This is a genomic window from Mesorhizobium sp. M1227 (genome assembly GCF_040318315.1).
Lineage (GTDB): Bacteria > Pseudomonadota > Alphaproteobacteria > Rhizobiales > Rhizobiaceae > Mesorhizobium.
The window spans coordinates 1-56,634 of sequence record NZ_JAMYLZ010000036.1 but is presented as its reverse complement, the minus strand read 5'-3'; the positions used below and the strand labels follow the sequence as shown (position 1 = coordinate 56,634).

The 56,634-nt window shown below is 63.2% G+C and carries 53 protein-coding genes (1 of these 53 only partly in view); 23 read left to right on the top strand and 30 right to left on the bottom strand.

Features of this window, described 5'->3' with window-relative positions; all coding sequences use genetic code 11:
* From NKH28_RS28370 to NKH28_RS28360, 3 genes are all read left to right on the top strand, one after another.
* On the top strand, window positions 1-1,220 hold the 3' portion of the coding sequence (locus NKH28_RS28370; RefSeq protein WP_352816167.1) for a Na/Pi cotransporter family protein. It extends 445 nt beyond the left edge of the window; 1,220 of the gene's 1,665 nt are visible here — the last part of the coding sequence; its start codon lies off the left edge, out of view; the stop codon is at window positions 1,218-1,220.
* A 132-nt stretch (window positions 1,221-1,352) separates the two neighbouring features.
* Window positions 1,353-1,562 (top strand): DUF2061 domain-containing protein, encoded by a 210-nt coding sequence (locus tag NKH28_RS28365; RefSeq protein ID WP_292658743.1) that lies wholly within the window; start codon window positions 1,353-1,355, stop codon window positions 1,560-1,562.
* A 127-nt stretch (window positions 1,563-1,689) separates the two neighbouring features.
* The gene (locus NKH28_RS28360; RefSeq protein ID WP_352450716.1) at window positions 1,690-2,871 is read left to right on the top strand and encodes an MFS transporter; all 1,182 of its coding nucleotides are present in this window, start codon (window positions 1,690-1,692) and stop codon (window positions 2,869-2,871) included.
* Between the two features lie 2 nt (window positions 2,872-2,873).
* Here NKH28_RS28360 and NKH28_RS28355 read toward each other — a convergent pair whose 3' ends face one another.
* Window positions 2,874-3,431 carry a GNAT family N-acetyltransferase gene (locus NKH28_RS28355; protein ID WP_352473942.1) on the bottom strand — a complete coding sequence of 186 codons (558 nt, stop codon included), beginning with the start codon at window positions 3,429-3,431 and terminating at the stop codon, window positions 2,874-2,876.
* Between the two features lie 56 nt (window positions 3,432-3,487).
* Window positions 3,488-3,937 carry a GatB/YqeY domain-containing protein gene (locus NKH28_RS28350; RefSeq protein ID WP_352822024.1) on the bottom strand — a complete coding sequence of 150 codons (450 nt, stop codon included), beginning with the start codon at window positions 3,935-3,937 and terminating at the stop codon, window positions 3,488-3,490.
* A 316-nt stretch (window positions 3,938-4,253) separates the two neighbouring features.
* Between NKH28_RS28350 and carA the strand changes: the two genes are divergently transcribed.
* Window positions 4,254-5,471, top strand: a complete 1,218-nt coding sequence (gene carA, locus NKH28_RS28345; RefSeq protein WP_352980936.1) for a glutamine-hydrolyzing carbamoyl-phosphate synthase small subunit — start codon at window positions 4,254-4,256, stop codon at window positions 5,469-5,471.
* 55 nt (window positions 5,472-5,526) lie between these two features.
* On the opposite strand, the gene NKH28_RS28340 is transcribed toward carA, so the two are convergent.
* The 3 genes from NKH28_RS28340 to mntR form a co-directional block, all read right to left on the bottom strand.
* Window positions 5,527-6,795: a TCR/Tet family MFS transporter gene (locus NKH28_RS28340; protein WP_352980935.1), complete on the bottom strand. Its 1,269-nt coding sequence runs from the start codon at window positions 6,793-6,795 to the stop codon at window positions 5,527-5,529.
* 150 nt (window positions 6,796-6,945) lie between these two features.
* Window positions 6,946-7,863 carry a KPN_02809 family neutral zinc metallopeptidase gene (ypfJ, locus tag NKH28_RS28335; protein WP_352473939.1) on the bottom strand — a complete coding sequence of 306 codons (918 nt, stop codon included), beginning with the start codon at window positions 7,861-7,863 and terminating at the stop codon, window positions 6,946-6,948.
* A 223-nt stretch (window positions 7,864-8,086) separates the two neighbouring features.
* Entirely contained in the window at window positions 8,087-8,542 is a 456-nt protein-coding gene (gene mntR, locus NKH28_RS28330; protein WP_023678308.1) for a manganese-binding transcriptional regulator MntR, read from the bottom strand.
* 235 nt (window positions 8,543-8,777) lie between these two features.
* Between mntR and NKH28_RS28325 the strand changes: the two genes are divergently transcribed.
* Both NKH28_RS28325 and NKH28_RS28320 read left to right on the top strand, forming a co-directional pair.
* Window positions 8,778-10,145, top strand: a complete 1,368-nt coding sequence (locus NKH28_RS28325; protein WP_352980934.1) for an Nramp family divalent metal transporter — start codon at window positions 8,778-8,780, stop codon at window positions 10,143-10,145.
* A 156-nt stretch (window positions 10,146-10,301) separates the two neighbouring features.
* A complete protein-coding gene (locus tag NKH28_RS28320; RefSeq protein ID WP_352473936.1) occupies window positions 10,302-10,955 on the top strand; it encodes a dihydrofolate reductase family protein in 654 nt (217 codons plus the stop codon).
* Window positions 10,956-11,008: 53 nt separating this feature from the next.
* Here the strand turns inward: NKH28_RS28320 and NKH28_RS28315 are convergent, their stop codons facing one another.
* The gene (locus NKH28_RS28315) at window positions 11,009-11,878 is read right to left on the bottom strand and encodes a LysR family transcriptional regulator (protein ID WP_352980933.1); all 870 of its coding nucleotides are present in this window, start codon (window positions 11,876-11,878) and stop codon (window positions 11,009-11,011) included.
* Window positions 11,879-11,970: 92 nt separating this feature from the next.
* Between NKH28_RS28315 and NKH28_RS28310 the strand changes: the two genes are divergently transcribed.
* Window positions 11,971-12,570 carry a LysE family translocator gene (locus NKH28_RS28310; protein WP_352541090.1) on the top strand — a complete coding sequence of 200 codons (600 nt, stop codon included), beginning with the start codon at window positions 11,971-11,973 and terminating at the stop codon, window positions 12,568-12,570.
* Window positions 12,571-12,588: 18 nt separating this feature from the next.
* On the opposite strand, the gene NKH28_RS28305 is transcribed toward NKH28_RS28310, so the two are convergent.
* Window positions 12,589-12,759, bottom strand: a complete 171-nt coding sequence (locus NKH28_RS28305; RefSeq protein WP_352980932.1) for a hypothetical protein — start codon at window positions 12,757-12,759, stop codon at window positions 12,589-12,591.
* A 146-nt stretch (window positions 12,760-12,905) separates the two neighbouring features.
* Window positions 12,906-14,084, bottom strand: coding sequence for an MFS transporter (locus tag NKH28_RS28300; RefSeq protein ID WP_352980931.1), 1,179 nt, complete (start codon window positions 14,082-14,084; stop codon window positions 12,906-12,908).
* A 193-nt stretch (window positions 14,085-14,277) separates the two neighbouring features.
* Here NKH28_RS28300 and NKH28_RS28295 point away from each other — a divergent pair, with 193 nt between their 5' ends.
* Window positions 14,278-14,631: an ArsR/SmtB family transcription factor gene (locus tag NKH28_RS28295; protein ID WP_352457526.1), complete on the top strand. Its 354-nt coding sequence runs from the start codon at window positions 14,278-14,280 to the stop codon at window positions 14,629-14,631.
* A 94-nt stretch (window positions 14,632-14,725) separates the two neighbouring features.
* Window positions 14,726-15,472 (top strand): metallophosphoesterase family protein, encoded by a 747-nt coding sequence (locus NKH28_RS28290; protein WP_352980930.1) that lies wholly within the window; start codon window positions 14,726-14,728, stop codon window positions 15,470-15,472.
* 106 nt (window positions 15,473-15,578) lie between these two features.
* On the opposite strand, the gene NKH28_RS28285 is transcribed toward NKH28_RS28290, so the two are convergent.
* Window positions 15,579-18,005, bottom strand: a complete 2,427-nt coding sequence (locus NKH28_RS28285) for a DNA/RNA non-specific endonuclease (RefSeq protein WP_352980929.1) — start codon at window positions 18,003-18,005, stop codon at window positions 15,579-15,581.
* A 262-nt stretch (window positions 18,006-18,267) separates the two neighbouring features.
* Here NKH28_RS28285 and NKH28_RS28280 point away from each other — a divergent pair, with 262 nt between their 5' ends.
* The 3 genes from NKH28_RS28280 to NKH28_RS28270 all read left to right on the top strand — a co-directional run bounded on the left by NKH28_RS28280 (window position 18,268) and on the right by NKH28_RS28270 (window position 21,616).
* A complete protein-coding gene (locus NKH28_RS28280) occupies window positions 18,268-19,158 on the top strand; it encodes an SH3 domain-containing protein (RefSeq protein WP_352980928.1) in 891 nt (296 codons plus the stop codon).
* A 111-nt stretch (window positions 19,159-19,269) separates the two neighbouring features.
* On the top strand, window positions 19,270-20,556 hold the full coding sequence (locus NKH28_RS28275; protein ID WP_352980927.1) for an NAD(P)/FAD-dependent oxidoreductase: 1,287 nt from the start codon (window positions 19,270-19,272) through the stop codon (window positions 20,554-20,556).
* Between the two features lie 259 nt (window positions 20,557-20,815).
* The gene (locus tag NKH28_RS28270) at window positions 20,816-21,616 is read left to right on the top strand and encodes an SH3 domain-containing protein (RefSeq protein WP_352541757.1); all 801 of its coding nucleotides are present in this window, start codon (window positions 20,816-20,818) and stop codon (window positions 21,614-21,616) included.
* A 63-nt stretch (window positions 21,617-21,679) separates the two neighbouring features.
* Here the strand turns inward: NKH28_RS28270 and NKH28_RS28265 are convergent, their stop codons facing one another.
* Window positions 21,680-22,426, bottom strand: coding sequence for an SDR family oxidoreductase (locus NKH28_RS28265; protein WP_352541756.1), 747 nt, complete (start codon window positions 22,424-22,426; stop codon window positions 21,680-21,682).
* 30 nt (window positions 22,427-22,456) lie between these two features.
* Here NKH28_RS28265 and NKH28_RS28260 point away from each other — a divergent pair, with 30 nt between their 5' ends.
* From NKH28_RS28260 to edd, 4 genes are all read left to right on the top strand, one after another.
* Complete coding sequence (locus NKH28_RS28260) at window positions 22,457-22,702, top strand: hypothetical protein (protein WP_352980926.1); 246 nt, start codon at window positions 22,457-22,459, stop codon at window positions 22,700-22,702.
* Window positions 22,699-24,168: a glucose-6-phosphate dehydrogenase gene (gene zwf / locus NKH28_RS28255; RefSeq protein WP_352472717.1), complete on the top strand. Its 1,470-nt coding sequence runs from the start codon at window positions 22,699-22,701 to the stop codon at window positions 24,166-24,168. The genes NKH28_RS28260 and zwf overlap by 4 nt, the downstream gene beginning before the upstream one ends.
* Entirely contained in the window at window positions 24,150-24,863 is a 714-nt protein-coding gene (gene pgl, locus NKH28_RS28250; RefSeq protein WP_352980925.1) for a 6-phosphogluconolactonase, read from the top strand. The genes zwf and pgl overlap by 19 nt, the downstream gene beginning before the upstream one ends.
* Before the next feature lie 73 nt (window positions 24,864-24,936).
* A complete protein-coding gene (gene edd, locus NKH28_RS28245; protein ID WP_352980924.1) occupies window positions 24,937-26,760 on the top strand; it encodes a phosphogluconate dehydratase in 1,824 nt (607 codons plus the stop codon).
* Between the two features lie 48 nt (window positions 26,761-26,808).
* On the opposite strand, the gene NKH28_RS28240 is transcribed toward edd, so the two are convergent.
* The 5 genes from NKH28_RS28240 to NKH28_RS28220 all read right to left on the bottom strand — a co-directional run bounded on the left by NKH28_RS28240 (window position 26,809) and on the right by NKH28_RS28220 (window position 31,437).
* Window positions 26,809-28,476: a vWA domain-containing protein gene (locus tag NKH28_RS28240; protein WP_352541753.1), complete on the bottom strand. Its 1,668-nt coding sequence runs from the start codon at window positions 28,474-28,476 to the stop codon at window positions 26,809-26,811.
* A 109-nt stretch (window positions 28,477-28,585) separates the two neighbouring features.
* A complete protein-coding gene (locus tag NKH28_RS28235; protein ID WP_352541752.1) occupies window positions 28,586-29,584 on the bottom strand; it encodes a GlxA family transcriptional regulator in 999 nt (332 codons plus the stop codon).
* Window positions 29,585-29,600: 16 nt separating this feature from the next.
* Window positions 29,601-30,500 (bottom strand): bifunctional methylenetetrahydrofolate dehydrogenase/methenyltetrahydrofolate cyclohydrolase FolD, encoded by a 900-nt coding sequence (folD, locus tag NKH28_RS28230; RefSeq protein ID WP_352541751.1) that lies wholly within the window; start codon window positions 30,498-30,500, stop codon window positions 29,601-29,603.
* Window positions 30,501-30,537: 37 nt separating this feature from the next.
* Window positions 30,538-30,672, bottom strand: coding sequence for a hypothetical protein (locus NKH28_RS28225; RefSeq protein WP_023677431.1), 135 nt, complete (start codon window positions 30,670-30,672; stop codon window positions 30,538-30,540).
* Window positions 30,673-30,708: 36 nt separating this feature from the next.
* The gene (locus NKH28_RS28220; protein WP_352980923.1) at window positions 30,709-31,437 is read right to left on the bottom strand and encodes a hypothetical protein; all 729 of its coding nucleotides are present in this window, start codon (window positions 31,435-31,437) and stop codon (window positions 30,709-30,711) included.
* Window positions 31,438-31,663: 226 nt separating this feature from the next.
* Between NKH28_RS28220 and proC the strand changes: the two genes are divergently transcribed.
* Entirely contained in the window at window positions 31,664-32,479 is an 816-nt protein-coding gene (gene proC / locus NKH28_RS28215) for a pyrroline-5-carboxylate reductase (protein WP_352541749.1), read from the top strand.
* A 147-nt stretch (window positions 32,480-32,626) separates the two neighbouring features.
* On the opposite strand, the gene NKH28_RS28210 is transcribed toward proC, so the two are convergent.
* From NKH28_RS28210 to NKH28_RS28200, 3 genes are all read right to left on the bottom strand, one after another.
* A complete protein-coding gene (locus NKH28_RS28210) occupies window positions 32,627-32,785 on the bottom strand; it encodes a hypothetical protein (protein ID WP_352541748.1) in 159 nt (52 codons plus the stop codon).
* Window positions 32,778-34,103, bottom strand: coding sequence for an NAD(P)H-dependent oxidoreductase (locus tag NKH28_RS28205; RefSeq protein WP_352541747.1), 1,326 nt, complete (start codon window positions 34,101-34,103; stop codon window positions 32,778-32,780). Before NKH28_RS28205 ends, NKH28_RS28210 begins: the two co-directional genes overlap by 8 nt.
* 156 nt (window positions 34,104-34,259) lie before the next feature.
* Window positions 34,260-38,156, bottom strand: coding sequence for a caspase family protein (locus tag NKH28_RS28200; RefSeq protein ID WP_352980922.1), 3,897 nt, complete (start codon window positions 38,154-38,156; stop codon window positions 34,260-34,262).
* Between the two features lie 189 nt (window positions 38,157-38,345).
* On the opposite strand from NKH28_RS28200, the gene NKH28_RS28195 reads away from it, so the two are divergent.
* On the top strand, window positions 38,346-39,227 hold the full coding sequence (locus tag NKH28_RS28195) for a YihY/virulence factor BrkB family protein (protein WP_352503594.1): 882 nt from the start codon (window positions 38,346-38,348) through the stop codon (window positions 39,225-39,227).
* 112 nt (window positions 39,228-39,339) lie between these two features.
* Here the strand turns inward: NKH28_RS28195 and NKH28_RS28190 are convergent, their stop codons facing one another.
* The 4 genes from NKH28_RS28190 to NKH28_RS28175 all read right to left on the bottom strand — a co-directional run bounded on the left by NKH28_RS28190 (window position 39,340) and on the right by NKH28_RS28175 (window position 44,776).
* Window positions 39,340-40,101, bottom strand: coding sequence for a glutamine amidotransferase (locus NKH28_RS28190; protein WP_352541745.1), 762 nt, complete (start codon window positions 40,099-40,101; stop codon window positions 39,340-39,342).
* Window positions 40,102-40,186: 85 nt separating this feature from the next.
* The gene (locus NKH28_RS28185) at window positions 40,187-41,188 is read right to left on the bottom strand and encodes a rhamnose ABC transporter substrate-binding protein (RefSeq protein ID WP_023677420.1); all 1,002 of its coding nucleotides are present in this window, start codon (window positions 41,186-41,188) and stop codon (window positions 40,187-40,189) included.
* A gap of 46 nt (window positions 41,189-41,234) precedes the next feature.
* A complete protein-coding gene (locus tag NKH28_RS28180) occupies window positions 41,235-42,224 on the bottom strand; it encodes an ABC transporter permease (protein ID WP_352457057.1) in 990 nt (329 codons plus the stop codon).
* A complete protein-coding gene (locus tag NKH28_RS28175; RefSeq protein ID WP_352541744.1) occupies window positions 42,221-44,776 on the bottom strand; it encodes an ATP-binding cassette domain-containing protein in 2,556 nt (851 codons plus the stop codon). The genes NKH28_RS28180 and NKH28_RS28175 overlap by 4 nt, the downstream gene beginning before the upstream one ends.
* A 196-nt stretch (window positions 44,777-44,972) precedes the next feature.
* Between NKH28_RS28175 and NKH28_RS28170 the strand changes: the two genes are divergently transcribed.
* From NKH28_RS28170 to NKH28_RS28150, 5 genes are all read left to right on the top strand, one after another.
* Window positions 44,973-46,256, top strand: a complete 1,284-nt coding sequence (locus NKH28_RS28170) for an ROK family transcriptional regulator (RefSeq protein WP_352541743.1) — start codon at window positions 44,973-44,975, stop codon at window positions 46,254-46,256.
* 192 nt (window positions 46,257-46,448) lie between these two features.
* On the top strand, window positions 46,449-46,649 hold the full coding sequence (locus NKH28_RS28165) for a CsbD family protein (RefSeq protein WP_023719429.1): 201 nt from the start codon (window positions 46,449-46,451) through the stop codon (window positions 46,647-46,649).
* A gap of 510 nt (window positions 46,650-47,159) precedes the next feature.
* Window positions 47,160-47,687: a hypothetical protein gene (locus NKH28_RS28160; protein WP_352541742.1), complete on the top strand. Its 528-nt coding sequence runs from the start codon at window positions 47,160-47,162 to the stop codon at window positions 47,685-47,687.
* A 298-nt stretch (window positions 47,688-47,985) separates the two neighbouring features.
* Entirely contained in the window at window positions 47,986-48,210 is a 225-nt protein-coding gene (locus NKH28_RS28155; RefSeq protein WP_352980921.1) for a hypothetical protein, read from the top strand.
* A gap of 84 nt (window positions 48,211-48,294) precedes the next feature.
* Complete coding sequence (locus NKH28_RS28150; RefSeq protein ID WP_352541740.1) at window positions 48,295-48,888, top strand: SOS response-associated peptidase; 594 nt, start codon at window positions 48,295-48,297, stop codon at window positions 48,886-48,888.
* Between the two features lie 91 nt (window positions 48,889-48,979).
* Here NKH28_RS28150 and NKH28_RS28145 read toward each other — a convergent pair whose 3' ends face one another.
* From NKH28_RS28145 to NKH28_RS28110, 8 genes are all read right to left on the bottom strand, one after another.
* Window positions 48,980-49,525 (bottom strand): group I truncated hemoglobin, encoded by a 546-nt coding sequence (locus NKH28_RS28145; protein WP_352475075.1) that lies wholly within the window; start codon window positions 49,523-49,525, stop codon window positions 48,980-48,982.
* A 188-nt stretch (window positions 49,526-49,713) separates the two neighbouring features.
* Window positions 49,714-50,019 (bottom strand): hypothetical protein, encoded by a 306-nt coding sequence (locus NKH28_RS28140; RefSeq protein WP_352920722.1) that lies wholly within the window; start codon window positions 50,017-50,019, stop codon window positions 49,714-49,716.
* A gap of 118 nt (window positions 50,020-50,137) precedes the next feature.
* Window positions 50,138-50,461, bottom strand: coding sequence for a hypothetical protein (locus tag NKH28_RS28135; RefSeq protein ID WP_352475073.1), 324 nt, complete (start codon window positions 50,459-50,461; stop codon window positions 50,138-50,140).
* A gap of 810 nt (window positions 50,462-51,271) precedes the next feature.
* Window positions 51,272-51,790 (bottom strand): flavin reductase family protein, encoded by a 519-nt coding sequence (locus tag NKH28_RS28130; RefSeq protein ID WP_352541737.1) that lies wholly within the window; start codon window positions 51,788-51,790, stop codon window positions 51,272-51,274.
* Between the two features lie 27 nt (window positions 51,791-51,817).
* On the bottom strand, window positions 51,818-53,236 hold the full coding sequence (locus tag NKH28_RS28125; protein WP_352980920.1) for an FAD/NAD(P)-binding protein: 1,419 nt from the start codon (window positions 53,234-53,236) through the stop codon (window positions 51,818-51,820).
* Entirely contained in the window at window positions 53,233-54,408 is a 1,176-nt protein-coding gene (gene ssuD / locus NKH28_RS28120; protein WP_352503581.1) for an FMNH2-dependent alkanesulfonate monooxygenase, read from the bottom strand. The genes NKH28_RS28125 and ssuD overlap by 4 nt, the downstream gene beginning before the upstream one ends.
* 33 nt (window positions 54,409-54,441) lie before the next feature.
* Window positions 54,442-55,689 (bottom strand): SfnB family sulfur acquisition oxidoreductase, encoded by a 1,248-nt coding sequence (locus NKH28_RS28115; protein ID WP_023722899.1) that lies wholly within the window; start codon window positions 55,687-55,689, stop codon window positions 54,442-54,444.
* Window positions 55,686-56,477, bottom strand: a complete 792-nt coding sequence (locus NKH28_RS28110; RefSeq protein WP_352475067.1) for an ABC transporter ATP-binding protein — start codon at window positions 56,475-56,477, stop codon at window positions 55,686-55,688. The genes NKH28_RS28115 and NKH28_RS28110 overlap by 4 nt, the downstream gene beginning before the upstream one ends.
* Between the last annotated feature and the right edge of the window lie 157 nt (window positions 56,478-56,634).

Here is a 56,634-nt window from a genome sequence, read left to right as displayed (position 1 = left end):
TGATCGGCCAAGCGTCGGAGCCGCTGCGCCAGAGCACGCTGATGCCGCTCATCGTCGATTACTTCTCCGGCGATCCGGTCACCGCCTATCTTCTGGCGGCGGTGATCACCTGGCTGTTCCATTCCTCGATCGCCGCGGTGCTGCTGATGGTGACGCTGGCCGGCCGCGGCTTCATCCCGCCCGAACTCGGTATCGTGCTGGTGCTGGGTGTCAATCTCGGCTCTTCGATCATCGCGCCGCTTCTAACCCGCAACGCAGAACCCGGCGTTCGTATCGTGCCGATCGGCAATCTCCTGATGCGCGGCATGGGTTCGCTGATCATGCTGATCCTGTTCCTGACGTTCAAGCCGCCGGTCGCCTTCTTGGGCAGCACGGTGCCCGAGCAGATCGTCAATGCCCACATTGTCTTCAACATCCTGATCCTGGTCGCCGGCCTACCGCTGGCGAGCCTGGTCTATCGCGCCTCGGAAAGGATCGTGGCGTTGGGCACCAAGCCCCAGGCCGCCAACGCGCTCGACGTCGTCGAGCTTTCGGCGCTCAACGAAAGTGCGCTCGACGTGCCGAGCCAGGCATTGGCCAACGCCACCCGTGAGGTGGTGCGGGTCTGCGAAACGGTCGAGATCATGCTGAAACGGATCATCGAGCTCTATGAGAGCGCCGATGCCGACAAGATCGGCGCGCTGGCCGCACTCGACGACCGTGTCGACAGGAAGCACGCTGCGATCAAGCTCTATCTGGCCAGGGTCACCAAGAACCCGCTGAGCGAGGACGAGGCGCTGCGTTGCCAGGAACTGATCGGCGCCTGCGTCAAGCTGGAGCAGGTCGGCGACATCATCGTGCGCAACATGCTGGTCCACGTGAAGAAGAAATTCGAGCGTGGGCTGGAGTTCACGCCGGAAGGCTGGCGTGAGCTTTGCGCCTTCCATGCCTTGGTGCTTGCCAATGCCAGGCTTGCCTTCAACGTGCTGGTGTCCCGCGATCCGGAGACCGCTCGCCAGTTGGTGCTGGAAAAGGACCGGCTGCGCGACCGCGAGAAGGAAACCAGCCAGAGCCATTTCGTGCGGCTGCGCGACGGCACCGCCAAGAGTGTCGAGACCAGTTCCATCCATCTCGACACCATTCGCGACCTCAAGCAGATCAACTCGCTGCTCGCCTCGATGGCCTATCCCGTTCTTGAAGAACGTGGCCTGCTCACCGGTTCGCGGCTGAAGGCCGGATAGATTGCATCCACAGGCCGGGAAGCTTTAGAACATCGCCTATGAAAATTGCTGTGGGCCAATGCGCAGAAATTATCTTTGCGCCACCTCCTGTCTGTCGGCTAAAGATCGCCGCAGCTACCGGAAGGAAAGTCGATGGACACCCATTCTCGCAGCTTCGCCAAAGCGCTTTCCTGGCGCATCACCGGCACCATCGACACGATGATCATTTCGCTCGTCGTGACCGGAAGCATCAAGCTCGCCGCTGCCATCGGCCTGACCGAGGTCGTCACCAAGTCGCTGCTCTACTATCTTCACGAACGTGCGTGGCTGAAAATTCCTTACGGGAGGAAGGCAGCCGCCTAGCTCTTGCCTCCGCGCGGACGCCTGACCGGCGATCAAGAAAAGCTAAAGCGGCGTCGACAATTTCTGGATTGCCCGCTGCCCTCATCCGTGGTTTGAGGCGACCTTATCCGAGGATCGCCTTTCCGCCATGCTCCCCCTCATTGCCCTGTTCATTGCCGCCTTCGCCTTCGGCACCACCGAATTCGTCATCGCCGGCGTGCTGCCGCAGGTGGCGGAGGGCCTTGGCGTCGCGATCCCGACCGCCGGCTATCTCGTTTCCGGCTATGCCGGCGGCATTGCAGTCGGCGGCCCGCTGCTGGCGCTCGCCACCAAAAGGTTCTCCCGCAAGGCCCTGCTGCTTGGACTGACTGCAGCCTTCACCATCGGCCAGGCCGCCTGCGCGCTGGCGCCCGACTTCGCCTCGATGCTGCTGTTGCGGATAGCGGTGGCCGTGGCGCATGGCGCCTATTTCGGCGTTGCCATGGTGGTGGCCGTCGGCCTCGTGCGCGAAGACCAGCGCGGCATGGCGGTGGCGCTGATCCTGTCCGGCCTCACCGTATCGAACGTAATCGGCGTTCCGGCCGGCACGGCAATCGGCAACATCTGGGGATGGCGTGCGACATTCTGGGTGATGTGCGCGCTCGGTGTGGTGGCCTTCACGGCAATCGGCGCCCTGCTGCCGCGCAAGACGGGATCGTCGAGCCCGTCGGCGAGCCTTGGAAGCGAGGTCCGCGTGCTCGCACGCCAGCAGGTCTGGACCTCGCTCATTATTATGCTGATGCTGATGATCGGCCAGTTCGGCCTGTTCACCTACATCACGCCGACGCTGCTTGAGGTCACAGGCCTCGACGAGAAATGGATACCTTGGGTGCTCTTGCTCAATGGGGTCGGCGCAACGATCGGCGTCTTCGTCGGCGGGCGGCTCGCCGACTGGAAGCTGATGCCGTCGCTCATCGCCATGCTTTTCCTACAGGCGGCAATGCTCGCCTTGATCTACGCTGTCAGCCCTTACCCGCTGCCGATGGTGATAGCGATCTTCGTCTGGGGCGGCCTCAACTTTGCCATCGGCACGCCGATCCAGACCCGCATCCTGACCTGGACCGCGGACGCCTCCAACCTTGCCTCGTCGCTCATCCCGTCGGGCTTCAATGTCGGCATCGCGCTCGCCGCATCGCTCGGCGCGGCGATGCTCAATGCCGGCTATGGCTATCGCAGCCTGCCGGTGGTTGGCGCGATCGCCATGCTGGTCGCCGTCGCGGTTGCGCTTGCCTCGCATGTCTGGGAATGGCGAAGCCGGGCTGCGCCGCCGCTGCCGGCTGCCGCCGAATAGGGCTACAGATCGATCCGGTAGCGCAGGCTTTCCGCGCCGCCATAGGCGGCGTCCTCGAAGAAACGCCCGACGAGCCGGCCGCCATTGGCCAGAACGACCTTCTGCGAGGGCACATTGTGAGGCTTGCAGGTGATTTCGACGAAGGGCAGGCCAACCGCCCTCGCCTCCACCAGCATCAGCCGCAGCGCCTCGGTCGCATAGCCGCGTCCCCGTTTCCACGGCACCACCGCATAGCCGATGTGGCCGAGCACATGCGACGGCAGCGACGCGGTGCCGTGCTGCCAGCGCAGGCCGATTGAGCCTGCGACTTCCCCGTCCCAGATCCAGCGCCGGAATCCGGGCAGCCGCGGCACCGTCGAACCGTCGGGCAAGGTGATCGGCGGTCCCTTGCCATCGGAATCGTCGAGATCGCCAAGGAAAGTCGCTGGATCCTTTTCGATAGCCGCAAGCTGCTCGCGCGTCGCGTCGAGCAGCCGCACATTGTCCGGCGACCAGCCGCGCTCGAGGGCCGCCTTGTAGGACGGCAGGTGTTCAAACGCCGGTTTGACGAGTTCGATCACGGGCGCGAGCTTTTGGCTGCCGGATTGCGGGCGCGACGGCAAGGGCCTTCGGCGGCTTACTGCAGCAGGCTCTTGACGATGCCGCTCGCCTTGGAGAAATCCATCTGGCCGGCGTATTTTTCCTTGAGCGCCGCCATCACCTTGCCCATGTCCTTGACGCCGCTGGCACCAGTCTCGGCGATGGCGGAACGGACGGCGCTTTCCGTCTCGGCCTGGCCCAGCTGCGTCGGCAGGAAGTCGCGGATGATGGCCATCTCGTCGCGCTCCTGCGCTGCAAGCTCCGGCCGCTTGCCGTCATCGAACGCCTTGGCCGATTCTTCGCGCTGCTTCACCATCTTGGCCAGTATCTGCAGGATCTCGTCATCGCTCGCCGGCTCCTTACCGGCGCCACGATTGGCGATGTCGCGGTCGTGAATGGCCGCCTGGATCAGCCGCAATGTCGGCAGCCGGCGCTTGTCCTGCGACTTCATCGCGCTCTTCAGGGATTCGGCGACTTTGCCTCGCATGGTGCTTTCTCCTTCGAATGCGGCGGACAATAGCCGTGCCGAAAGCCCAAGGCAAATGCGAAACTACCGCCAAATCCCTGATATTGTTCGACGAAATAAATCCGGGCTCGCACTTCCTGGAATCATTGACCGCCTTGGCGCCTTCCCCTATGTACTGGGCCTTGCATGAATTGAATTCTAGTGCACGTCGCCCAAAAATGCGTAGCGGTTTTGGGCAACGACAGGCACAAATGAAAACTTAGCGCCGAGGCTGTGAGATCGCCGCTTCGCGCCTTTCGTTGCGCCGACTAAGGGCGCAACCTTTAGGAGTGCCGCCATGGCAACGATGACAGCCGCGTCGACCCCCCCTTGGGCCAGCGAGAGGTCGACAGCCCTGCTGGTGCTGGCCGACGGCACTGTCATAGAGGGCCGCGGTCTGGGCGCCACCGGCTCCGCCGTCGCCGAGGTCTGCTTCAACACCGCGCTGACCGGCTACCAGGAGATACTCACCGACCCATCCTATGCCGGCCAGATCGTCACTTTCACCTTTCCGCATATCGGCAATATCGGCACCAATGACGAAGACATCGAGGACCTCAACCCGCTGGCCCGCGCCGGCGCCGTCGGCGCCGTGTTCAAGGCCGATGTCACCAACCCGTCGAATTACCGCGCCGGAACCGGTCTCGACCAGTGGCTGAAGAAGCGCGGCATCGTCGCACTTTCAGGCATCGACACACGGGCGCTGACCGCGCTGATCCGCGAAAAGGGCATGCCTAATGCCGTCATCGCGCACGCGCCCGACGGTATCTTCGACGTCGATGACCTCAAGCGGCGCGCCGCCGCATGGTCAGGGCTTATCGGGCTTGATCTCGCCAAGGAGGTGACCTCCGGCCAGTCATCGGTCTGGCGCGAAACGCCCTGGGTCTGGAACGAGGGCTTTGGCGAACAGGCTGATCCGTCGATGCACGTCGTTGCCGTCGACTACGGCGTCAAGCGCAACATATTGCGCCTGCTGGCCGGCCTCGGCGCCAAGGTCACTGTGGTGCCGGCAAAAACCGGCGCCGAGGAGATCCTGGCGATGCGGCCGGACGGCATTTTTCTATCCAACGGCCCTGGCGATCCGGAAGCCACCGGCGACTACGCCGTGCCGGTCATTCAGGATCTTTTGAAGACCGATATCCCGCTTTTCGGCATCTGCCTCGGCCACCAGATGCTGGCGCTGGCGCTGGGCGGCAAGACCGCAAAAATGCATCAGGGTCACCACGGCGCCAATCATCCCGTCAAGGATCACACCACCGGCAAGGTCGAAATCGTCTCGATGAACCATGGCTTTGCCGTCGACGCCGACTCCTTGCCGAGCGGTGTCGAGGAAACCCATGTCTCGCTGTTCGACGGTTCGAATTGCGGCATTGCGCTCACCGGCAGACCGGTCTTCTCGGTCCAGCATCATCCCGAAGCCTCGCCCGGCCCGCAGGATTCGCACTATCTGTTTCGCCGCTTCGTCAACTTGATCCGCGAAAAGCGCGGCGAGCCGGCACTGGCCGAGCGTGTTTAGCGCATTGCGTAAAAACGGATTTGACTGACGGCGCCGGCCGGGCTCCCGCCGCCGATCAAGCCCCGTCCGTCACGGCTTCCCGCGCGTGCATGCGTTTGACTTCCTTCGGCGTCGGCTTGGCCACCCTGGTGACGAAGACGACGAGCGCCAGCGTGAGGAAAATCGCGCCGAGCAGATACGGGGCACCGCCGAAAACCACGGGCGCGTTCGGCCCCGTGAACCAGGAAAAGATCGCCGTATAAAGCAGCGGTGTGATGATCGAGGTGATCGAGAAGATCGAGGTCATCGCGCCCTGGAGTTCGCCCTGGGCGGAAGGTGGCACCTTGGCGGCCGCCAGGCTTCTGAGCGGCGGGTCGGCCAACGCCTCGAGACATCCGACGACGATCACTGCATAGATCATCCAGCCTTGTGACGCGAAGGCGTAGCCGAAGGCGCTGAGTGCGGTAAATGCCAGACCGATTACCGCCGTCTTCCACTCGCCAATCTTAGGGATCACGCGCGGCAGGACTGTCGCCATGACGATCGCCCCGCACAGGCCGAAAGCGCCGAGCGAGAAGCCGATCTGTTGTTCGCTCCAGCCATAGCGATAACTGGAGACGAACGACCAGACCGCAGGATACATCATGTGCCCCAGCGTCATCAGAAAGAAGACAAGTCCGATCCAGCCGATACCTTCGTAGTTGCGCATCTGGACGAGCGTGCCGACCGGGTTCGCGCGTTTCCACTCGAAGCGGCGACGGTGCTTGTTATCAAGTGTTTCCGGCAACAGAAACAGCGCGATCAGAAAGTTTGCGAAAGCAAGCCCGGCAGCGAAATAGAACGGCACACGCGGCCCGAACGTGCCGAGCAACCCGCCCAGAACCGGCCCGATGACGAAGCCGACGCCGAAAGCAATGCCGAGCAGCCCGAAATTCTTCGCACGATTTTCGTCGGTCGAGATATCGGCAATGAACGCCGATGTCGTGGAATAACTGGCGCCGGAAATGCCGGCCAGCACGCGGCCGATGAACAGCATCGGATAGGACCAGGCGATAGCGCAGATCAGATTGTCGATAGCGAACGTCAGCACCGAGGCGAGCAGAATTGGCCGCCGCCCGAACCGGTCGCTCAACCCGCCCATCACTGGTGCGAAAACGAACTGCATCGCCGCATAGACGAAGAACAGCCAGCCGCCCTCGATAGCCGCCTCGCTGATGCCGACGCCGGTCAATTCCCTGAGATAGGCCGGCAGCACCGGCATAATGATGCCGAAGCCGATGATGTCGAGCAGCAGGGTGGTGAAAACAAGCGCAAGGCCCCGCCTGGCGGTTTTGGGGTCTATCATGATGGTATCTCCTCGGGCCGCCCGAGCGAACGGGAACACACCTTATAGGCGAGCACATCGCTGGGAACAATGAGGGAACGGGCAGAGTGCTTTCATCCTGACATCCCCTGACTGCGATCCAGTCTCTCGGATTACGAGAAAACCGTCGGCTCAGATCGGGTTGTTGAACGTGTCGCAGTCCGAAAGCTTGCCGTTCTGGAAGCCTCGCGCCAGCCAGGTCTGCCGCTGCTGCGACGTGCCGTGGTTGAAGCTTTCCGGCACGACGTAGCCCTGCATCTTCTTCTGCAGCGTGTCGTCGCCGATCTGCTTGGCGGCGTTCAGTGCCTCCGCCATGTCGCCCTGTTCCAAGATGCCTTTCTGACCGGTGAAATGCGCCCAGATGCCGGCAAAGCAGTCGGCCTGCAACTCGACCTGCACCGACATGTGGTTGGCGTCCGCTTCGCCCATGCTCTGCCGCATCTGGTTGAATTTGGGCAGGATGCCGACGAGGTTCTGCACATGGTGGCCGACCTCATGCGCGATCACATAGGCCTGTGCGAAATCGCCCGAGGCACCGAACTGCTGATCGAGCTGCTGGAAGAAGGTGGTGTCGAGATAGACTTTGCGATCGTTGGGGCAGTAGAATGGTCCGGCCGCTGACGAGGCAGAGCCGCAAGCAGAGCCGATCCGTCCGCTGAACAGGACCAGTTTTGGATCTTGATAGGTCAGGCCCTCGGACTGAAAAATACCGGTCCACGTGTCCTCGGTCTCGGCCAGCACAGTCGACACGAACTGCTTCATCTCGTCGGAGGCGGGCGCACCGGTGCCGCCGCCTTGCGCACCGCTATTGTCGGTGATCTGACCGCCGCCGGGCTGCAAGCCGCTGTTATCGAGGATCTGACTCGGGTCGAAGCCGAAATACCACCCTGCCAGGAAAATCAACCCTACGATGATAATGCCCGACATGCCGCCGCCGCCCGCGCGACCGCCGATCGGGATGCGAAACTGCCCCGGCCCGCCGCCAAGCCCGCCGCTCTGGCCGCGCTCGTCCTCGACATTGTCACTCTGACGACGGCCCTTCCAGAGCATGGCAACCCCCGTGATGCAATTTTCCGGCCGATCGGGCCGTGTCCCGGTTCGATCGGACACGACAACAATTATCTCAACGGTTACGCCAAGTCACAGTATTTTTCGTGCGAACAAGCAATGCTTGCTGACGCTTGCCTGCTCTGGCCGAGACATCGCAAGGTCTGTGCCGTTCACCCTGCTCGTGGGAAGCGAGTCGCGCGAAGAGATACGCTGGCCGTGCTTTTCAGCGGGCGGCGATTATTGCCTTGCGAAAGGCTTCGAGCGTCTCGGCGCTGACATGATGCTCGATGCCCTCGGCGTCGATGCGCGCCGTCTCGGCGCTGACCCCGAGCGAGCGCAGGAAGGCCTCGACCGTCTGGTGGCGAATGCGGCTCTCTTCCGCAACCTTGCGGCCGGCATCGGTCAGGAACACGCCGCGATAAGGCTTCCGGGAGACCAGCCCGTCGGCGCACAGCCGCGTCAGCATTTTCGCGACCGTCGGCTGAGCGACGCCGAGCCGTGCCGCGATATCGACCTGGCGCGCCTCGTTGCCATCCTCGATCAGGTCGGCGATGAGCTCGACATAATCCTCGACCAGCGCGCTGCGGCGCGCTTCACGCGTCTGCCTGAAGCCTTCCGAGTGGATTTCTGCGTCAGGCAGCGGCTTTTCGCGAGGAACCGGTCTTTTCTTCAGCGCCAATACGCGCTCCTCCCGGCAGTTTGAATCGACATTGCGGTCATAACACGGAACCCTATTGGTTCTGGCCGTTTATTTCCATTCGGTGGCCGGCGCAACCGGCGTTCACTGCCGTTCAGGCCGCACGCCAAGCGGCCACAAGAAAAAGCTCAGACAATGAAATATAGCATATTGCATAATGTTCAGCCGTGGCATAGATAAGGAGACAACATCGATCGTTCCAGTGGAAAGCCATTTCATGTCGGAAGCCGAAGCCACCTCAGCCCCCCGGTCCATGTGGCGATTTGCCCGCCCGGAGGACGACGAGCAGCCCAGCCTTCGCGAAGTCAACGCAACGATCGCGGTGCCGCACTCGGGGATCTGGCTTCGCCGGCTGTTCGCCTTCATGGGGCCGGGCTACATGGTTTCGGTCGGCTATATGGATCCGGGCAATTGGGCGACCGACCTCGCCGGCGGGGCCCAATTCGGCTACACGCTGCTTTTCATCATCATGTTGTCGAACCTGATGGCGATCCTGCTGCAGGCACTCGCCGCCCGGCTCGGCATCGCCACCGGCCGCGACCTTGCGCAGGCGTGCCGCGCCTATTATCCGCGACCAGTCAATTTCATGCTTTGGGTCGCTTGCGAACTGGCCATCATCGCCTGCGACCTGGCCGAGGTCATTGGCACGGCGATCGCCTTGCAACTGCTGTTCGGCATTCCGCTGATAGGCGGCGCCATCATCACCGCGCTTGATGCCTTCCTGCTGCTGCTGCTGATGAACAAGGGCTTCCGTTTCCTCGAGGCCTTCATCATAGCGCTTTTGATTATCATCTTCGGCTGCTTCGCCATTCAGATCTTTGCCGCCGCCCCGCCGGTCGGCTCCATCCTGCACGCGATGTTCGTGCCGTCGTCCGAGATCGTCACCAATCCGGCCATGCTCTACATCGCCATCGGCATCATCGGCGCCACGGTGATGCCGCACAATCTCTATCTGCACTCCTCGATCGTGCAGACCCGGGCCTACGAGCGCACCGATCGCGGCAAGCGCGATGCCATCAAATGGGCGACGACCGACTCGACCATCGCGCTGATACTGGCGTTGTTCGTCAATGCTTCCATCCTTATCGTGTCGGCGGTGGCGTTCCACGGCACCGGTCATCATGACGTTGCCGAGATCGGCCAGGCCTTCGAGCTTCTGTCGCCGCTGCTTGGCCTCGGCATCGCTTCCATCCTGTTTGCCGTAGCGCTGCTCGCCTCCGGCCTGAACTCGACGGTGACGGCGACGCTCGCCGGCCAGATCGTGATGGAAGGGTTCTTGCGGCTGCGCATCCCGCAATGGGCGCGCCGCCTGCTGACGCGCGGCATCGCCATCATCCCGGTGGTGGTGGTCACCGCGCTCTATGGCGAGAAGGGAACCGGCCAGTTGCTGGTCTTCAGCCAGATAATCCTGTCGATGCAGCTCCCCTTCGCTGTCGTACCGCTGGTGCAGTTCGTCTCGGACAAGCGCAAGATGGGCAATTTTGCCATTTCCCGCGCCGTCGCCGTACTGGCCTGGGTGGTTGCCGCGCTCATCCTGGTGCTCAACTTCAAGCTGCTCTACGATACGGTCGTTGGCTTGGGCTGAGCGTTCTCGGCTCCAAGCTGAGACGATAAGGTCGGCAGTCACCTGCCCCCGGTCCTAGACTAGAAATTTGCCGGCCGCTGTCGGACAAATGTCCGTTCGCCCGTCCTTGGCTCGAACTCCGGCCATGACGGCACGGACCAGGGAAAGGGAGCTCCAATGAGGAAGATCATCGCCGCAACATTCGTCAGCCTCGACGGCGTCATGCAGGCGCCCGGCGGCCCGCAAGAGGACCCTGTCGGCGGCTTCAAATTCGGCGGCTGGACGTTTCACTACTGGGACGATGTGATGCGCGCCGCGATGGGCGAGACGTTTTCAAAACCGTTCGCGCTGCTTCTCGGCCGCAAGACTTACGACATCTTCGCCGCCCACTGGCCTTATCAGAAGAATGATCCGATCGCCGACAGCTTCAACGCCGTCACCAAATATGTGGCGACGCACAGGCCGGATTCGCTGTCCTGGCAAAACAGCCAGCCGCTCGGCAGCGATGTCGTCGCGACGTTGCGCCGGATGAAGCAGGAGGACGGCCCGGACCTGCTCATTCAGGGATCGAGCGAGCTGATCCAGACCTTGCTCGCCAATGACCTGATCGACGAGATCAGCCTGCTGATTTTCCCGCTGGTGCTGGGCAAGGGCAAAAAACTGTTCGGCAGCGGCACAATACCCGCCGCCTTCAAGCTGACCCGTTCGCAGGCATCGACCACCGGTGTCATCATGGCGAGCTATGAACGCTCCGGCGAGATCAAGACCGGGTCATTTGCCACGGAGCAGCCGTCCGAAGCCGAGATCGAGCGGCGCAAGAACTGGAAGTAGATGCCGCAGGGCGATCAAGGACGGCTGAACACTGGCCGTCCTTTTTGCTGTTTTTAAGCCGCCTCTCGTCGCCCTGCCAACCCATCGCGGAGGTGGCCCGCGAATGCCAGTGCAGCCGGCGCGACGGCGTGCTTCGGCAAATGCAGATTGATCGAAAAATTCGGCAATGACGGCAGCTCCGGATCGTTGGCCAAAATGTCGAGGTCGACAGGCACGGTCGACGCCAACCAGGTGGTGACGGCCAAGTCCGAACGCACTGTCGCCGTCGTCGCGTCGATGCTGCCGTTTTCGAATACGGTGCGCCATTCCAGCCCATGCTCGTTAAGCGCCTCCAGCACCACCGGGCGGAACGCACAGGTCTCGGCGACCATCGAAACCGGCAAGGGGCGTTTGCTGCGGGCGGCGCCGCCTTTGGCGCCGACCCAGACCAGCCGGTCGACAACAAGGCATTCGCCGGCCGACCGACCGATCGGCTCCTCGATCACCGCGAGCTCTATCGTGCCGGTCGCCAAGGCTGCGGCCAGCTCCGGCGACGAAGCACAGACAAGCGAGATCTCGACCTGCGGATAGGCTTCGGCATAGGCCTTCAGCACCGGCGCAAGCAAGGTGCCGACAAGGTCGTACGGCACGCCAAGCCGCACCTGACCGGCAACTGCATCGCCCGCCATCTCCGCCAGGATCTCGTCATTGAGGGAAAGCAGGCGCTTGCCCTTGCCGAATAACTGCTCGCCGGAGCGGGTCAGCCGCAATCCACGCCGATCGCGATCGAACAGGCTGCAGCCGAGAACCTCTTCCAAACGCTTGATCTGCTGGCTGACGGCACCTTGCGTCAAATGCAGCGCGTTGGCCGCCGCCGTCATGCTGGCCTTGTCGGCAACGGTGACGAAGGTTCGAACCAGGGCAGTATCGAGGTTGCGGAGCATCCGGCTATTATATTTGCTAATGCATGTCATAGCAAACATTGCATTTACTGATGAGCCGAACAGCCTACCGTGCAGGCTTCAAAGGAAGCAGCATGTTTGAACCTGTCCTTCCCCTCGTCCTGTTCGCGCTGGTCTCAACCTCAACGCCCGGCATGGCCACGACCTTGTCGACGGCGTCCGGCGCGCAGTTCGGCTTTCGCCGCTCTATCCCGCTGATGGCCGGGAGTGCGGCCGGCCTGGCCACGGTGGCTGCGGCAGGTGCTGCCGGGCTCGCCGGTCTGCTGGCCGCCGCTCCTTCGCTGCAACTGGCAATGAAAATGGCCGGTACCCTCTATCTGACGTGGCTTTCCCTCAAGATCGGCCGCAGCGGTCCGCCCAATCTGGACGTGGCCATGGCAAAGCCGAACAGCTTTTTGGGCGGCGCCGGCCTGCAATGGATGAACCCAAAGGGCTGGGCCATGGGGCTGGGAGCGGCGGCATCCTTTGCCGGGCTCGCCAACGGGCCGCTGCAGCTCGCCTTGCTGCTCGGCACGGTCTTCGGCCTTGCAGCGGCCCTATCGCTGGCAGCATGGTGCGTGGCGGGCACGCTGCTCGCCGGGTTGCTGCGAACCGAGCGGCAGTGGCGCATGCTCAACGCCGTGCTTGGCCTGCTGCTGGCCGCCTCGATCATCCCGATGTGGCGGACAGCGTAAGATCAGTCTTTAGCCATGTCAGGCAGCGTAACGCGCCGCCGGCTTGCCCGCCAGAAGACTGCCGACGAAGCCTTGCGGACGCGAAGAAAGGCCCCCCCCCCCGGCAATATCGGCAAGACCCGGTGCCGTGAATGCTTCACCCTTTGCCAGGCCAACCAGCGCTGCATCGACCAGATCGTCGGCGGTCATGACGATTTCTTGCGGAACGTCGGCGAGGTCGCTTCCGGCAACTTCCCAGAATTCGGCACTGGACGAAATCGCCGCGCTGGATTTTGACGCACCGCCGCCGCGACTTCAACTATCGGCGGCCGGCAGCCAAGCTTTGCCCACAAGCCTTACTCGGCCGGCATCGCCACCGGACGCGCCGCCAGATGGCCCGCCAGCACTACGCCCAGACCGATGATCGGGAACGCCGCCGCGACCACGCCGAGGTCGGCCGGTGCGCCATAGCGCAGCACAGCGGCGCCGACCACGGCACCCAGTGCCACGCCGAGATAGAGCGCCGAAGCGTTCAGCGACAGCACGATGGGCGCGGCATCGGGCGCCAGCTTGATAATGCGGCTGGCCTGCGCCGGCGGGAATGCCCAGCCGACGATGCCCCACGGCACCATCATGGCCATGAGCGCCGGCCCGGCGATCTCGCGCGGCAGGAACATCGGGATCAGCGAAAACGTGACCAGCATGGCGGCACTCAGCGCCAGCGACCAGCAGACGGTGCGCGTCGCGCCGAAACGGTCGGCGGCCTGACCGCCGCCGATATTGCCAATGACCGCGCCAACGCCAAAGGCGAGCAGCATTCCGGGAAGCGCGATCGGGTTCAGTCCGCCGCCTTCGATCGCCAGCGGCGCGACAAAGGCAAAGACGGTGAAGGCGCCGATCAGCGCCAGGATCGTCGTCACCAGGATAGGCATGACGCCGGGGCGAAGTGCCGCTGCAAGCCGCATCCGGAGCGGCAGCCTGGTGCCGACGATGCCGCGCGGCAGCCGGTACCACAGGATCGCGCCGGCGAGCGCACCGAGGCCGGCGATGGCAAAGAAGGTGCCGCGCCAGCCGGCAACCGTCGCAACGAGCGCGCCGAGCGGTGCTCCGACCGCGACCGCAACCGTAGTGCCGCCGACGACCACGGCAATGGCGCGGGCGCGGTGATGATCGTCGACAAGCGCAACGGCCGTTCCCTGTGCGGTCGCTGCGAACAAGCCTGACGACAGCGCCATGACGATGCGCGCGATCAACAGCAATTCGAAGGAGGAGCTCAGCGCCGCGGCGACGTTGCCCAACACGAAGAACACCAGCGTCCACAGGATGACGCGGCGCCGGTCCCATTCGCCGGTCAGCGTTGCCAGGATCGGCGCGCCGATCGCATAGGCGAGCGCAAACGCGGTGATCAGCGTGCCGGCGAGCGGAACGGAGATGGCGGCATCCTTTGCAATGTCGGGCAAAAGGCTGGAGATGACGAAACCTTCGGTCGAAATCGTGAACGATCCGAGCGCAAGCCAGATGAGGCGCTTATCCATGGCAATTTCCTTAGTTCAAAGGTTATTGAACAATTGGACATAACAGGGCATGATGTCAATAAAGCCGCTGCAAAATAGCCGAACCATCCTGACAGCCCTGTGTCAGGACGGGGCGACGAAACGAAACTATGTGTCCATTAGCCACGAGAGGAGATGCGTTGAAATCGGCTCCGAATGTGCTTAATTCCTGGGCATGACCTTGCCCCATCCCACCGCCGACCAGATCAGCCTGCCGAACGTGCTTGCCGTGCTCGGCGACCCGACGCGACTGGCCATCGTGCGCTATCTCGCCAGCAAAGAGGGCGTGCCGCTGAATTGCAGCCGGTTCCTCGATCTCTGCTCGAAGACCAATCTGAGCTACCATTTGGCCAAGTTGCGTGAGGCCGGCGTCACCCGCACCGAGGCGGTTGGAACCAGCCGGCTGATCACGCTGCGCCGTGACGATCTCGACCGCCGCTTCCCGGGCCTGCTCGACAGTGTTATTGCCGCGGCCGGCGACGCATCGTTGCCGGCGGTCGGCGGCCACGAGATCGAAGTCCGCGCCTGAACGACCCGAAGCTGGGTTCCGCTCTCGCCCGCCTCGCGAGGCGAGAAAAGTAGCTTCACCCGCCCTCCAGCCATTCCAATTAACGGAGCCTGCCATGCGCATTGCCGTCCTCGCCGACATCCACGGCAATGTCCTGGCGCTCGACGCCGTGCTCAATGATCTGCGGCAGCGCGGCGGCGCCGACCTCATCGTCAATCTCGGCGATTGCGTTTCCGGCCCGCTCTGGCCCCGCGAGACCATGGAGCGGCTCGAGACGCTCGACCTGCCGACGGTGCGCGGCAACCACGACCGCCGCGTTGCCCGCGACACCGCCGACGAGACCATGTGGCCGTCCGATCGCTACGCGCAGGAACGGCTGACCGCAGGCCAACGCGAGGCGCTATTTGCGCTGCCCGTCACGCTGGAGCTGGCGCCCGGCATACTCGCCTTCCACGCCCGGCCCGACCACGACGAAAAATACCTGACTGACGTGATCCTCGACGGCCGGCTGGTGCGCGCGCCGCTGGTCGCAATCCAGCGGCGCCTCGGCGCGATCGATCCCGCCTGCCGCATCATGCTTTGCGGCCACAGCCATCGCAGCGAGCTGGTCCGCATTCCCGGCGGTCCGGTCATCTTCAACCCGGGCAGCATCGGCTGCCCCGCCTATGACGATTCAACCCCGCCGGCGCATGTCTCCGAACAGGGTTCGCCGCACGCCCGCTACGGCATCGTCGACTTGCATCCCGATCGTTTCGAATCCATCGCCGTCGACTATGACCATAAGGCGGCGGCGTATCAGGCCGAACAGGCGGGACGGCCCGAATGGGCTCACGCGCTGCGCACCGGCTTCATGCCGGGCTGAGCTTGCTCATCCCAGGCTGAGCTTGCTCATCCCAGGCTGAGCTTGCTCATGCCTAGCTGAACGGATGACCGCCTTCGAGCGGCAGAAGTCGCGACGGGTCCAATCTTCAGTCGTCAGACGCCGATCGCTTCGATCGCTTGGCAGGACGTCGGGCGCTGGCCGCCGAAGTCTTGGACGCCGAAGTCTTGGACGTCGAAGTCTTGGTCGCCGAAGCCTTTGGCCGTGACGTCTTCGGCGCCAGTTGCGTTGGGTTGAACGTCTGTGCTGGGGCGGATTCGGAACCGGCCCGAATGTCGGCGTCGCGCACCTGCTGGCCAAAGTTCAGGCCGGTCAGCTCTTCAATCTCGGCCACCGTCGAAAGGAACTCCGATACCCTGGCAATTTCAAGCGGGTCATCGAATGCCTCGGCACGCTCGCCGAACGCTTCGGGCATCACTTCCAAAACCGGCTTCTGGTCCGCCAGCAGCGCGATGGCGCGCAGGCCAGCTTGATCGGACCACAGCGCGATCTTCCAGAACTTCAGCGGAACATTGCTATCGAAGCGGTAGGGAGGATCGTCCTCGCCGAACACTGGCCCGGCAAACACCGTGACACGGCCTCGCGTCGTATAGGCGTTGCGCAGCACATAGGTTTCTACCGCGCGCCATCTCAACTTCCCTTTGGAGCCGGGATGGTTAAGCGAGCTTCCTTGATTGAAGAAGCCGACTTGCGGCGCAGCATTGGTATAAAAGAACGTGTCGCGTTCTGCCGCGACCGCCTCCTGATCGACGCCCCATGCGGGGTCGCCGCGAAGTGTAATATGGCCCTTCTGGAACATTCGAGCGATTCGTTCCTTGGATTTTGCGACGGGAAATCCAGGCACATTCTGGCTCGAATAGAATTCCTGGGTCATCTGCTCGCCAAGGTCGAGGCGCCGATCCGGCCGGAAAGCATCGCTGGCTTCCGAACCGGAAATCGACTCCACCCCCAATTCGACAAGCGACGGGTTGTCGATGACCGTCTTGTCCTCACGATTGACCGCCTTGGTGCGGGATCCATCGATATTGCAGGCCGTGACGAAGGCAAGCCTGCGATCGGCGTTCATCAAGATCGAAAAATGATGGTAGCGCAATTCGTGCGGGTCCTCTCCCGGTTTGGCAAGAAGGTTTTTGGCCAACCGGTAGGGTGAATTGGCAACCGTCGGCATTGCCAGGACAAAGCCCGGTATGAAGCCGGGCTCATACCCTCCACGATCGTCGAAATCCTCCGTTTTCCAACCCGCGGCCTCGGCGATGGCCACCTTCCCGGGTTCGCTTGCCGGGCCTTTGCCGTCGTTTCGTCTCGCATCGCCTCCGTCGCGGTCGATCAGCGGCGCCCGGACATTTATCTCGACGGGAAAAGTCCAGGTGACCGAGCCATCGGCATTGTGTCTCGTCGCCGGCCGATTGCGATCCGGTTCCGGCCGCTGCACCGGCCTGTCCGGCACATCTTCGCGAATATCGGCGTTCAGCCGAACTGTCTCGTCCATCATGCGCGGCATGCCGGCCCAAATCGCCAGAGCTTGCGAAACCGCCGATGCCGAGGAGCCCGGCAGCTTGGACTTTCTAGCACCCAGATCGTCAACGATGGCGCTGATCCGTATGCCTTCGTTGATCTCGCGCGCAAGCGCATAGCCACCTATGCCCGTCACCTCGTGGAACGGGCCGGCCCAATGGTGCAGGGCGATAGGTTCCCATTCATTGTTGAAGACCGGGGAGCCGGAAGAACCCTGTTCGGTGTCGGCGACATAGTGCAGCACTTGCACCGTTTCGTCGCGGGCCACCAGCCGGTTTTCACGCAACACCAGTTCCTTGAAGCGGCCATCGGGATGCTGGACGATGTTGGCGATTTCGCCGAGCATATGCTTGTCGCGCGCATCCGACAGCGAGATAAAACCGAACTCCCCCAGTTCCTTTGGGCCGGAACGCCGCTCGCCGACTCCGATCAGCGTATAGTCCAGACCCTCTATGCTATCGCTCACGAAACAGGATTCAGGATCGAACAGGAACGTCGTCGGCGTACGCACGGCATTCGCACCGTCCTGCTCATAATCGAACTGGACCTGGAAGCGCCGGGAATCCGCCTGCGACGAAATCACATGGTTGTTTGTGAGGAACAACCTTGGCCCGACCAGAAAACCCGATCCTTGCGGATTGCCGTTGAGAAAGGCAACGCGGCCAACCGCATCGGCAGCACGGCGCCCACGCTCGAGGAATGCGACCCCGATGAAATCGAGCGTTGGGCCGAGAATAGCCTCCGGCCCTGGCTGCTTGGCGGCGGCCTTTCTTTCCCCGGCAGACCTCATGTCAATTGCTGCCGATATCATCTCCGCTTCGGTGCGGCTGAGCGACGCCTTTACCTGCAACCTGTCGAGCCGCCTGGAGAGGGTCTGTTCGGCGGCCAGCGGATTGCCGTTGGCGATGTGACCAAGTGAAGCCTCAATCTCGGCGCGCGTTTTCTTGATACGCTGGCGAACTATGTTTTCCACCTGCGCAAATATTTCAAGGTCGACCATATTGCCCTCCTCAACCTTACTTGAGAGAGTGCATATTTACATGAAATGTGCAATATTTTGCCGGCTGTTAGTTCACGGAAGCGGCCTGGTCGCGATTCAACACGCGGCACCTTTTCGGGCTTACACAGCGCCGCCTCGTCGCCTATAAAAACCGGCTGGCGTGCGATGGCGCTTTCGTGCCTGGCCGCGCCTTCGGCAATTGAACCTACCACCATGGCAGATGATTAGGCGCACAGTAACACTCCCGACGACGCTGCTTGCGATGGTTGCCGCTCCGCTGATGCTGGCGGAGTTGCCGGCCAACGGCCAGGAGCCGGAGCCCATCATCTCGATTGTGACGGGTCTTGCTCCGGATGATCTCCTGAACGTGCGCGCCACGGCGTCGGCCATGGGCAAGATCGAGGCGCGGCTGCCGAGTGGTTCGAGCGTGAAAAATCTCGGCTGCGGCGACGTCAGCGGCTACAAATGGTGCAAGGTTGAAGACATTGATGACCCGAAGATGAGCGGATGGGCGCCCGCACGCTACCTCGACCCTATCAATCCCCGGCAAGTGACACCGCAGGTGGCGGCCAGTGCGGAGAACCCTGCGCCTCAGCCGCTGCCCGACCTGACAACGCGCCTCGGCGCGACCGCTCCCGAAACGCCGCTGAATTCCCCTGACGCGATCGGCAGGGTGGCGATCGAGGATGCTTACCGCCTGGCCCTGGCCGGTGGAAACCCCACGACTGGACAGGTTGATGGATCGCCGCCCGCGGCAGTGGGTCCCGTCCAGAATTTCGGCGCGGCCAACGCGGCGCCCCCGGCCGACGCACAGACCGTTGCGCGGCTTCAGCCGCCGGGGACACCGGTACCCGGTGCCGGCAACGCCATCCCCTGTGCGCGCTATCTCGGCCAGCCGATGACCAGCTGCAAGGCAGGCGTGGTGCGCACCGGCGACAAGACCGACGTGACCGTGACCTGGCCCGATGGCGGCACGCGCATCATCAGCTTCAAGGCCGGCAAGCCGGCCGGTGCGGACGCGCCCGGCGAATTCCGCTTCACCCGCGAGGGCAGCCTGAACATGATCCGCGTCGGTGCTTCCGAACGCTTCGAGATTACGAACGCTTTGGCGTTGGGGGATAGTGATAGGGGGAATAAGGCAGTAGGGCAGTAGGGCAATATGTTTAAAGGGCGCTCGAACCTCTGCCCTACTGCCCTACTGCCTTACTGCCCTACTGCCCTACTGCCCTACTGCCCTACTGCCCTACTCCCCTAGCCGAGCATCATGACTTACCAATCCCCAATCTCCCCCGGCCGCTCCTGGTACGAAGACACGGCCGGGCCAAGGCCCGAATATCCGGCGCTCGACGGCGACCGGACATGCGATGTGGTGATTGTCGGCGGCGGCTTTACCGGCCTGTCGGCGGCGGCTCATCTCGCCACGACAGGCGCGGATGTCGTGCTTATCGAAACGCATCGTTTCGGTGACGGCGCATCGGGCCGCAATGGTGGCCAGCTCGGCACCGGACAACGGGCCTGGGCAGAGGAACTGGAAGCGGAATACGGCTTTTCCCGCGCCAAGGCGCTGTTCGACCTTGCCGAAGAGGCCAAGGCGCATCTGCTCGACTTTGCCGCGATGCACCAGATCGAGATCGACTATATGCCCGGCCAGATGTCGGTGGCGCACAAGAAGCGCTATGTCGACGACTACAAGGCGCATGCCGAGATCATGGCAAACCGGTTCGGTTATCCGCACATCTCATTTATGGATGCCGCGGAGACTGCCGAGCGGCTCGGCTCGACGCATTATTTCGGCGGCACCCGCGACACCGGCACCGGCCATGTCCATCCGCTGAAGCTGGTGATCGGCACCGCGAAAGTCGCGGCAGAGGCCGGCGCAAAGCTTTTCGAGCAGACGCCGTCGACCGGCATCACCTCCGGCGGCGGCAAGGTCAGGGTTGTGACGCCGAAGGGCACGATCACCGCCGCTAAATGCCTGATCGGGGTCAACGCCTATGGCGGCACGCTCGAACCGGTGAGTGCCGCGCATATTATGCCGATCGGCTCCTTCATCGGCGCGACTATACCGCTGGGAGCCGATTCCAAAGTGTTGCCGGGTGGCGAGGCGGTCGACGATTCGCGCTTTGTCGTGCGCTATTTCCGCAAATCGAAGGATGGGCGGCTGCTGTTTGGCGGGCGCGAGATCTATGCGGTCAACGATCCCAAGGACATCCACATCCACATCCGCCGGCAGATTGCCGAGATCTATCCGGCACTGAAGGACGTCGAGATCACTCATGGCTGGGGCGGCTACGTCGGCATCACCGTGCCGAGAAAGCCGTTCGTGCGCGAAGTGATGCCCAATGTGACCTCGATCGGCGGTTATTCCGGCCACGGCGTCATGCTGTCGAACTTTTTCGGCAAGCTTTATGCCGAGACGGTCGCCGGCAACCGCGACCGGCTGAAGCTGATCGAGGACCTGAAAATTCCACCCTTCCCCGGCGGCCGGCGTTTGCGCGCGCCACTGCTCTTCCTTGCGCTCAACTGGTACGCGTTGCGGGACAGGATCTAACCAGACGTTGCAGAATCCTTAACCGGGGCGCAGAATTCCCGCCAAGGGCGCAGTGATGCCACAATCGCGGGCGAAAGATGATGCTCGTGGGCAGCTGAACGGGGAATTTTTGCGGGCCTGCCCGCTTTTGGTTTGGGACCGATGCCGATCGAAATGCCGGCTCTCCGGCATGGGTCGTAAGAACATCGGCCCGCAAATGGAGGTGGCAAGTGTGAGAGAGCCCTTCAGTTTCGGCGCGCCGGAACGACGGCGCCTTGCGATGCAATTCGGTTACGATATGCGGCCGACGTTCTGGCACGGGGTCCGGTCGAACGCGCATCTGGTGATAGCCGCGCTTGGCACGGTCGCACTGCTCGGCGTTGCCGCGGTGGCACTGTGGCTGGCATTGCCGGCAAATGAGCGACAAGCGGCCGCAAGTCCTGAGCAGATCGTTCCGACCATCCCGGTCAAGACGACGAAGATCATGCCTGCCAAGGTTGCTGCGCCGCCGCGGACGACGGGCAAGGCAGATGCGGTTTCCCCAGCGGTGGCCGCAGCGGAAGCCGAGATACCAGCGCTGGCTCCCAACGATCCGCGCTGGACAGGGCCAAAGACGGCATCGGCCGCCGCCACGGCAGCATCCGACCAGCTGGCAAGCCAGACCGAGCAGGCGACCGATAAATCGTCTGCTTCGGTGGCATTCGCCGACCCGGCAGCAAAACCCGACGCTGCGGCATTGTTTGCCAAAGTCGCGGCTCCCGGCAGCTCAACGAAAAACAGCGGGCCCGATGGCGCGCAGACCGCCGCCATCCCCACGCCCAAGCCGCAACTGCCGACGCAGACCGCGAGCGAAGACGACAACAGCACCAAGGCAAATTCCGGAAGAGCCAATACTGCCGGTACCGGACGCATCCTGAGATCCGTCACCATGCGCACCGGCCCAAAAAAGAATGCGGCCGCGATTCTCACCGTGCCGGCCAAGACCTCGGTGCAAGTGATGAGCTGCAAGCAATGGTGCCAGATCGTCTACAACGGCAAGCGCGGCTGGATTTACAAGAGCTACGTCAAAACCGGGGCGTAGGGCCGGCAGAGCGATTGCGGGTCGCTCGCCGTCAGCCAGTCCTCCGCCGGAGGCCCCGGCCGTTCAAATACAACGTCCGCCGTCGACTTCCAGCGCCACGCCAGTGATGAAAGCCGCTTCGTCCGAAGCAAGCCAAAGCGCGGCATTGGCTATGTCGAGCGGCGTCGAAAGCCGGCCGAGCGGGATCGACGCGCGGAACTTCTCGCGGATCTCGGGTGTGTCGGCGCCCATGAATTTCGCGAGCATGCCGGTCTCGCCGGCAACTGGGCAAAGGCAGTTGACGCGGATGTTCTTCGGCGCGAGTTCCACCGCCATCGATTTGGTCGCGGTGATCGCCCAGCCCTTCGAGGCGTTGTACCAGGTGAGGCCGGGCCGCGGTCTGATACCGGCCGTGGAGGCCGTCGTCAGGATGACGCCACCGCCTTGCCGTTCCATGACCGGCACCACTGCAAGCGCTGCGTGGTAGATCGCCTTCATGTTGACTGATGTGATCAGGTCGAAGGTCGCTTCGTCGACTTCCAGCATGTCACCGTTGCGATGGGTGTAACCCGCGTTGTTGACCATGATGTCGATGCGGCCGAAGGCGCTCATTGCGGCATTGACCATGTCGTCGAATTCGGACCGCAGCGAGACGTCGGTCTGGGTCCAGATCGCCTTTTCGCCGATCTCGCCGGCAACGCGCTCTGCGCCCTTGGCGTTCAGATCGGCGACGACTACCCGCGCGCCCTCCTCGGCAAAGCGCCTGGCCATGCCCTCGCCAAAGCCCGAGGCAGCGCCAGTGATGATTGCGACCTTATTTTTGAGGCGCATGCTTTTCTCACTCATCGTTGAAAGCGATCGATGACGCGTTTGGCCAGGCCATCGAAAGATGTGCGTCCATCGACGATTTCTCCTTTGGCTTTCGCTGCCATCCGGCTCTATGCTGCAACTGCGAAGGCTCCGGAAGCATCGCTTGCCGACAAGCCTCCGGCCAGCGCCGGTGTCAAGAGCACACGCGGATGTGACGCAATGGCACTGGCAAGTTTAAATCGATTAGATTATATCAGCCGCGTTATCGCGACCGGCGTCACAGCGGACAGACCATGACCAGCCAGATCATTCCCGTCGACCCTTTCGACTTCATCATTTTCGGCGGCACCGGCGACCTCTCGGAACGTAAGCTTCTGCCGTCGCTGTACCACCGGCAGCGCGACCACCAGTTTTCCGAGCCGACGCGCATCATCGGCACATCGCGTTCGAAGATGACCGACGAGGAATTCCAGTCGTTCGCCAGGCAGGCGATTGCCGATCATGTGAAACCGGAGGATATCGACGCCACGGAACTGAAGACGTTCCTCGCGCGGCTCTCCTATATCCCGGCAGATGCAACCACAGGTGCCGGCTTCGACAGGCTGAAGAAGGCGATCGGCGACAGCGAACACATCCGCGCTTTCTATCTGGCTGTGGCGCCGGCGCTGTTCGGCGACATCTCGCACAAGCTGAAGGAGCACGGGCTGATCACGCCGAATTCGCGCATCGTGCTGGAAAAGCCGATCGGCCGCGATCTCGCTTCGGCGCGCGCGCTCAACGACCTGGTCGGCGACGACTTCCATGAAAGCCAGATTTTCCGCATCGACCACTATCTCGGCAAGGAGACGGTCCAGAATTTGATGGCGCTGCGTTTTGCCAACGCGCTCTACGAGCCGCTTTGGAATTCCGCCAATGTCGATCATGTGCAGATCACCGTGGCCGAGACTGTCGGCCTGGAAGACCGCGTCACCTATTACGACAAGGCCGGCGCATTGCGCGACATGGTGCAGAACCACATGCTGCAGCTGCTCTGCCTGGTCGCGATGGAGGCGCCGTCGTCGATGGACGCCGATGCCGTCCGTGACGAAAAGCTGAAGGTGCTGCGGGCGCTGAAGCGCATCAACGGCAACGAAGCGCCGAAGCACACGGTGCGCGGGCAGTATCGTGCCGGCGCCTCGGCCGGCGGGCCGGTGAAAGGCTATGTCGAGGAACTCGGCAAGAACAGCAACACCGAGACTTTCGTTGCGCTCAAGGCCGAGATCGGCAACTGGCGCTGGGCGGGCGTGCCGTTCTACCTCCGAACCGGCAAGCGGCTGGCGACGCGCGTTTCGGAGATCGTCATCGAATTCAAGCCGATCCCGCATTCGATCTTCGGCGAGAGCGCCGGGCCGATCTCCGCCAACCAGCTGGTCATCAGGCTGCAGCCCGACGAGGGCGTAAAGCAGTTCATCATGATCAAGGATCCGGGGCCGGGCGGCATGCGGCTGCGCCAGATTCCGCTCGACATGAGTTTTGCGCAATCCTTCGACGGCCGCGCCCCCGATGCCTATGAGCGGCTGATCATGGACGTCATCCGTGGCAACCAGACGCTGTTCATGCGCCGCGACGAGGTCGAGGCGGCGTGGAAATGGATCGACCCGATCCAGGACGCCTGGGAAAGCGGCAGGCAAGAGGCGCAAGGCTACACCGCCGGCACATGGGGCCCCTCGGCCTCGATTGCGCTGATCGAACGCGACGGGCGGACATGGCACGAGAGCAATTAGGCGGCGCCTACAACTGGCACGAATTTGCCGGACGCCAGGAGTTGGCCACAGCGCTTGCCGGCCACGTCGCCGGCCGTCTGTCAAAGGCGATCGCCGAGCGCGGCACGGCGCTGCTTGCGGTCTCGGGCGGCACGACGCCGGCGAAATTCTTCGCGGCGCTTTCGACCGTTCCGATCGCCTGGGAAAAGGTGACGATAACATTGGTCGACGAGCGCTTCGTGCCGCCCTCATCGCCGCGCTCCAATGCCGGCCTGGTTGCCGCCAACCTGCTGCAGAACGCGGCCGCCGCCGCGAATTTCGTGCCGCTCTACCACGCCGCGGCAAGTATCGAGGTTGCAGCGGTCTCCGACAGCGAGGCGCTGCAAGTGCTGCCCTGGCCACTCGACGTCGTTGTGCTCGGCATGGGAACTGATGGCCACACCGCCTCGTTCTTTCCGGATGCCGAGAACCTGGCAAGATTGCTCGATCCGTCGTCGCAAAGGGTCGTGCTTCCGGTTCATGCGGCAAGCGCCGGCGAGCCACGGCTGACGCTGTCACTGGCGCGGATCATCAAAGCCGCCTTCATCGCGCTGCATATCGAGGGCGCGGAAAAACGCAGCGCATTCGAGGCCGCGCTTGGAACTGGAACACGAAAGCCCATTCGCGCCGTGCTCGATGCCACTCAAAAGCCCGTAGAGGTTTTCTGGGCACCCTGATCTCAACTTGGCTGCAGGTCCCGGCAACAGCCGGAAGGTGTTTGCGGGACCTCGCCTGAAAGGACCGACCGCCATGACCGCAAGACGCGATATCGAAGCCATCACCCAGCGCATCCGTGAGCGCTCCAAGCCCGGTCGCGAGGCCTATCTCGGCCGCATCGCCGAAGCCTCGAACCGCACCGCCAACCGGGCCGTGCTGTCCTGCGGCAACCTGGCCCATGGCTTTGCCGTCTGCAGCCCTTCCGAAAAGGTGGCGCTTGGCGGCGACCGGGTGCCGAATCTCGGCATTATCACCTCCTATAACGACATGCTGTCGGCGCATCAGCCTTTCGAGACGTTTCCGAGGCTGATCAAGGATGCGGCGCGCGAGGCCGGCGGCATCGCCCAGGTGGCCGGCGGCGTGCCGGCGATGTGCGACGGCGTCACCCAGGGCCAGCCCGGAATGGAGCTGTCGCTGTTCTCGCGCGACGTGATCGCCATGGCCGCGGCAATCGGCCTGTCGCACAACATGTTCGATGCCGCCGTCTATCTCGGCGTCTGCGACAAGATCGTGCCTGGACTGGTGATCGCGGCGCTGACCTTCGGCCATCTGCCGGCGGTCTTCATCCCGGCCGGGCCGATGACGACCGGCATTCCGAACGACGAAAAAGCCAAGATCCGCCAGCTCTATGCCGAGGGCAAGGCGGGACGGGCCGAACTGCTCGAAGCGGAATCAAAATCCTATCACGGGCCGGGAACCTGCACTTTCTACGGTACCGCCAATTCCAACCAGATGCTGATGGAGATCATGGGCCTGCACACGCCTGGCGCTTCCTTCGTCAATCCCGGCACGCCGTTGCGCGACGCACTGACCAGGGAGGCGACGAAGCGGGCGCTGGCGATCACCGCGCTCGGCAACGCCTACACGCCGGTCGGGCGGATGATCGACGAGCGCTCGATCGTCAACGGTATCGTCGGCCTGCACGCCACCGGCGGTTCGACCAACCACACCATCCACCTGATCGCCATGGCAGCGGCGGCCGGCATCGCCATTACCTGGCAGGATATTTCCGACATCTCGGAAGCCGTGCCTCTGCTGGCGCGAGTCTATCCGAACGGCCTTGCCGATGTGAACCACTTCCGTGCTGCCGGCGGGCTCGGCTTCCTGATCCGCGAACTGCTCGACGCGGGCATCCTGCATGAGGATGTGCAGACGGTGTGGGGCGAAGGGCTGCGCCCCTACGCGGTCGAGGCCAGGCTCGGCGCCGACGGCGGCGTCGTGCGCGAGGCTTCGCCGCGCGAGAGCGGGGACGAGAAGGTGCTGGCGCCGTTCAAGAAGGCGTTCCAGCCGAGCGGCGGTCTGAAAGTGCTTTCGGGCAATCTCGGCCACGCCGTCATCAAGACATCGGCGGTCAAGCCGGAGCGGCGCATCATCGAGGCGCCGGCCAAGGTGTTCGACAGCCAGCAAGGCCTGAACGAGGCGTTCACGGCGGGGTCGCTGACCGGCGACTTCATCGCCGTCATTCGGTTCCAGGGTCCGAAGGCCAACGGCATGCCGGAATTGCACAGGCTGACCACCGTGCTCGGCATCCTGCAGGACCGCGGCCAGCATGTGGCGCTGGTCACCGACGGCCGCATGTCGGGCGCTTCAGGCAAGGTGCCGGCGGCGATCCACGTGACGCCGGAAGCGGCGGAGGACGGGCCTATCGCCAGGATCCATGACGGCGATATCATCAGGCTCGACGCCGAGGCCGGGACGCTGGAGGTACTGGTGCCAGCCGGCGATTTCGCACTGCGCCGCCCCGCGGACAGCGACCTCATAGGCAATGAATTCGGCTTCGGCCGCGAGCTTTTCGCCGGGTTCCGGCAGTTGGTGGGACGCGCCGACCATGGCGCCAGCGCCTTCGGTACGGCATGATTTTTTCGGCAATAGGGAAGAGCGGCTAATGGCTGCTCTCCACTGGATCTATTGAACCGTCAGTTCGGCTCGCGCGCCGGCCCTGACCGTTACCGTGCCTTCCTTCGAGCTGTTGTCCGATTTCTCCGAAACCACCGCGTAGTCACCGGCCGACAGGGTGGCTTGATACTTCTGATCATAGGCGTAGCCGACCGACTTGCGGGTTCCGTCGATGGCCTTCCTGGCCTCGAATATCTCGATCTTCGAGGCTCCTGGCGCGGTTATCGTCAGCATGCCGGCGTTCATCGCGATCTTCAGATCCTGATGGTCGCCAACCTTGACGCTGAACGGCTGCTCGGCCACCGCAAGGTCGACCGTCGCGACCATTACATAATCGTCGGGCGGCAGATCGAACTTGCTGTCCGGACCGTAGGCATAAGTCACCTCCTGCCTGGTTCCGTCGACGTTCTTTTTCGCCTGGAGCACTTTGAAGCCGATGCCCGAACCCTCGGCCTTGTCGCCGCCGGCATCATAATAGGCGTTGGCGACGACACGCCCGACGCCGACGATGATGTCCTTGTCGATGACCCTGCCGGCGGCAAGCGGGATCGTCTCGATAACCATGCCCTGGCCGATCGTGACCGTCACCTTCTGGTCACCGGCCGGCAGCACGACTTTCGTGTCACCGTAATAGGTCGGCGGGGTGTCGACGCCGGGATAGCCGATTACGACAGCCGCGCCGTCATCAACGTCCGCTCCTTCGCTCGGCCTGGGGTGGATGACCAGCGTGCCGGCATTCAAGTTGAAGTGCGGTTTGGCGACCTGGCCAGGCTCTATTGTGATCTTCTGTTCGGCCCTGGCCTCGCCGGCACGCGCGACGACGATATAGTCGCCCGGCTCCAGATTGCCTCTGTAGGTGCCATATTCGGTGGTGACGGGATCGCCGCGCGTGCCGTCGGAATTCGCCTTGTAGATCTCCCAGGCATTGCCGTCGGTGACGGGATCGCCACCCTCGGCAAGCACGACGGTGGGCACGAAATTGGACTCCGCCGGCTGAGCGGGCGCCGGCTGGGGAGCAGGCTGCGGGGCGGGAGTCGGTTCAGGGGCGGGTGGCGGAGGCGCGACGGTCTCGACGAGGGCGTCCTGCAATGCCTTTTCATCCGACGCTTCGATATATTTGCCGCCGGTATTGTCGGCGAGGCAACCGATCTGCTTGCCTTCGGCCGCCGTCAGGCCGAAGCCGACGACATTGACGGTGAAGTCGACGCCAGCAGCCTCCAGTTCCTTGCCGAGTGCACAGGGATCGCCGTTGCATGTCTCGATGCCATCGGTGATGAGCACGACCGTCGCCTTGTCCTCGGTGTATTTCAATGCTTCCGCCGCTTGCTTGACCGCGGCGGTCAACGGCGTCTTGCCCTGAAATTTCAAGCTGTCGGCCGCGGCTGAGATCGCACTTGCCGAGCCTGCCTGCGGTGGCACGATGAGTTCGATGTCGTCGCAACTGGCCTTCTCGCGATGGCCATAGGCCATGAAGCCTATTTCCTCCTCGGCCGGGACCGATTGCAGCACGTTCCGCAGCGATTGACGGGCGATTTCGAGCTTGGGCTTGCCGTCGATCTGCGCCCACATCGAGCCGGAGGCATCGAGAATGACGATGACGCGATCGGCGGCGAAGCCGAACCCTGTCGTCCACAGCAACAGGGCCGCCGCAGCGACGCTCTGCACAAATCCCGTCATCAAAAATCCCCCCGTCAGCCGCCGCCGCTCGGCGCCGGAAAGCTATTTGACGCTGCGTCGCGACACAAGCCCGGGTGGAGTACGAAGCTGCGCCACCTCTGTGCAACCCTCAATAGGTCGTGCGGCGTTCCTCGGAAGGCGGCCGGCCGAATTGGAGCCGATAGCTCTGGGCAAAATAGGAATGCGAGGTGAAGCCGGTGGCGATCGCCACGTCGAGGATCGGCATGTTGGTCTGGCGCAGCAGTTCGCGCGCCCGCTCGAGTCTAAGCCGCATATAGTAGCGCCCGGGCGTCACACTGAGATGGCGCAGGAACAGGCGCTCGACCTGGCGCACCGACAGGCCCGCCGACTTGGCGAGCTGCACCGCCGACAGCGGCTCGTCGAGATGGTCGGCCATCAGCTCGACGATGCGGCGCAGCTTCTCCGACTTGCCGGTCAGGTCGCGTTCCGGGCCGACGCGCTGGCGGTCCCCGGCCGAGCGGATGCGCTCATGCTGGAACTGGTTGGCGACGCCATTGGCGAGGCTAGAGCCGAAGTCACCGCGCACGATCTCCAGCATCAGGTCGATCGATGTGGTGCCGCCGGCGCAGGTGTAGCGCCTGCGGTCGATCTCGAAGACGTTGCCGGTGCAGTTGATGTCCGGAAAGCGTTCGAGGAAGCCGGCGCGGTTTTCCCAATGGATGGTGCAGCGATAGCCATCGAGCTGGCCTGCTTCGGCAAGCAAATAGGAGCCGACCGAAAGCGCGCCGAGCGCATTGCCGCGCCGGCCCCAACTGCGCAGCGCTGCCAGCACCTTGCTCTTGCCGGGAAATTCCGTCGTCAGCCCGACCGAGACGAACAGGATATCGACCGGCGGCAGATCGGCAACCGCGTAGTCGATCTTGAGCGGCAGGCCGTTGGACGCCATGACGGCGTCGCCGTCGGCCGACACCGTAGTCCAGCCATAGAAATCGCGGCCGAGCAGCCGGTTCGCCGACCGGAACGTGTCGATTGCCGCGGCCAGCGAGAACATGGAGAACTTGTCGACCAACAGAAACCCGAACTGCCGCCCGCCCTGAACGGGATCATTGGTGACCGGCCGTTCTAAGGGAACAGTGAGGTTCGGCAAGGACGCTGCTTTCTGGTCAGAAGGAAGGCCGTTTCAATCCGGCTGCGAGATAGGCGGAAGCTAGCGTGTTGGCCATCAGCATGGCAATGGTCATCGGTCCGACGCCGCCAGGCACCGGCGTGATGGCGCCGGCCGTGTTCGCCGCCTCGGCATAGGCGACGTCGCCGACGAGACGCGTCTTGCCTTCGCCCTTTTCAGGTGCGGCGATGCGGTTGATGCCGACATCGACGACGGTGGCGCCAGGCTTGACCCAGTCGCCGCGGACCATTTCAGGCCGGCCGACGGCTGCAACCAGAATATCGGCGGTGCGGGCAAGCGCCGGCAGGTCCCTGGTCCGGCTGTGTGCGATGGTGACGGTGCAGTTGGCGGCAAGCAGAAGATTGGCCATCGGTTTGCCGACGATGTTCGAACGCCCGACGACGACCGCATTGAGACCGGACAGGTCCTTGCCGCGCACGCGTTCGATCAGCAGCATCGAGCCGGCCGGCGTGCAAGGCACGAAGGCGGTCTCGAGTTCGCCGGTGCCGAGCTTGCCGACATTGATGAAGTGGAAGCCGTCGACATCCTTCTCCGGCGCGATGGTCTGGATGATCTTGCCGGAATCGATATGGCCGGGAAGCGGAAGCTGCACGAGGATGCCGTTGATGGCCGGATCGGCGTTGAGCTGGCCGATGATCTTCAACAGGTCCGGCTCGGAGGTTTCGGCCGGCAGCGTGTGCTGAACCGAATGGAAGCCGCATTCCTTGGCGGTGCGGGATTTGGAGGCGACATAGACCTGGCTCGCCGGATCCTCACCGACGATGACCACGGCGAGACCGGGCTGCCGTCCGCCCTTTTCCGCCAGCTCGGCGGTCAGGGCCTTGACCCGCCGCACCACGTCTTCGGCGACGCTTTTTCCGTCAATCAACTCAGCCATGAACCACCCTCGACGCCGATCGCGTAAGCCTGCCGCGTTAAAACATCCATGCGGCGCGCTCCAGATATCTTTTATGCAGGCCGTTGCCCAGAACCATGCGCTGCGGGCGGACATGCAGCGCGGCATTTTCACGAAAATCGAGCCGGGCAATCCCGTCAATGCGCCGTCCCATGCCGTTAACTCGAAATCGGCATGTTTTATTCGACGCTCAGAAATAGCGGCGGCGCGCGCGGTTTTCGGTGAGCTCGCGAACGACCTCGCGGAATTCGCGCAGGCTGGCGCGGATTTCCTCGATCTGGCTTTGCTGATCGGCGGCTTCCGAGGCCTGATTTGCCTTCCTCGACCGGGCCTGAGTATAGGTCGGATGCGGCGGCGCGGGTTGCTGCGGATAAGGTGCCTGTCCGGCATAGAGCGGCTGTGGAGGGAAGGCGGGCGGCATGGCTGCGCCGGAATTTGTGGCGGCAGAAGTCTCGCCGGACGCCACCTCCTCCGGCGCGCTACCGGGCATGAGCCTGCGCAGCGCCGACAACACGGCACCGATCGGCCCTGGGCGCGCGACCTCGACCGGCGAAGCGGGAGGCGGCGCTGCCCGGTATGCTGCGTGATCGGCGGAACCGGCATCGGGGCCGCCAAGGGGGCCAGCGGGGTCGAAAAACCCATCGGCCGCTGCAGCCTCTTCCATCAGTATGGTGCCGGCCTTTGGCTCATCAGGATCGGGCTGGCTTATGCCGGCGGCTGCCAACAGGATCGGACTGGCACACGCTTCGCGGCGCGAGCGGGCAAGACGATGGCGTGTGGCGGCATCCTCGCGCCATGACGGGCCTGCGCGGTCCTCTAGCGAAACCAGCGATGCTTCGTCCTCGCCGCGCACCGCCTCGACGAGCGACAGCAAGGACTGCTGGTTCCTCCAGTGTTCACGATTTTTCCTATAAGCCATGGTTTCTGGAGCCTTCCCCTCGGGCTGGGGCGTAGCGACCGCCACTGCTTAAGCGATGCTAAACAGGCATAGGAAATAAAAGGTTAATTTGGTCGCCGCGCGACTGCGCGACTACATGCGCATCCCAACCGCAAGGTCGGGGTTTCCGCCCGATCACGGTCCCAACAGGGCTTCCCCGCCCTGCCGCGAGCGTCTATGGGGAAGCCATCTCTATGGGAGGCTTTCGATGACGATCAGGCTTGTTCTCGCCGGTTGCGGCAATATGGGCTACGCCATGCTCTCGGGCTGGCTGAAAGCCGGCAAGCTCGCTCCGACTGCGGTGTTCGTGGTCGAGCCCAATGCCGACTTGCGCAAGCGTGCCGAAGCACTGGGCTGCGGTGTTGGCGCCGATGCCGGCGCCATCCCGGCTGACGCCGTGCCGGCTCTCGTCGTCATTGCGGTGAAGCCGCAGGTGATCCGCGACGTGACGGCTGGTTACATCCGCTTCAACGATGGCCGGACCACCTTCCTCAGCATCGCCGCCGGGACACCGGTCGCCACGTTTGAAGGTATTCTCGGCGACCGCGCGCCGATCGTGCGCTGCATGCCCAACACGCCGGCGGCGATCGGCAAGGGCATGATGGTGGTGTTTTCCAACAGGCTGGTTTCCGACGACACCAAACGCTTCGTCGCCGACCTGCTTTCGGCAAGCGGGCAAGTGGCCGATATCGACGACGAGGCCCTGATGGATGCGGTGACGGCAGTCTCCGGGTCGGGGCCGGCCTATATCTTCCATTTCATCGAAGCGCTGACCGTGGCCGCCGAGAAAGCCGGCCTGCCGACCGGGACTGCCAAGCTCTTGGCCATGCAGACGGTCTACGGCGCCGCATCGCTGGCCGCCGAAAGCGGCGAGGAGCCGGGCGTGCTCAGGCAGCAGGTGACCAGCCCCAACGGCACCACGGCTGCGGCCCTTGCAGTACTGATGGGCGAGGACCGGCTGACGCGCCTGCTCACCGAGGCGGTGGAAGCGGCGCGGCTGCGGTCTATCGAGCTGGGGAAGTAGGGCTTCTGGGGGAGCCGGTCGGCGGTGATGGCCGACCGTTCCTGTCGGCAATAGCAACCGGTAGAAAAGCCGTTACGTGGCGTTCCTTCGCGCCCTCCACTGTCCTGCCGACATCAAAATCGCGATAGCCTAGAATGTCGACAGATATCAGCGATGCCCCCACAAGTCGTCGATCTCGTCCTTGTTCTCGGGCGGCCCGTCTTTGCCGGCTTTGGCTTTGAGATCATCGGCAATGGCCGTGAGCCGCTCTGCCAGAGAAGGGCGTCCATTTTCCCGCTTCAACTCGGATTTACGGACCTCAGCCATCACCAAGATTCCCATACAGCATCTCGTCCTGCAGCCGGCGCAAGGCGAACAGCCTGGTCGTCGGGTCGGGCGCGGCATTGTCGGCGGTGAGCAATTCGCCTTTCCTCACCGGTTTCAGCACCTTGCCGCCTTCGAGCAGACCAACCGGCACGGCGCGATGGGCGCGGGCCTGTTCGACGGTCATGGTCCAGGAGCGGTAGCAGGTCTCGCCGATCGCATCGAAAACCTCGCCTGCCGCCAGATCGCGCTTGGCCACGGCGCAGACCTCGGCCACCGGCCGCGGCAGCGGCACCATGTCGGGCTTGCCGTAAAGCGCGATGCGAGCCGCCGTCAGCGGCACTTCCAGCGAGGTCAGATGGTAGGGCCTGAAGAAGCTGTAATAGGGGCCGTGGCCGATATGCAGATCGTCCATGCGCTCGATGATGCGCGGATGCGTCGCCTCGACGATTACGAAGACGCCGGGCGCCACGCCCTTGCCGACGGTGTAGTCGACGACGCCCTTCTTCGACAGGATGCCGCCCTGCTCGCGCGGGATCAGCACCTTGACCAGCTCGTCGCGATCGGCCTTGGGGCCGTGCATGCCGGGAACGTCGGGCACCAGCCCGGTGGCGTTGGCAATGGCGCACATCTCGACCATGGTTTTCGAGCCGTCGACGAACTCGACCAGCATGCGCGGATTCATGTTGCGGCGCAGCGCCTCCTCGCGGTAGTCGTCGGGAACGGCGTCGTGGTTGAGAGGGTTGTTTTTGCCCTTGCCGGCGGAGACGATGGTGTAGCCGAGCGCCGAGGCGAACTCGATCAGCTCCATGCAGCTCGACGGCTCGTCGCCGGCGCCGACCGAATAGACGACGCCGAGCCGGTCGGCCTGCTGCTTTAGATAGCAGCCGATGGTAACGTCGGCCTCGACATTCATCATCACCAGGTGCTTGCCGTGCTGCATCGCCATCAGGTCAAAATCGGCGGCGACGCCGGGCTTGCCGGTGGCATCGATGACGACATCGATAAGCGGATTGGTGACCAGCATTTCGTTCGAGGTGACGGCGATCTTGCCGCTTTCGATCGCCTGGCTGACCTTCGAAGCGCTGTCCGCTTCGGCTGCCATCGCCTGATCGCCATAAGCAATGCGGATGGCGTCACGCGCCGTATGCGGGCGGCGCGTCGAGATCGCGCAAACCGAAATGCCCGGCATCAGCATGCCTTGCGTCACCAGGTCGGTGCCCATCTCGCCCGAACCGATAACGCCGATGCGCACCGGGCGGCCTTCCGCGGCGCGCTTGGCAAGATCGCGGGCAAGCCCGGTCAAGGCGACATTGGTCATACTGGAACGTCCACTGCTTTAAGTCTTTGTTTTTATGCATGTCGTTGTCCCAAAACCGCGGCACACTTTTGGGCGACATGCATTATGAAGCGGGAATAGCAGGGAACGGCAACCCATTGCCAATCGAAACCGGCCGCGGCCACCTTTTCCTGTGCGCTATTGCAATTCGGCCAGCAAGGCTTTTGCCTCGGCAAGGTTCTTGGCGGAGCCGGCGGCAAGGTCGTCCATCTTGCGCTCACTGAAGATGACGAGCGCATGCTCGCAGGCGCCTATCGCTTCCTCGACCATTGCCTTCTGCTTGCGGGCAGCACCCAGATCGGTAAGCACATCGCATAGGCTGTCCTCGGTGAAGGCGACGCCCGGCACCGAACCGATCTTCTTCTGCACAGCGATGGCCTCGCGCAGGATCGGCACTGCCTCCTCGAATTTGGCGACGTTGTTTTCGGCGCGGCCGGCGAGCGTCAGCTGATAGCCGATCTCGTTTTGCAGGCTCGCCCAGCGGTCGGGGTCGCGGTCGCGGCCGACCTCGTCTGCGAGCGCCCGGTTGACGGCGACCGCTTCGGCGAACAAAGCCGGCGAAGGCTCTTTCGCGCCGATCATGCCAAGCACATTGGCCAGGCTTGCCTGCGTGCTGGCCCAGGGTTCGGAGGCGCGGTCGCGCGTGCGCACGCTCTGGATCGAGCGATAGATGCCGGCCGAGCGCTTCAGCAGGGCGACGTCACCGCGCCAGTAGCCCAGCGTCGACAGCGCGCTGGCCAGGTTTGCCTGGTTGCGCAGCCATTCGTCGGCATCCCTGTCGCGGCTCATCACCGTCAGTGCCGCCTCATAGGCCTGGACAGACTTGGCCATGGCGTCCGGATCGGAGCTGGCGTTTGCCTGCATCATGCGGGCATTGCCGAGGTCGCCTTCGACCGAGGCCCAGAGCGAGCGGTCGGGCAACGTGGCATAGACGGCCAGTGCCTTTTCATGCGCGGCCGCCGCCCTCTGGTAGAGCGATGGGTCATTGGCGCTGCCGGCAAGGTAGTAATAGGCAGTGCCGAGTTCGTTCTGCAGCTGGGCGTGATCTTCCGGCACCGTGGCGAGGTCGTAGAAGGGCAGCGCCGCTTCTAGCGCCGTCGCCGACTGGCGGAACGGTTCGCCGTCCTGCGTGCGGTCGCCCAACACCAGGAGCACGTGGCCCAGGCCCCATTGCGTTGCCGCCCAGGCGTCAGGATCGCTGTCACGGCTCTGCACCTCGAGCGCCGCACGATAGGCCGCCGCCGAGCGCTGGAGCGCCTCGTCCGGACCGCCATTGGCCTTGCCGAGCATGGAAAGTGCTGCACCCAGCCGGTACTGCGTCTTCGCCCAGTCCTTCGGGGCGCTGTCCTTGCTTCGCACGGTGAGCGCTGCACCATAGGCGGCGACCGCTTGTTCCAGCACCGCTTTGTCGCTGGCGCGGTCGCCCCAGGTCGCCAAAGCGTTGCCGAGACTGTGCTCGATCGAAGCAAACTCGATTGGAGCAGCGCCGGCGGTATAGATCTGCGAGGCCTCGCGATAGGCGGACGCCGACTCCCGGAGATAGTCGATGCCAGTGTCCCGATCGCCAAGCGTCGCATAGACCGAGCCTAGATTCTGCTTCAACGAAGCCCAGTCGAGCGGCAGCTTTTCGCGCGGATATTCAGAAAGTGCGGCCTCATAGGCAGCGATCGCCTCAAGCAGCGCGTCGTTGCCTTCCTGCCTGGCGCCAAGGCGCTGCAAGGCATTGCCAAGCGTCAACTGGCCGTTCGCCCAGCTCGCCGGCGCATGCTCGCGCGTCCAGACCGTCAGTGCGGCCTCTGCGGCCTCCCGAGCATGCTGAAGCGTGGCGATGTCGCCATTGATCTGGCCGATCGATTCCAGCGCCGAGCTCAAATTATTCTGGATCGTCGCCCATTGCGCCGGGGCGCGCTCGCGCGTCATCTCCTCGGTCGCAGCCTGATACGCGGCCACTGCCTGCTCAAGCGTCGGCACGTCTTTTTCACGCTCGCCAAGGCGAAACAAGGCCGCGCCGAGATTGACCTGGCTCAACGCCCAGTCGAGCGGGACGCGCTCCCTGCGGTATTCGGTCAGCGCGGCGCGATGCGCTTCGATCGAAGCGCGGAAACTGTCGGTCGTGGCCTGGCGCTCGCCGATCTCGGACAGCACGATGCCGAGATTATTCTCAGTCGCCGCCCATTCGAGCGGCATTTTTTTCGCCGCTTGCACCGCGAGCGCCGCGCGGAAGGAGGCGACGGCCTCGTCGAGCAGTGCGATACCATTCTCGCGCTGGCCGAGCCGCCAGTAGACGGTGCCGAGATTGCCAAGCGTCGAGGCCCAGTCGTCCGGATCGGCGTCGCGTGTGTAGACGGTCAGCGCCTGGTCGAAGGCGGCAGCCGCCTTGTCGAGGTTTTCGCGACCGGCCTCGCGTTCGCCCAGCGTCGACAGTGTGGTGGCGAGATTGTTTTGCGTGGCAGCCCATTGCCGCGGGCTGTTTTCGCGCGACACATAGGTCAGCGCTATTTCATAGGCAGCGACCGCCTGCACCAGAAAGGCATTGTCGCCAGAGAAAGAACCGTGCGCGGAGAGCGCCTGGGCCTCGGCTGCCTTGTAGAACCAGGCTTGATGGTCGTCCCATTTCTCGACCTGCTCATAGGCCTTGGCATAGTCCTGCGCTGCCGCCTGATAACTGAACGAAATTTCGTAGGTTTTGGCGCTGTCGCCGAAAACCTCGGCAAACTCGAACCGACGCGCCTTGAGGTCGGCTTCGGCCTGGTCGACGGTCTTCGACAGTTCGCCAACGCGGGCCTTGGCCTGTTCATGGATTTTCTGCGCTGTTTCGAGTGCGCCTTCTTGCACCGCCTGCTCGGCCAGTCTTGAAAGCCGCACGATTTCCGGATCCTCGCTCTTCAGCATCGCCTGCTCGTCTAGTACCTGTTTCAGCCGCTCGGTCTGGCCGCGCAGCAATTCATCGAGCTCGGCCGCATCCCTGGGTTTCTCGGTGCCCAGCGTCTTCAGCATGGCATAGAGCGCATCCATCGGTACGCCGCCGTCGCGGGCGATCGTCTCGATCTGGCGGCGTTGCGGGTCGGGCAACGTCGAGATCGTCACCAGCAGCCGGCGACGCTCGCTGAGTATCTCGCCCTCCTCGCCTTTCGGCACCTCGGCGGGCGTACCGAAATAAAGCAGCCGGCGCAGGCTTTCATTGACCCACGGCCGCTGCCGGCCGCCGGTCTTGAGATAGACCTCCTCGCCGATCATGCGCAGCACGGTGCCGAATTCCTCGCCGCCCATCGTGTCGAAGTGACGCAAAATGGCTGCCGCATAGGGGCTGTTGCCATCTGCGGGACCGTCGAGGGCCACCTTGCCGGGCTCGGCGGCAAAACCGATGACCTGGCCCAGGCTGTCATCGGCCGAAACCTTGGCCGGCGCGCTGCCGTTCAGCGCCACGACGCTGCGGGTTTCGCCGAGGCCGCCGGCGCCGATCGGCTCGCCCGCTTCGCCCGGCGTGATTTTGAGCAGCGTGCCCGGTGGAAACGGATCGTTGCGGCAGGCATCGAGCAGCACGATGGTGACCGGCACCTTGGCCTTCAGCTCGGCCACGATCGACGACAGCGGCACCAGCTTCTCGCCGGCATCGTCGAGCGCTGTAATGTCGGTATCGACCGGCACCAGGAAATTCTCGCCGCCGGCTTCGATGCCGTGGCCGGAATAGTAGATAATGGCGACGTCGGCACCCTCGGCATCGTCGACGAAGCCTTCGAGGTCGCGCCGCAATTTGCGCGCGTCGCGATTGATCGCGACATCGGTTTCGAAGCCGAGCCTGTCGAACATCTCCTCGATGGCGCGGGCGTCGTTTTCCGGATTGGGCAGCTTGCCGACATGCTCATAATCGGACTGCCCGATGACGAGCGCGACGCCCTTAAGCGCCTTCGGCCCTTCAGCCCGCGCAGAAACCAGCGCGCATAAAAGGGCAAGCAGCGCGGCAAACGCCACGCCTATGCGCCCTGTTGCCCCTGGAAACAGCATCGTCGTCCCACCCCAAACCCAGCGCGCCATCTTCCGCAACGGCATGGCATCATGATGGCCGGCGCGTGGCAAGTGTTCGGGCAAGAGGTGTTCTTGTCGTGGGGAAGGGAGGCAGGAATGTCATGCTGCTCCGCGCCCCCTCCTGTCCCGCCGGCCTCTCGCCCCTCGCCCAGCGCTGCGCGGCCGCTACTTGTTTGTTGACAGGCATGCGAGGCCTACATGTGGAATTTGGCAGCAGAGGGCTGGAGGCTCCTCAAGCAGAGCGTCATCGGCTTCATCGACGACAATGCGCTGAGCCATGGGGCGGCGATAGCGTTTTATGCCACGACCTCGCTTGCGCCGATCCTGCTCATCGTTGTCGCTATTGCCGGCATGGCCTTCGGGCACGAGGCGGCGCAACTCGCCCTTTCGGCACAGATCGCTGGCCTGATGGGGCCGCAAAGTGCCGAGCTGCTGCAGGCGACGATCGAGAACGCCTCGCAGAAGGAAGCGGGAACCCTTGCCAGCATTCTGGGGCTGGTCACGCTGTTCGTCGCCGCATCCGGCGTGTTCGGCGAAATGCAGCTGGCGCTGAACGAAATCTGGAAAGTCAAACCGAGCGGGGCAACGATTTCACGAATGGTGCGGGCACGCATTGCAAGCCTGGGCCTGGTCGCCGCGCTTGGTTTCCTGCTGCTGGTGTCGCTGGTCGTAAGCGCTGCAATTTCGGCGCTCGGAGAGGTCATCAACGCCGACCTGCCGTTCGGCACCATCATCCTGAGCGCCATCAACGGGATCGTCTCGTTTGCCCTGATCACACTGCTGTTTGCCGCAATCTACAAGGTGCTGCCGGACCGCAGCCTGCAATGGCGCGATGTCGGCATCGGCGCCGCGGTCACCGGGTTTCTGTTCACCATCGGCAAGTCGCTGATTGGCTGGTATATCGGAACCAGCGCCATCTCATCATCATACGGCGCGGCCGGCGCCCTGCTCGTCGTGCTGTTATGGGTCTATTATTCAGCGGAGATATTTCTGCTGGGCGCCGAATTCACGCGAGCCTATTCGGTTCGACATGGCAGCCGGTCCGATTTGAAGAACAAGGTGGAATTGCATGGCAAATGAGTTCACGCCGAAATTCGACCTAGCCGACGAGGTGGTGGTGGTCACCGGCGCCTCGCGCGGCATCGGCCGCGCCAGGACAACCGCACTGGGTCAAACCTAGTGTCCGGCTTCCTCATTCATTGCCGGCAAGCCAACGGACCATATTCGCCATCAGTCTTCCGTAGAACGGCCACGCGAGGAAATCCTGCGAGAGCCAATGCGGGCCGATATCGGTTGCCCAGGCAATCGTGCGGCCGCGGCCATGGCTATCGACGGCAAGGAGCGGCCAGTCGGTGCCGCGATGGTGGCAGGTCGCCAGAAGCCGGGACGAACCGTCGCGCCTGAATTCCAGCTTGTTCATGCCGAGAATCGGCGGCAAAGGCCCCTCCACCCCGGAAAAAATCGGATGTGACGACTGCAGGATGGAGGCCTGCAGGCCTTGCGGCACCTCCATGCCGTCGCAGTAGGGTAGGCAACGGACCGGCAGAACGTCCTCGACCGGGGTGTCGTGGAAACGCGCCGTCCCGAACATGCCCTGAAAGCCCATGTAACCGCCGGCCAGCATCAGCCCGCCGCCACCTTCGACATAGGCCTTGAGCACATCGAGGCGGTTGACGCCGACACGCCCGGTGCGGGCATCCGGCGTCACCAGCAATGTCAGGGCGCCGACATCGGAGATCACCACCGCCTGATATTGGGCGAGCCCATCGAGGTCATAGGGAAACTCCGCGCTGCAACGCTCGCCGCCGATCTGCGTGACCGCGATGCCTTCAGTGGTCAGCGCGGCATTGAAGGCCGTCGCGCCATTTGTCGAGGTCGCACTTGTAAGCACGTCGCTGCCGATGGCAACCGAGGTCGTCGCTGCAAAGGTTTCGCCTGCAAGCAATATCTTCATTGCCGCCCCGCACTGTTTCATTCGAGAGGTTTTTAGGAAGGGCGCCGGATGGACCGGCGCCCCCTAGAACTCAAGCCCTACAGGATCAGAATTTGAATTCGGCCAGATTTTCGGGAGTTACGATCTTGGCCGGACCAAGGATCAGTTCGCCGCCGGCGCCAATCGTGTATTCGCCGAGCCTGCCTGCCGTGAACTTCTCACCCTCCTTGCCGGTGATCTTGCATTGCGCAAACGCCTGGGCCGTCTGATAGGTAAGATAGCCAAGATCGGTGACGTTCCACCAGATATCCTGAGCCGCTTCGTCCTTGATGTATTTCGAGATCAGAGTGGCCGGCGCGAGGCCGGTCAGCTTGACCTTGCCGATCATGCCCGCTTCCTCGAGTGCACGCGCGGCCGCCGGAAGGCCGATGCCTGCCGGGACGATGATCACCTTGAGATCGGGAAACGCCTGGACCAGCGCCAATGCCTGCTGCTGGTTGATCTGTTCGCTTTCTTCGCCATAGGCCACCTGCACCAGCTTCATTTTGGAGAACTTCGGCTCGGCCGCCATCTTCGCCTTCATGAAGTCGATCCAGGCATTCTGGTTGGTCGCCGTCGGCGTCGACGACAGGATCGCGAATTCGCCTTCACCGCCGCTGAGGGCGAATGCACTTTCGAGCATCATCTCGGCGAGGCTGTCGCCCTTCACCTGATTGACGAACACTGCACGCGCATCGGCGGCCACATCGGAGTCATACGAAATCACTCTGACGCCCTGCTGAACGGCGCGCTTCAGCGCAGGCGCGACGGCATTGGCGTCGTTGCCGGCAATTGCGATGACCCCGACCTTCTGCGACACGAGGCTGTTGATGAATTCGATCTGCGCCTCGGCGGTCGCCTGCGATGGGGCGACCTGGGTAGCGGTGCCGCCAATTTCCTTGGCTGCCTCTTGTGCGCCTCCGAAGGCCACTTTGAAGTAGGGATCCGTGTCGAGCTTGGGCAGGAAACCGACCGTTACGGGTTCCTTGGCGCACTCCTGGCTGAAGGCCAGCGAGCTTGGCGCAAGCAGAACCGCGGATGCGAGCAGGGCTAATCTAAACGCTTTCATTGTGACTCCTCCGTCAAAATTCGGGCTTGAAGGAAGGGGCCCGAGATCACCCCTTTGTCTCGCGCATTGCGCGGGATCTGCTGAGCATCTCCTGTGTGGAGCGCCAGTAATTGCCGACCAGCAGCGAGCCGATCAAAAGCAGGCCGATGATCATGCCCTGCGCGTCGCCACCGATCTGGTTCAGCGCCAGCACGTTGCGGATGATGGCGATCAGGACCAGTGCCAGCATGACGCCGGTCAGGCGGCCCTTGCCGCCAAAGACGCTGACGCCGCCGAGCAGCACGATGGTGATGACGTCGAGCTCCATGCCGAGCGCATTGTTGGCGCGGGCGTTGGAAAGGCGCGCGGTGTAGACGATGCCGGCTATCGCCGCGACGACGCCCGAGACGACGAACAGGTTCAGCACCATCCGGCGCGTGTTTATGCCGGAATAGCGCGCCACTTCGGGGCTGCCGCCGAGCGCGTAGATGCGCTTGCCGGTCGGCGTCTTCTGCAGCACGACCGCAAACACCGGCGCCAGCACCAGGAAGGGCACGATGGTCCACGGTATCTCGGTGCCAGGCAGGTTGTTGATGCCGAAATCGACGACCGCGGGCGGCAGGATGTTGACCGAGCCGGTGCCGAGCAGGATGTAGCCAATGCCTCGATAGAGCGCCATGGTGCCGAGCGTCACAACCAACGACTGCAGTCCAAGGCCCGAGACCAGATAGCCGTTGAAGGCGCCGAGCAGGCCGCCGATGACGAGCGTCAGCGGGATTGCGGCAAGTGTCGGCACACCGGCCTGGACCAGCAAGCCAAAGACGACGGACGTCAGCGCCAGCACCGAGGCGATCGACAGGTCGATCTCGCGGGTGATGATGAGCAGCGCCATCGGCAGGATCAGCAATGCCTTTTCCGAGGCGCTGGCGGCCAGTTGCGAGAGATTGAAGCCGGAAACGAAATTCGGCACGAAGATCGCCGCGTAGAGGAAGATGGCCACGCAAGAGGTCGCCAGCAGCAGATCCCAGAAGTCGATCGAACGGAGGAACTTTTTCACCGCGCCCTCGCCTGTCTTGCCTGCTCGGCCCGCCGCACGATGAAGGTGTCGATGCCGATGGCGACCAGGATCACGAGGCCGTAGACGCCCTGCAGCCACAGCGGGTCGACGCGCACCAGCGTCAGCCCGTTCTTGATGACGAGCAGCGTGAGCGCGCCGAGGATGATACCGAGCAGCGTGCCCGAACCACCGCGGATGGCGACGCCGCCGACCACCGCCGACGCGATCACGGTGAGTTCGAAGCCGAGCGCGACGCGTGCATCGATGGTCGCATAGCGCGATGCCCACAGCGCGCCGCACAGGCCGCCGAGCAGGCCGGCCATGCCAAAGGCCAACAGAATGCGGCGGTCGACGGGGATGCCGATAAGACGCGCGCCGTCGGGATTGGAGCCAGCGGCGAACAGTTCGCGCCCGATCGCCGTACGATAGAGCAGCACGTAGCCCAGGCACAGGATAACGATCGCGATGATGACGATCAGCGGCACGCCGGCGATCTTCAGGCCGGTCATGTCGAGCCAGGCTTGCGTGACTTCGTCGGCGCTGATCTGGTCACCGGCTGCCCAGATCGAGTTGAAGCCGCGGAAGGTCGACATCGAGGCCAGCGTGACGACGATCGCCGGGATCTTTCCCCTGGTGACGACGAGGCCGTTGATCAGGCCGGCGACGCCACCGACGGCGCATGCGGTTATCAGGCCAATGCCGATGTCGAGCCCTGGATAGGCCTGGACCATGCTGGCCGCCATGTAAGCCGACAGGCCGATCACCGCAGCGATCGAAAGGTCGATGTTGCGGGTGATCAGCACCAGCATCTGCGCGAGTGCCGCAACGACGAGCAGGGCGGCATCCATCGACACGGCGGTCAGGTTTGCAGCGCTCACCATGCGCGGGTTGATGATGGTGACCGGGATGGCGACCGCCAGCATCGCGGCGAGCAGACCGAACTCCCGCCGCTTCAGTATGTCGAGCGGTCCTTTTCTCTTCTCCTCGCCGGTGGCCTGTGCCGCATCGGCGCTTTCGCCGGCCTTGGTCGCTGCTTCCAGCACCTTTTCCTGAGTGGCTTCGCCCCTGGCAAATTCGGCCGTCCGATGGCCTTCGCGCAGGACGATGATGCGGTCGCACATGCCGATGAGCTCGGGCATTTCGGAGGAGATCAGGATGATTGCCATGCCCTGGGCGGCAAGGTCGGCGACCATCGCATGCACTTCCGCCTTGGTGCCGACGTCGATGCCTTGCGTCGGCTCGTCGAGGATGAGGACGCGCGGTTCGGTGCGCAGCCATTTGGCCAACACCACCTTCTGCTGGTTGCCGCCGGACAGTTCCTTTACCGGCTGCGCGTAGCCGGAAAAGCGAAGCTTCATGCGCTTCAGCCAGTCCGAAACCAGATTGATCGCGCGGTTCGTGCCGTAGAAACCGGAGCGGGCTGCCTTGTCGAGGACTGGCAGCACCGCGTTGTCGAGGATGGAAAAATCCATCACCAGGCTCTGGCCCATGCGGTCTTCAGAGACATAGGCGATACGCGCATCCATAGCGTCGCGTGCCGACGCGAAGCGCACTGCTTCGCCGTCGATCAGGATTTCGCCGGCATCGGGCTGGTCGATTCCGAACAGCACGCGCGCGATCTCGGTCCGCCCGCTGCCGACCAGGCCGCCGAGCCCGAGCACCTCGCCGGCATGGAGCTTGAGGTCGATATTGGAAAAGCCACCGGCGTGCGAAAGCCCCCTCGCCTCCAACACCAGTGCGCCGGTGGCGTGGCTTCGTTGCGGATAGAGGTCGGTGACCTCACGGCCGACCATCATGCCGATGGCAGCGGCGCGGCCAAGCTCGGCCTTCGGCTTGACGCCAATGAGACGCCCGTCGCGCAGCACCGCGATGCGGTCGGCGATGCGGAAGATCTCGTCCATGCGGTGGCCGACGAACATCATCGCCACGCCGTGCAGCCGCAGGTCGGCGACGACAGTGAACAGCCGCTCGACCTCGCGCTGCGACAGGGCGGCCGTCGGCTCGTCCATGATCAGCACCCGCGCGTCGAGCGACAGGGCGCGGGCGATCTCGACCAGTTGCTGTTCGGAGGTGCGCAACATTCCGAGCCGGGTTTCGGCCGGCACGTCGAGGCCGACTGTCGCCAGCACCCTGCGCGCGCCGGCAAGCATGGCGGCGTTGTCGATGCCGCCGAAGCGGTCGCGCGGCATATGGCCGAGATAGATGTTCTCCGCCACCGAAAGATCAGGGAAAAGACCGGGGTGCTGGTGCATGACCGAGATGCCGGCAGCCTGGGCGTCGTGCGGCGAATGGAAGACCACAGGCTTGCCATCGACTTCGACATGGCCGCCGGTCGGGAGATACACGCCGGCCAGCAGCTTCACGCAGGTGCTCTTGCCGGCGCCGTTTTCGCCAAGCAGAGCCAGCACCTCGCCTGAGCGCAATTCGAAGGACGCGTCCTTGAGGGCAATCGTGCCGCCGAAGGCTTTTGTCGCCTGAACCAGGGCAACGGGGACAGCCGCGTCGCTCTTCACCATGGCGTCGGCTTCGCCTAATGCGCCCAAGTGCAGCACCTTTCCTCCCTGGTCCTGTTTTTTCAATTTGCTATATTAAATGGCCGAATGCCGCAACTGGAAAATTGACTTCCATGGCCGCGAAGGGCACTGTCGCGTCGCGCACGGGTGCGATTGGAGTGCTCGACCCCGCGGCAGCCTCAAAGCTGCAAGCGGCTGGAGTGGCTCTGCGGGAATGAATGGGGAGGCGCCGGTTTTGTCCGGAAAAGGCAGCAATTCGGTCAAGGTTCGGCATTATAACGAGCGCTTCGTGCTTGATGCCATTCGCCGCCTGAAGGAGGCATCCAAGTCCGATCTGGCGCGCGCCGCAAATCTGACGCCGGCTGCGGTCGCCACCATTGTCGACGGGCTGGAATCGTCCGGATTCGTAAAGCAAGTGGGAAAAAGGTTCGGGCAACGCGGATCGCCATCCACTCTCTACCGACTTGCACCTGAGCGTATCTACAGCGTCGGCATCAAGATCGGCCGGCGCGCGCTGGAAGCCGTGCTCGTCGACTTTGCCGGCGAGGTCCGCTCGCGCGAGTCGCACGAATATCGCTTTCCGGATCCCGACATGGTGCTCAAGGCAGGCAACATGTCGCTGGCCAATTTCGACAAGCTGGTCGAGGGGCTTGGCGATGCCAACATCGTCGGCGTCGGCATCGCCTCGCCATATTTCCTCGGCGGCTGGAGCGAAGAGCTCGGCTTTCCCGACGATCTCGGCAGCCGCTGGGAAGCAATCGATCTGACGACGTTCTTCGCCACAAAGCCGAAGACCCCGGTCTTCGTGGAAAACGACGCATCATCGGCCGCACTCGCCGAACTCATCCAGGGGACCGGCGCGCGGTTCCGCGACTTCATGCATATCTCGATCGACACCTTTGTCGGCGGCGGACTGGTGCAAGGCGGCAAGGTCCATACCGGGCCGCACGGCAACAGCGCCGCGCTCGGTCCTTTGCCGGTCTCGCCTTCAAGCCTCGATTCGGTGGCGGCCAAGCCGGCGCGCTACCAGAGCCTGCTGCATCGCGCTTCGATCTATGTGCTGGTCAATCATCTCAAATCGCGCGGCATCGAGATCAACCGCGTGCGCGAACTCGACCCCTTGCCGCCAGGGGCGCGCGAACCGCTGTCCGAATGGATCGACGATTGCGCCAATGCGCTGGTCGAGGCGATCATCGCCATCACCTCCGTCATCGACATCGAGGCGATCGTTCTCGACAGCATCCTGCCGCGGCCGATCCATCTCGAGCTGCTGGCAAAGGTGCAGACCCAGTTCAACAGGATCAGCGCCATCGGCATCGTGGCGCCGGAAATCGTCTCGGGACAATTCGGCCCCGAGGCCTCGCCGATCGGCGCGGCGATGCTGCCGTTCTCGGCACTGTTGGCGCCCGACAGCGGCGTGCTCATGATCGGCAAGGACAGAACAATGCTGCCGGGCAGCCTTTCGAGGCTTGCCAGCCAAGGCCAACCAGCAAGAAGCTCAGCGCCTTCAACGGCATAAGACAGTGCCGCGAAAGAGCATCAAGCTCCAGGCATCATCAACATCAGCTCGCAGTCCGGCACGGGCACGACGGGCTTTTTGCGCCGGCACCGGAACTTTTAGCGGCTGCTAATCTTCATTCGTCACCAACATTGAAATGCCGATCGGTCCGCGCTCCGCTTCAGTGCGGGCCCAGGAAGCAAGGAGGAACATATGAACTGGGATCAAATCAAGGGAAAATGGACGCAGTTCAAAGGCAAGGCGAAGGAGCAGTGGGGTGACCTCACCGACGACGATCTTGATCGGATCGAGGGCAACCGGGACCAGCTCTTGGGGCGTATCCAGGAGCGATATGGCATCGCCAAGGAAGAGGCAGAGCGCCAGGTTGATAACTGGTCCAGAAGCATCAGCTGAGCCTTGGACGCAACGCCGTCTTCTGCCCCCACCGGGGTGAAACGCTGCGTCGCCCGCCGTGCCGACTGGTGCGGTGGGCTCTTTCGACAGCGAGGCCCCACGAGGAACCTTTAGCCGTATCTAATATTCTACTTGCGTGGCGGGCTTCGCCCCGGCGTGCGCCCCGCCCGGAGGCGAAGGAGTGCAATGATGAACAACATTATCTGGCTGGTCGGCGCGATCGTGATCGTAATCGCCATTTTGAGCTTTTTGGGTCTGCGATAGCATCCTGAACCCTCTCTTCGAGCCGGCGACCGTCCCCGCTCGGTATGGCCTCAGCGCGCCCAAGCTGGTCAGACTTAGGTCCCAAGCAAGATACTCCAGGATTGGACCGAAGCCCCGGCTGAGGAACGTAGCCGGCTGGTTCACGTTGTGGTGAGCTTTGGCGCGACGAAGATGCGTCCGGGCGGAAGAGTTCAAAGCCAGGGAGGAGAGGCCCGACGCTCCGAACGGGCGTCGGGCCTGGGCGTAATGCAAACAATCAGCAGACTGTTCAATTCCCATGCCCAGGCAGCACGTGCCGTGGCCAAGCTTCAGGCTGCCGGGATTCGTCGCCGGCAAATCAGCGTGGTCGGATCTTACAACGACAATGATGAACCGATCAGCGTTGCTGGATATTACGACGATGAGATGAGCGCTCTCTGGCGGGGTGCGATTGCTGGTGCCGCACTTGGCGCGACGGCTGGTCTGTTGGCCGGCTTCAGCGCTTTTGGAGCTCAAGACGTTGATCCTGCGGGGATGACCGGCATGGCCCTGGTCGGTGCGGCTTGGGGCGGCTTTGCCGGCGTGCTTCTCGGAACTTTTGCCAATTTTGCCCAGAAGCTGCGCAAGCCGAAGATCGCAGAAGGTGTCGTACTGGTGATGGCCCGCGTCGATGAAAGGCAGGTCGGCGCCGCGTACACGGTGCTCCGGAGTTTCGCGGAGATGCCTTCCGGGCAGATGAAGAGGAGCGCTTTGCCAAATTCAAGCCGGCTCCGCGTCCGATCTGGTGCCCGATGAAGTTTGTTTCGCGAAACGGGAATTCAAACCGGAGGCGCCCGACGAAAGCTTGGCAAACCAACACTTTGGAAGCATGCGGGCTACTTGCCGTCGTGTTGTCCTTTATTCTTACCGTTCTGTTGGTTGGTCTCATCCTTGGCTGAACCCATGCCCTTGCCACCGGCGACACTATGCCCGGCAATTGGCGAAGGTTGTGGCCAGTTCGAAGGATTAAACCATTCGTGCTAAGCGTTAATAGCTTGTAGCCATAGGAGAGGACGCCAACGTGGACAAACGGGCTGAAGGAGACGCGGAGAGATTGGCTCGAGGCGAGTTCGAGCTCAAAGCCGAACGATATGGTGTGAACGCCTTTCTTCTCGTTGTCGAACTCGTAAATCTGCTGGAAAAGCGTGGAACGATCAGCAGCGACGACGTCGCGAAAATAGCCGAAGCCGCCGCATTTGCCGTTGCCGCATCCAGCGAACCCGACGTGAACAGCATCAATCTGTTGCAGGCCATCGCTGCCGCACGCCGGCCCAAATAGGCTTATATCAAATCCGCCAGCAATCGGCGCCCACCGATAAACGCTATATTGAACTGATCTCGATCGAGCGTGCGGAGCCATTCCATGTGCAATGACTACGAGCAGCACATCGCTTGGGCCGAATACTGCCGGATGATGGAATCGCTGGCGCTCAAAATCCCCAGCCATCAAACCGAACTGGATCTGCCGCAGGCGGATGACATCCGCATCAACGACCCCGCACCTGTAATGCGCGCCGCCGGCGACGCAATCGAACTGGCGTCGATGACATTCGGCTTTCCTCCGGCCGGGCCAAAAGGCGGACCTGTATTCAACTTTCGCTCGGAGGGCCGGCAGTTCAGCAACAGCAAGCGCTGTCTCGTTCCGGCGTCGGCATTCTTCGAATTCACGGGAACGAAATATCCAAAAACCAAGCACAGGTTCACGCTGAATGGCCATTCGTTCATGGCGATTGCCGGGCTGTGGCGCGAGGGTGTCGGCAACAAGCCGCCGACGTTCACGATGCTGACGAGCGAGCCAGGGCCGGACGTGGCGCCATATCACAACCGGCAAGTGGTTGTGCTGCGGCCATCGGACTGGGCGGCCTGGATCCATCTCACGAGGTCCGAGGCTGAACTCCTGCGGCCGTTGCCGGTAGGGTCGCTCAGAGTGGAGACAGCTCGGGCAGGTTCGGAGTAGGAACCATCGGAAAATTGCGCGCTGAGCTGCGGCCGCGCCTCACGGCGACGCGCGCCATGCTCAGAACGAATGCCCGCGCGATATAAGCGCTTCAGCCCCGCTTGACGTAGCCGGCGGTGACCTCGTCCTTGTGGGCGGCGAAAGCTTCCAGGACTTCGGTTTTCTCAGGCTTCGGAATCTTGAAATGATCCAAGGTCCGCCCGAGTTCGGCTGCGACCTCATCGAATTCCGCGGGGGAAATCCGCAGGTCGCGATGCGCCTCCTCGAGGCCGAGCGGCGTCGTGCCGGGCTTGGTGGCGACGAACTTGAAGGGCCCGCCAGAAACGTCGCAGACCCACAGCGTGCGCATGAACTTGAGGCCGGGCAACCTTTCAAGGTTCTTGGTGTGCCATTTGCGCAGCTGCGGATTCTTGGACTTTTGGCCTACGATCGGGTTCCTCACGACGGCGTCGCTGAAGTGATCGATCACCGCTGCGATGGCAAACACGCCGCCCAGCCGCTCATACAGACTTTTCTCGGATGTGGTTTTCTTCGTCTGCGCGAGCGCCTTGTCGGCAGGCAATACCGACGTCGATGCGGCGGCCAGCGCCAGCGCGGCGACAACACTTCGTCTTGTGAGAGAAGTCGAAATTTTCATCCCTGGTTCCCTTCGAGGTTAGGCCAGAGCGAGCCGCAGCCTGTCTGGCGGGCTTCATGAAATGACATTCGGACGCTTTGCCATATTTTAGCATCGCCTAAAGAACTAACGAGCCCTTCGCCCGAATTATTCCGATTGACCGCATTGCCGTGGTCAACTTGCGTAAAGGTCGCGCGGATGAGGAAGGCTTAAGCACGCGTCGCCGCACGCAGCAGAGGTCGCGAAGCCACTTCGGCCGCATCGGCGGCCCGATCGATGTTGCGGGCACCGTAGTCTTCCTGACCTCGCTGGCGGCGGTCGCCTGCGGCCAATAGCCTGTGCTTTTCGAAGATCGCGAGCTTCTGCGGATACGTCATCCGCACCTTGGCGTTGCACCCGTCGCATCTGAAGTGCGCGATTGTTCTTAGTGCAGAGCCCTTTCTTACCGCCGGATGCAAGCAATCCGGACATTCGAATGTGAGCGCGACATCCGATAAGTCTTCGGCTAAGCCCATTTCCGTCCCCTTCGCAAACTCGGTGGCTACACTCTGGCGATTCTCAACGGGCAATTCAGATGCCAAACGGCTGTGCCAAAGCGGGACTAGGCCAATTCGCCTCGGAACGCCCGCCAAGCTAGTGCGCCTTCTCTGCCCCTTTTGAGCGACGAAGAGACCTAACTTCCTCCAGCAGTTCGCGCTCATTGGTAGTCACGTTTCGGAAGATTGCGACAATCATCACCGCCAAGGCTTCGGCATCCAGGCTTAGAGGGTCAATGTGCTCATCTGCGCAAACCTGATCAAACACGCGTTCACAAATAGCCAAATCGTGAGGGCTGAGGCGAGTGCGATTGAAACGCCGGCGCGACATTTGCGAGCCTTCGACGCCCGCCGCCCCGTTGCAAAAGAAGCGGGCCTTGGCAAGAAACGCGAGTCGTTGAACGATTGTTCCCGGCTGCAAGCTTTGTTAAGCCGCCTGCAGCAGGGGCAGACCAGAATGCATTCCCCACGCATCATGGCGCATGCGAGCGCCGTGAGGTGAGTGTGCAAGACCACAGCTTTTGACGAGCCTGTGCGCGTGGCACTCGGCAGGTCGCGGGGCGCCATATTTTTCGGCAACCTCGCCAACCGCGCACAATCACCATCGAGCAGGTCAAGGAGGCCTTGGAAGATGCGCCAGCGAAACAATCTGGTGCTGCGAGAGAGGATTGAACTCTGCCTTGGTATAATTAATTCAATAACAGGTCATTTGTAACATTGTGACGGACAGCGGAATGGACATAGTTTTAAGCGCCGTTGCATGCAGCCGAGCGATTTTCGGCGTTCAACACGTTCCCGGGACTCAACGTTGAGCCACAACCTTGTCAGTCTCGTTATCGAGGACGCCCGCGCCTTGTTGATCGAGACAATATCGAAGCTCGGGCTCCAACTCGCCTAAAAGCCTTGCGAGCCTGATTTGTGGCGAAAGGTGGCACGCCCGATAACTCCCGATGCTTATTGCGACAGGGCTTATGGAATAATGGCGAGATCAGCGTGGGGATGATTGGATGGATGGACATGTTTGGGCATGTCGCACGCCGATTCATGATTTCCTACGGCTCACTTTCCCATGCACTTGTCGATAAAGGCATTATAGTCCCTGCGGTTCTGGCTGGACGCCAAAAGACCTGCCTCGCCTTTACTGTTTTCTCTCCAAGGCATTCTAGATTAGACCTTCATTTGAATGCCTGGACCTTCGCCGCGCCGCCAAGCACCAGGAACCGAAATACGTTTACGACGATCCGTATGCGCCGTGATGATAGATCAGCGCCGGGCCGGGCTCTCCGCTCACCACATGCCGGACGCTGCCGAGGATCAGCGCGTGGCTGTGGCGAATAATAGTATCCTCAACCGTGCAGTCGACCGCGGCAAGCGCCTCGTCGAGTGCCAGTGCGCCGCTTGCAAGGCTGGACCAGCGAGCGCCCTCGTAGCGCGCCGACCCCTTCAGGCCACCGCGCCCGGCAAAGCGGTCGGCAATCGCGATCTGGTCGGCACGCAGCACATTCACGCAGAAATGCCGATGCCGGCTGATGGCTGCCCAGGTAGACGAGTTCAGATTGATGCTGACAACCATCACCTCTGGTTCGACCGATAGGGAATGGGCGGTGGTAACGGTTGCGCCCGTCCGTTCGTCGCCAACACCTGCGGTGACCACGGAGACAGCTCCGGCCAGGTGTCGCATCGCAAATTTCAGGGGAACCCGGCTTTCCACTAAGGTTTCCACTAGGGGAACGCGTTCGGTCAGTGTCATCTGGATAGCCTCATCGTGTTTGCAGCTTCACGACGCCTTGCGACCCAACGCCGTTTGGTATCCCAACCATTGGTGAATTTCGGCGGCGATGCGCTCGGCATGTGCGGTGACTTCGGGAATTCCCATCAGTTCGCCGACGCTGCCTCGCGCCAGTGGCCCGCTGACGAAAATGCTATCGGTCGGGCGCCCGGATGTGCCGACCGCACGGCCTTGGCTGTCGGTATCCAAACCAAGACCAATCGGATCGAGCCGGACCAATCCCATCCGCGCGAGCGCCGCAATCGCCGTGTTGGTCCGCAAGATATCGGCGTGCGCCGGTCCGGTCGTCACGATCACACTGTCGAAAGCATCGACAACGAGGCTGCGTTGGCCACGCAGTCGCTGCCTGACGCAAATGCGTCCGTCGACCTGTTCGGCGCCGACAATCGTTGCGGCGCGATAGGCAAGCTTGCCCTCGGCGACGCATCGATCGAGCACGTCCGCAACTTGCGGCGCGAGGCGGAAGCGATGCACGTCCCAGAGCGCACGAAGATGGCGTGCCACACGTCGCTGCTCGGCCAGCGGCAAGGCCTGCCAGATGGTTTGTCCCTGACGTCGGACAGCATCGAGCACCGGATGCCAGTCTTCGCCCCGGCGCTTGGCATCAAGGATCGTTACCCGGATGCGCCTGAATAGTGCCGTTGCGCTGCGTGAAGGCAGGGTCGTGAAATCGCCAATTGGATCGGCCAGCATCGCGGCTTGGCCGCGCGAGCGATAGCCGTGGCGTGACAGCGCGACGATGTGGCCACGATGCCCCTTGCGGTCGAGCGTTGCAATCACGTCCGCCGACGTCAGTCCGGTGCCCACGACCAGGACACGGTCGTCGCGGCCGATCGCTTCCAGCCTCTCGAGATCATAGGGATTGGCCACCAGCCCGGCTGTGCCAGCCACGGACTTCAGGGGCATCGGCAAGGCCGGCGGCGGATGCGTCGTCGCAATCACCACGGCGTCGGCAGCGAGCGCCCCGCCATCAGCGAGGATCAGACGGTAGCCCTCGCCGGTGCGCTCGACCGATGCGACGGCGGACCTGACATGGCGGATCGTTTTGCTGAGAAGGAAGGGCCGGAGATGAGATTCCACATAGCGCCCGAAAACGCGACGCTGCGGGTAGAGTGCTCCGTAGGCGGCAATAGCCTCGGCATCGTCTACAATGGCTCTGGTCTGCTCCAGCCAGTCGGCAAAGTGGCTGTCCTGGCCGGAGATCAGCGTCATTCTCGACGCCGGCACATTGATACGATGCGCCGGATCGGCCGTGGAGTAAGCCAGACCATAGCCGAGCCCCTCGCGGGGCTCGACGACCACGATATCGGATGCACCGGCCGGGAGCAGTCGCGCCAGATGAAACGCAGTCGCCGCACCTGAAAAGCCGCCGCCGACAATCGCTATGATCGGTGCGCTGGCGCTCAAGACTGGCTCGCGCGCAGCGCCGACGGGCGATGGTCGCCGGCCACGGTTTCGCCGAAGGGGCCCATGTTGACGGCCGTCTGCCGCGTTGAGATCTCGTGATCGAGTGGCAACTGCGGCAACACAAGTTCGCCGAAGCGATAGGCTTCCTCCAGATGCGGGTAACCGGACAGGATGAATGTATCGATGCCTATGCGCCGGTATTCATCGATCCGTGCCGCCACCGTAGCCGCATCGCCGACCAGAGCGGTGCCGGCGCCGCCACGCACCAGGCCGACACCGGCCCACAGATTCGGACTGATTTCGAGTTTGTCGCGACGGCCGCCATGCAGCCGGCTCATGCGCGACTGGCCGACGGAATCCATGCGCGCGAAAACCTTCTGCGCCTCGGCGATCGTCTTGTCGTCCAGGCGGCTGATCAGGCGGTCGGCATCGGCCCAGGCTTCGTCATTGGTTTCGCGAACGATGACATGCAGCCTGATGCCGAAACTCACCTGGCGTCCGGCCTTCTCGGCAAGGCCGCGCACATGGTCGACCTTTGCGGCGACGTCAGCCGGCGGTTCGCCCCAGGTCAGATATTTATCGATCTGCTCGGCGGCGACCGCATTGGCCGCCTCCGACGAGCCGCCGAAATATAGCGGCGGATGCGGCGTCTGCACAGGCGGGAACAGCAGCCTTCCGTCCTCGATGCGGAAATGTCTGCCTTCGTAGGCAACGGTCTCGCCGCGCAGCACGGCCTTGTAGATATCGAGGAATTCCCGCGTCACCTCATAGCGCTCGTCATGGCTGAGGAAGATGCCGTCGCCCTTGTTCTCGACCGGGTCGCCGCCGGTGACGACGTTGATGAGCAGGCGCCCGCCCGAAATGCGGTCGAGCGTCGAGGTCATCCGCGCCGCGAGCGTCGGCGACTGCAGCCCGGGACGGACGGCAACGAGGAAGCGGAGCCGCTGCGTCAACGGCGCCAGCGCCGACGCCACGACCCAGCTGTCCTCGCAACTTCGGCCGGTCGGCAGCAGCGCGCCGTAATAGCCGATGGCGTCGGCGGCCTTGGCGACCTGGGTCAGATAGGGCAGGTCGACCGCCCTGCCCCCCTCGGAGGTGCCGAGATAGCGGCTGTCGCCATGGGTCGGAAGAAACCACAGGACCTTGATCCTGTCGGGGATGGCAGTGCTCATGAACAGTCCTCTATGACTTTACGGCGTTCTCGCTCAGCTCCAGGCGTGTAGCGGCGGATTGACGTCGTTCAGGTAATAGTTGCCGAGGATCGCGTATTTCCAGCGCACCGGATCGTGCAGCGTGTGGGTTCGGGCGTTGCGCCAGTGCCGGTCGAGATTGTGCTCGGCCAGTGTGGATCGCGTGCCGGCGAGTTCGAACAGTTTGTTGGTGGCGTTGATGGCGATCTCGGTGGTGAGGATCTTGGATTCGGCAACCGCGATCTGCGCTTTCGCGACGGTCCTATCGTTCGGATCGGCCACGGCGCGGTCGACCGCAAGGCCGGCCTTGTCCAGAACCGCCTCGGCCGCATTGGCCCGCAGGCGGAGGTCGCCGACCGCCTGGATCGTGTAGGGATCCTGCCAGGCATGATCGACGCCGCTGTCGATCCACGCGCGCGACTTGGTGCGCACGAAGCTGACGGTTTCGTCGATCGCCGCGTTGGCGATGCCGAGATCGACAGCAGCCTGGATGATCTGGAAGATGGCGCCGTCGGCGGTCGGCCGGTCATAGCCCTTGTAGCCGGGGACGAGATGCGTCTTCGGCACTTTCACATTGTCCAGCAGAACTGTGCCGGACAGCGTCGTCTTCTGGCCGAAGCTCGACCAGTCGTCGATGACCGTCAGTCCGGGCGCGCCGCGATCGGCGATGGCATACCAGGCCCGGCCCTCGTCATCGAGCGCCACGATCGGCACCAGATGGGCGAGCAGCGCGCCGCTGGAATAGAATTTCTGGCCATTGACCACGACGTGGTCGCCAGCGTCGACGAATTTGGTCTCGAAGTCGGCCGCCCGCTTGGAGCCGAATTCCGAGAACGCGTTGCCGAACCGCGTGCCGGACAGAACTTCGGCGAAGAGCAACTGCTTCTGGGCCTCATCAGAGACGGTGCGGATGGCGGCGACGACGCCGAGATGGTTCTGCGGAATCTGGCCGAGCGACGGATCGGCCGCCGAGATGATGGTGATCACCTTCGACAGCGTCACATAGGAGAGTTCCGGTCCGCCATAGGCCTTCGGCACGTTGATCGACCACAGGCCGCTCTGCGAAAACGCATCGAGCTCTTCCTTCGGCCAGATGCGCTCGCGGTCCCGCCTGGAGGCGTCCTTGGCGAAGTCTGCGGCCAGTTTTTCCGCCACAGCGATCGCCTCGGCGTCGGTCTTGATGACATGCGCTCTGGCCGACGGACGCTCAACCGGGGGGACGGCGCTGCGGATATCGGACGGCTGCTTCGATTGGATGGTCATGCTGCGGTCTCCTGGGGAAAATGTTGCGATGGAAGCGGCGTGCCGCCGAGATAGTAGGTCTTAATGTCGTCGCGCTGGCGCAGGTCGGCGGCCGACCCTTCCAGCACGCTCTTTCCGTTTTCGAGCACGGTGGCGCGGTCGGCATATTTCAGCGCCACTGCCGAATTCTGCTCGGCGACAAGGATCGAAAGATCTTCGTCCCGATTGAGCCGCTTCAAAGCGCTGAAAATCTCGTCGACGATCAGCGGCGCCAGCCCCATCGAAGGCTCGTCCAGCACGAAGAGTTTCGGCCGCGACATCAGACCGCGGCCGATCGCCGTCATCTGCTGCTCGCCGCCGGAGGTGAGGCCGGACCGGGTTCGCCGCTTCTCGGTGAGCCTGGGGAAAAGCGCATAGACGCGGTCGAGGTCGGCCTTGACGCCGGTGCGGGAGGACGAACGCCCGAGCGCGCCGGTCAGAAGGTTCTCCTCGACCGTCAGCGAGCGGAAGCAGTGTCGGCCCTCGAGGACCTGGACCAGACCCTTGCGGACGAGGTGAGAGGGGCTTGCCCTGGAGACATCCTCGCCGTCGAAAGTGATCCGGCCAGCGGTAACAGTGCCGCGCTCGGCCGGGAGGAGATTGGATACGGCGCGTAGCAGCGTCGTCTTGCCGGCGCCGTTGGAGCCGAGCAGTGCGACGATCTCGCCTTTGCCGACCGACAGGTCGACACCGTGCAGGGCGGCGATGGCGCCGTTGTAGACGGCCTCCACGCGACTGACCGACAGGATCGGATTTTCCGGGCTGGACATCGATGACTCCGCAATAGGCAGGAAATCGGGGGGGGGGGCCCGGGGGGGGGCCGGCGGGGTGGGGTGGTTATTAGTGGGAACAAAAGGTGCGGGGGTGGCGGGGGGGGGTGTTTTTATGGAGGTGTGTTGGTATTAAGTTGGGGGCGGTGGGGGAAGT

Bases quoted from the DNA above. Each gene is read 5' to 3' on its own strand.
- NKH28_RS28365 (WP_292658743.1), top strand. From the start codon at position 1,353: ATGGACACCCATTCTCGCAGCTTCGCCAAAGCGCTTTCCTGGCGCATC.
- NKH28_RS28360 (WP_352450716.1), top strand. From the start codon at position 1,690: ATGCTCCCCCTCATTGCCCTGTTCATTGCCGCCTTCGCCTTCGGCACC.
- NKH28_RS28350 (WP_352822024.1), bottom strand. From the start codon at position 3,937: ATGCGAGGCAAAGTCGCCGAATCCCTGAAGAGCGCGATGAAGTCGCAG.
- carA (WP_352980936.1), top strand. From the start codon at position 4,254: ATGGCAACGATGACAGCCGCGTCGACCCCCCCTTGGGCCAGCGAGAGG.
- NKH28_RS28340 (WP_352980935.1), bottom strand. From the start codon at position 6,795: ATGATAGACCCCAAAACCGCCAGGCGGGGCCTTGCGCTTGTTTTCACC.
- ypfJ (WP_352473939.1), bottom strand. From the start codon at position 7,863: ATGCTCTGGAAGGGCCGTCGTCAGAGTGACAATGTCGAGGACGAGCGC.
- NKH28_RS28325 (WP_352980934.1), top strand. From the start codon at position 8,778: ATGTCGGAAGCCGAAGCCACCTCAGCCCCCCGGTCCATGTGGCGATTT.
- NKH28_RS28320 (WP_352473936.1), top strand. From the start codon at position 10,302: ATGAGGAAGATCATCGCCGCAACATTCGTCAGCCTCGACGGCGTCATG.
- NKH28_RS28315 (WP_352980933.1), bottom strand. From the start codon at position 11,878: ATGCTCCGCAACCTCGATACTGCCCTGGTTCGAACCTTCGTCACCGTT.
- NKH28_RS28310 (WP_352541090.1), top strand. From the start codon at position 11,971: ATGTTTGAACCTGTCCTTCCCCTCGTCCTGTTCGCGCTGGTCTCAACC.
- NKH28_RS28305 (WP_352980932.1), bottom strand. From the start codon at position 12,759: ATGACCGCCGACGATCTGGTCGATGCAGCGCTGGTTGGCCTGGCAAAG.
- NKH28_RS28300 (WP_352980931.1), bottom strand. From the start codon at position 14,084: ATGGATAAGCGCCTCATCTGGCTTGCGCTCGGATCGTTCACGATTTCG.
- NKH28_RS28295 (WP_352457526.1), top strand. From the start codon at position 14,278: ATGACCTTGCCCCATCCCACCGCCGACCAGATCAGCCTGCCGAACGTG.
- NKH28_RS28290 (WP_352980930.1), top strand. From the start codon at position 14,726: ATGCGCATTGCCGTCCTCGCCGACATCCACGGCAATGTCCTGGCGCTC.
- NKH28_RS28285 (WP_352980929.1), bottom strand. From the start codon at position 18,005: ATGGTCGACCTTGAAATATTTGCGCAGGTGGAAAACATAGTTCGCCAG.
- NKH28_RS28280 (WP_352980928.1), top strand. From the start codon at position 18,268: ATGGTTGCCGCTCCGCTGATGCTGGCGGAGTTGCCGGCCAACGGCCAG.
- NKH28_RS28275 (WP_352980927.1), top strand. From the start codon at position 19,270: ATGACTTACCAATCCCCAATCTCCCCCGGCCGCTCCTGGTACGAAGAC.
- NKH28_RS28270 (WP_352541757.1), top strand. From the start codon at position 20,816: ATGCAATTCGGTTACGATATGCGGCCGACGTTCTGGCACGGGGTCCGG.
- NKH28_RS28265 (WP_352541756.1), bottom strand. From the start codon at position 22,426: ATGCGCCTCAAAAATAAGGTCGCAATCATCACTGGCGCTGCCTCGGGC.
- NKH28_RS28260 (WP_352980926.1), top strand. From the start codon at position 22,457: ATGACGCGTTTGGCCAGGCCATCGAAAGATGTGCGTCCATCGACGATT.
- zwf (WP_352472717.1), top strand. From the start codon at position 22,699: ATGACCAGCCAGATCATTCCCGTCGACCCTTTCGACTTCATCATTTTC.
- pgl (WP_352980925.1), top strand. From the start codon at position 24,150: ATGGCACGAGAGCAATTAGGCGGCGCCTACAACTGGCACGAATTTGCC.
- edd (WP_352980924.1), top strand. From the start codon at position 24,937: ATGACCGCAAGACGCGATATCGAAGCCATCACCCAGCGCATCCGTGAG.
- NKH28_RS28240 (WP_352541753.1), bottom strand. From the start codon at position 28,476: ATGACGGGATTTGTGCAGAGCGTCGCTGCGGCGGCCCTGTTGCTGTGG.
- folD (WP_352541751.1), bottom strand. From the start codon at position 30,500: ATGGCTGAGTTGATTGACGGAAAAAGCGTCGCCGAAGACGTGGTGCGG.
- NKH28_RS28225 (WP_023677431.1), bottom strand. From the start codon at position 30,672: ATGGGACGGCGCATTGACGGGATTGCCCGGCTCGATTTTCGTGAAAAT.
- NKH28_RS28220 (WP_352980923.1), bottom strand. From the start codon at position 31,437: ATGGCTTATAGGAAAAATCGTGAACACTGGAGGAACCAGCAGTCCTTG.
- proC (WP_352541749.1), top strand. From the start codon at position 31,664: ATGACGATCAGGCTTGTTCTCGCCGGTTGCGGCAATATGGGCTACGCC.
- NKH28_RS28210 (WP_352541748.1), bottom strand. From the start codon at position 32,785: ATGGCTGAGGTCCGTAAATCCGAGTTGAAGCGGGAAAATGGACGCCCT.
- NKH28_RS28205 (WP_352541747.1), bottom strand. From the start codon at position 34,103: ATGACCAATGTCGCCTTGACCGGGCTTGCCCGCGATCTTGCCAAGCGC.
- NKH28_RS28200 (WP_352980922.1), bottom strand. From the start codon at position 38,156: ATGGCGCGCTGGGTTTGGGGTGGGACGACGATGCTGTTTCCAGGGGCA.
- NKH28_RS28195 (WP_352503594.1), top strand. From the start codon at position 38,346: ATGTGGAATTTGGCAGCAGAGGGCTGGAGGCTCCTCAAGCAGAGCGTC.
- NKH28_RS28190 (WP_352541745.1), bottom strand. From the start codon at position 40,101: ATGAAGATATTGCTTGCAGGCGAAACCTTTGCAGCGACGACCTCGGTT.
- NKH28_RS28185 (WP_023677420.1), bottom strand. From the start codon at position 41,188: ATGAAAGCGTTTAGATTAGCCCTGCTCGCATCCGCGGTTCTGCTTGCG.
- NKH28_RS28165 (WP_023719429.1), top strand. From the start codon at position 46,449: ATGAACTGGGATCAAATCAAGGGAAAATGGACGCAGTTCAAAGGCAAG.
- NKH28_RS28160 (WP_352541742.1), top strand. From the start codon at position 47,160: ATGCAAACAATCAGCAGACTGTTCAATTCCCATGCCCAGGCAGCACGT.
- NKH28_RS28150 (WP_352541740.1), top strand. From the start codon at position 48,295: ATGTGCAATGACTACGAGCAGCACATCGCTTGGGCCGAATACTGCCGG.
- NKH28_RS28145 (WP_352475075.1), bottom strand. From the start codon at position 49,525: ATGAAAATTTCGACTTCTCTCACAAGACGAAGTGTTGTCGCCGCGCTG.
- NKH28_RS28140 (WP_352920722.1), bottom strand. From the start codon at position 50,019: ATGGGCTTAGCCGAAGACTTATCGGATGTCGCGCTCACATTCGAATGT.
- NKH28_RS28130 (WP_352541737.1), bottom strand. From the start codon at position 51,790: ATGACACTGACCGAACGCGTTCCCCTAGTGGAAACCTTAGTGGAAAGC.
- ssuD (WP_352503581.1), bottom strand. From the start codon at position 54,408: ATGAGCACTGCCATCCCCGACAGGATCAAGGTCCTGTGGTTTCTTCCG.
- NKH28_RS28115 (WP_023722899.1), bottom strand. From the start codon at position 55,689: ATGACCATCCAATCGAAGCAGCCGTCCGATATCCGCAGCGCCGTCCCC.
- NKH28_RS28110 (WP_352475067.1), bottom strand. From the start codon at position 56,477: ATGTCCAGCCCGGAAAATCCGATCCTGTCGGTCAGTCGCGTGGAGGCC.